General features: G+C 66.4%; 59 protein-coding genes, 1 tRNA gene and 1 pseudogene (1 of these 61 running past the window's edge). 30 read left to right on the top strand and 31 right to left on the bottom strand.

What is annotated here, in order from left to right:
- Window positions 1-171: 171 nt before the first annotated feature.
- Window positions 172-516 (top strand): hypothetical protein, encoded by a 345-nt coding sequence (locus AC0IXR_RS14525; RefSeq protein WP_056453741.1) that lies wholly within the window; start codon window positions 172-174, stop codon window positions 514-516.
- Window positions 517-650: 134 nt separating this feature from the next.
- On the opposite strand, the gene mfd is transcribed toward AC0IXR_RS14525, so the two are convergent.
- Entirely contained in the window at window positions 651-4,244 is a 3,594-nt protein-coding gene (gene mfd / locus AC0IXR_RS14520) for a transcription-repair coupling factor (protein WP_471761249.1), read from the bottom strand.
- A gap of 177 nt (window positions 4,245-4,421) precedes the next feature.
- Window positions 4,422-4,715, bottom strand: coding sequence for an FAD assembly factor SdhE (locus tag AC0IXR_RS14515; RefSeq protein ID WP_056425773.1), 294 nt, complete (start codon window positions 4,713-4,715; stop codon window positions 4,422-4,424).
- Window positions 4,716-4,878: 163 nt separating this feature from the next.
- On the opposite strand from AC0IXR_RS14515, the gene recG reads away from it, so the two are divergent.
- Together recG and AC0IXR_RS14505 are read left to right on the top strand one after the other, a co-directional pair.
- Complete coding sequence (gene recG / locus AC0IXR_RS14510) at window positions 4,879-7,020, top strand: ATP-dependent DNA helicase RecG (RefSeq protein WP_471761248.1); 2,142 nt, start codon at window positions 4,879-4,881, stop codon at window positions 7,018-7,020.
- Between the two features lie 300 nt (window positions 7,021-7,320).
- Window positions 7,321-7,653: a hypothetical protein gene (locus AC0IXR_RS14505; RefSeq protein ID WP_026175920.1), complete on the top strand. Its 333-nt coding sequence runs from the start codon at window positions 7,321-7,323 to the stop codon at window positions 7,651-7,653.
- A gap of 109 nt (window positions 7,654-7,762) precedes the next feature.
- Here AC0IXR_RS14505 and AC0IXR_RS14500 read toward each other — a convergent pair whose 3' ends face one another.
- The 11 genes from AC0IXR_RS14500 to AC0IXR_RS14450 all read right to left on the bottom strand — a co-directional run bounded on the left by AC0IXR_RS14500 (window position 7,763) and on the right by AC0IXR_RS14450 (window position 16,843).
- Window positions 7,763-8,566 carry a DUF502 domain-containing protein gene (locus AC0IXR_RS14500; RefSeq protein WP_156467721.1) on the bottom strand — a complete coding sequence of 268 codons (804 nt, stop codon included), beginning with the start codon at window positions 8,564-8,566 and terminating at the stop codon, window positions 7,763-7,765.
- Between the two features lie 118 nt (window positions 8,567-8,684).
- Window positions 8,685-8,882: a hypothetical protein gene (locus tag AC0IXR_RS14495; RefSeq protein ID WP_056425783.1), complete on the bottom strand. Its 198-nt coding sequence runs from the start codon at window positions 8,880-8,882 to the stop codon at window positions 8,685-8,687.
- 222 nt (window positions 8,883-9,104) lie between these two features.
- Window positions 9,105-9,440, bottom strand: a complete 336-nt coding sequence (locus AC0IXR_RS14490; RefSeq protein ID WP_471761246.1) for a nitrile hydratase accessory protein — start codon at window positions 9,438-9,440, stop codon at window positions 9,105-9,107.
- Window positions 9,437-10,105, bottom strand: a complete 669-nt coding sequence (gene nthB / locus AC0IXR_RS14485) for a nitrile hydratase subunit beta (RefSeq protein ID WP_471761245.1) — start codon at window positions 10,103-10,105, stop codon at window positions 9,437-9,439. Before nthB ends, AC0IXR_RS14490 begins: the two co-directional genes overlap by 4 nt.
- Window positions 10,102-10,743 (bottom strand): nitrile hydratase subunit alpha, encoded by a 642-nt coding sequence (gene nthA, locus AC0IXR_RS14480; RefSeq protein WP_420604376.1) that lies wholly within the window; start codon window positions 10,741-10,743, stop codon window positions 10,102-10,104. Before nthA ends, nthB begins: the two co-directional genes overlap by 4 nt.
- 139 nt (window positions 10,744-10,882) lie before the next feature.
- A complete protein-coding gene (locus tag AC0IXR_RS14475; protein WP_420604377.1) occupies window positions 10,883-11,929 on the bottom strand; it encodes an endonuclease/exonuclease/phosphatase family protein in 1,047 nt (348 codons plus the stop codon).
- Window positions 11,930-12,118: 189 nt separating this feature from the next.
- Window positions 12,119-13,945 (bottom strand): glutamine--fructose-6-phosphate transaminase (isomerizing), encoded by a 1,827-nt coding sequence (gene glmS / locus AC0IXR_RS14470; protein ID WP_471761244.1) that lies wholly within the window; start codon window positions 13,943-13,945, stop codon window positions 12,119-12,121.
- 325 nt (window positions 13,946-14,270) lie between these two features.
- Window positions 14,271-14,591 carry an XRE family transcriptional regulator gene (locus tag AC0IXR_RS14465; RefSeq protein WP_056425801.1) on the bottom strand — a complete coding sequence of 107 codons (321 nt, stop codon included), beginning with the start codon at window positions 14,589-14,591 and terminating at the stop codon, window positions 14,271-14,273.
- A 1-nt stretch (window position 14,592) separates the two neighbouring features.
- A complete protein-coding gene (locus AC0IXR_RS14460) occupies window positions 14,593-14,946 on the bottom strand; it encodes a type II toxin-antitoxin system RelE/ParE family toxin (RefSeq protein WP_420604378.1) in 354 nt (117 codons plus the stop codon).
- A 102-nt stretch (window positions 14,947-15,048) separates the two neighbouring features.
- The gene (gene glmU / locus AC0IXR_RS14455) at window positions 15,049-16,455 is read right to left on the bottom strand and encodes a bifunctional UDP-N-acetylglucosamine diphosphorylase/glucosamine-1-phosphate N-acetyltransferase GlmU (RefSeq protein WP_471761243.1); all 1,407 of its coding nucleotides are present in this window, start codon (window positions 16,453-16,455) and stop codon (window positions 15,049-15,051) included.
- A gap of 151 nt (window positions 16,456-16,606) precedes the next feature.
- The gene (locus AC0IXR_RS14450; RefSeq protein ID WP_207411253.1) at window positions 16,607-16,843 is read right to left on the bottom strand and encodes a hypothetical protein; all 237 of its coding nucleotides are present in this window, start codon (window positions 16,841-16,843) and stop codon (window positions 16,607-16,609) included.
- A gap of 245 nt (window positions 16,844-17,088) precedes the next feature.
- Between AC0IXR_RS14450 and AC0IXR_RS14445 the strand changes: the two genes are divergently transcribed.
- A complete protein-coding gene (locus AC0IXR_RS14445; RefSeq protein ID WP_471761242.1) occupies window positions 17,089-18,699 on the top strand; it encodes an OpgD/OpgG family glucan biosynthesis protein in 1,611 nt (536 codons plus the stop codon).
- The gene (gene mdoH / locus AC0IXR_RS14440; protein ID WP_471761241.1) at window positions 18,687-20,837 is read left to right on the top strand and encodes a glucans biosynthesis glucosyltransferase MdoH; all 2,151 of its coding nucleotides are present in this window, start codon (window positions 18,687-18,689) and stop codon (window positions 20,835-20,837) included. Before AC0IXR_RS14445 ends, mdoH begins: the two co-directional genes overlap by 13 nt.
- A gap of 340 nt (window positions 20,838-21,177) precedes the next feature.
- On the opposite strand, the gene AC0IXR_RS14435 is transcribed toward mdoH, so the two are convergent.
- Window positions 21,178-21,591, bottom strand: coding sequence for a flagellar biosynthesis repressor FlbT (locus AC0IXR_RS14435; protein ID WP_056425938.1), 414 nt, complete (start codon window positions 21,589-21,591; stop codon window positions 21,178-21,180).
- 242 nt (window positions 21,592-21,833) lie between these two features.
- On the opposite strand from AC0IXR_RS14435, the gene AC0IXR_RS14430 reads away from it, so the two are divergent.
- The gene (locus AC0IXR_RS14430; RefSeq protein WP_471761240.1) at window positions 21,834-23,996 is read left to right on the top strand and encodes a flagellin N-terminal helical domain-containing protein; all 2,163 of its coding nucleotides are present in this window, start codon (window positions 21,834-21,836) and stop codon (window positions 23,994-23,996) included.
- Window positions 23,997-24,510: 514 nt separating this feature from the next.
- On the opposite strand, the gene AC0IXR_RS14425 is transcribed toward AC0IXR_RS14430, so the two are convergent.
- Window positions 24,511-24,906 (bottom strand): MliC family protein, encoded by a 396-nt coding sequence (locus AC0IXR_RS14425; RefSeq protein ID WP_246747832.1) that lies wholly within the window; start codon window positions 24,904-24,906, stop codon window positions 24,511-24,513.
- Between the two features lie 382 nt (window positions 24,907-25,288).
- Here AC0IXR_RS14425 and AC0IXR_RS14420 point away from each other — a divergent pair, with 382 nt between their 5' ends.
- The 4 genes from AC0IXR_RS14420 (at window position 25,289) to AC0IXR_RS14405 (ending at window position 26,938) form a co-directional block, all read left to right on the top strand.
- Entirely contained in the window at window positions 25,289-25,531 is a 243-nt protein-coding gene (locus AC0IXR_RS14420) for a hypothetical protein (RefSeq protein WP_471761238.1), read from the top strand.
- 114 nt (window positions 25,532-25,645) lie between these two features.
- Complete coding sequence (locus AC0IXR_RS14415) at window positions 25,646-25,864, top strand: hypothetical protein (RefSeq protein WP_056425820.1); 219 nt, start codon at window positions 25,646-25,648, stop codon at window positions 25,862-25,864.
- The gene (locus tag AC0IXR_RS14410) at window positions 25,861-26,637 is read left to right on the top strand and encodes a hypothetical protein (protein WP_471761237.1); all 777 of its coding nucleotides are present in this window, start codon (window positions 25,861-25,863) and stop codon (window positions 26,635-26,637) included. Before AC0IXR_RS14415 ends, AC0IXR_RS14410 begins: the two co-directional genes overlap by 4 nt.
- A gap of 88 nt (window positions 26,638-26,725) precedes the next feature.
- A complete protein-coding gene (locus tag AC0IXR_RS14405; RefSeq protein ID WP_056425826.1) occupies window positions 26,726-26,938 on the top strand; it encodes a hypothetical protein in 213 nt (70 codons plus the stop codon).
- Window positions 26,939-27,093: 155 nt separating this feature from the next.
- Here AC0IXR_RS14405 and AC0IXR_RS14400 read toward each other — a convergent pair whose 3' ends face one another.
- Window positions 27,094-27,414, bottom strand: coding sequence for a DMT family transporter (locus AC0IXR_RS14400; protein WP_207411260.1), 321 nt, complete (start codon window positions 27,412-27,414; stop codon window positions 27,094-27,096).
- 321 nt (window positions 27,415-27,735) lie between these two features.
- Here AC0IXR_RS14400 and AC0IXR_RS14395 point away from each other — a divergent pair, with 321 nt between their 5' ends.
- Window positions 27,736-28,113: a DUF4440 domain-containing protein gene (locus AC0IXR_RS14395; protein ID WP_419951307.1), complete on the top strand. Its 378-nt coding sequence runs from the start codon at window positions 27,736-27,738 to the stop codon at window positions 28,111-28,113.
- Window positions 28,114-28,166: 53 nt separating this feature from the next.
- Here the strand turns inward: AC0IXR_RS14395 and AC0IXR_RS14390 are convergent, their stop codons facing one another.
- The 4 genes from AC0IXR_RS14390 to AC0IXR_RS14375 all read right to left on the bottom strand — a co-directional run bounded on the left by AC0IXR_RS14390 (window position 28,167) and on the right by AC0IXR_RS14375 (window position 31,050).
- Complete coding sequence (locus AC0IXR_RS14390; RefSeq protein WP_056452598.1) at window positions 28,167-28,562, bottom strand: limonene-1,2-epoxide hydrolase family protein; 396 nt, start codon at window positions 28,560-28,562, stop codon at window positions 28,167-28,169.
- A 149-nt stretch (window positions 28,563-28,711) separates the two neighbouring features.
- Window positions 28,712-29,548, bottom strand: a complete 837-nt coding sequence (locus AC0IXR_RS14385) for an alpha/beta fold hydrolase (protein ID WP_471761236.1) — start codon at window positions 29,546-29,548, stop codon at window positions 28,712-28,714.
- Between the two features lie 103 nt (window positions 29,549-29,651).
- The gene (locus AC0IXR_RS14380; protein ID WP_471761235.1) at window positions 29,652-30,254 is read right to left on the bottom strand and encodes an NADPH-dependent F420 reductase; all 603 of its coding nucleotides are present in this window, start codon (window positions 30,252-30,254) and stop codon (window positions 29,652-29,654) included.
- Window positions 30,255-30,291: 37 nt separating this feature from the next.
- On the bottom strand, window positions 30,292-31,050 hold the full coding sequence (locus AC0IXR_RS14375) for an SDR family oxidoreductase (RefSeq protein ID WP_471761234.1): 759 nt from the start codon (window positions 31,048-31,050) through the stop codon (window positions 30,292-30,294).
- A 106-nt stretch (window positions 31,051-31,156) separates the two neighbouring features.
- Here AC0IXR_RS14375 and AC0IXR_RS14370 point away from each other — a divergent pair, with 106 nt between their 5' ends.
- Window positions 31,157-32,086, top strand: a complete 930-nt coding sequence (locus AC0IXR_RS14370) for a LysR substrate-binding domain-containing protein (protein ID WP_471761233.1) — start codon at window positions 31,157-31,159, stop codon at window positions 32,084-32,086.
- A gap of 180 nt (window positions 32,087-32,266) precedes the next feature.
- Here the strand turns inward: AC0IXR_RS14370 and AC0IXR_RS14365 are convergent, their stop codons facing one another.
- On the bottom strand, window positions 32,267-32,536 hold the full coding sequence (locus tag AC0IXR_RS14365) for a hypothetical protein (protein WP_056452587.1): 270 nt from the start codon (window positions 32,534-32,536) through the stop codon (window positions 32,267-32,269).
- A gap of 281 nt (window positions 32,537-32,817) precedes the next feature.
- On the opposite strand from AC0IXR_RS14365, the gene AC0IXR_RS14360 reads away from it, so the two are divergent.
- From AC0IXR_RS14360 to AC0IXR_RS14295, 14 genes and pseudogenes are all read left to right on the top strand, one after another.
- Window positions 32,818-33,348, top strand: coding sequence for a sigma-70 family RNA polymerase sigma factor (locus AC0IXR_RS14360; RefSeq protein WP_471761231.1), 531 nt, complete (start codon window positions 32,818-32,820; stop codon window positions 33,346-33,348).
- Complete coding sequence (locus AC0IXR_RS14355) at window positions 33,345-34,136, top strand: anti-sigma factor family protein (RefSeq protein ID WP_471761230.1); 792 nt, start codon at window positions 33,345-33,347, stop codon at window positions 34,134-34,136. The genes AC0IXR_RS14360 and AC0IXR_RS14355 overlap by 4 nt, the downstream gene beginning before the upstream one ends.
- 9 nt (window positions 34,137-34,145) lie before the next feature.
- Window positions 34,146-35,258, top strand: coding sequence for a catalase family peroxidase (locus tag AC0IXR_RS14350; RefSeq protein WP_471761229.1), 1,113 nt, complete (start codon window positions 34,146-34,148; stop codon window positions 35,256-35,258).
- Window positions 35,255-35,803: a cytochrome b gene (locus AC0IXR_RS14345; protein WP_471761228.1), complete on the top strand. Its 549-nt coding sequence runs from the start codon at window positions 35,255-35,257 to the stop codon at window positions 35,801-35,803. Before AC0IXR_RS14350 ends, AC0IXR_RS14345 begins: the two co-directional genes overlap by 4 nt.
- Before the next feature lie 29 nt (window positions 35,804-35,832).
- Window positions 35,833-36,039, top strand: coding sequence for a hypothetical protein (locus tag AC0IXR_RS14340; protein WP_471761227.1), 207 nt, complete (start codon window positions 35,833-35,835; stop codon window positions 36,037-36,039).
- Complete coding sequence (locus AC0IXR_RS14335; protein WP_471761225.1) at window positions 36,036-36,161, top strand: hypothetical protein; 126 nt, start codon at window positions 36,036-36,038, stop codon at window positions 36,159-36,161. Before AC0IXR_RS14340 ends, AC0IXR_RS14335 begins: the two co-directional genes overlap by 4 nt.
- 189 nt (window positions 36,162-36,350) lie before the next feature.
- Window positions 36,351-36,953 (top strand): TetR/AcrR family transcriptional regulator, encoded by a 603-nt coding sequence (locus tag AC0IXR_RS14330; protein WP_471761224.1) that lies wholly within the window; start codon window positions 36,351-36,353, stop codon window positions 36,951-36,953.
- Between the two features lie 131 nt (window positions 36,954-37,084).
- Window positions 37,085-37,315 carry a hypothetical protein gene (locus AC0IXR_RS14325; RefSeq protein ID WP_471761223.1) on the top strand — a complete coding sequence of 77 codons (231 nt, stop codon included), beginning with the start codon at window positions 37,085-37,087 and terminating at the stop codon, window positions 37,313-37,315.
- Between the two features lie 102 nt (window positions 37,316-37,417).
- The gene (locus AC0IXR_RS14320; protein ID WP_471761222.1) at window positions 37,418-38,101 is read left to right on the top strand and encodes a type 1 glutamine amidotransferase domain-containing protein; all 684 of its coding nucleotides are present in this window, start codon (window positions 37,418-37,420) and stop codon (window positions 38,099-38,101) included.
- A 114-nt stretch (window positions 38,102-38,215) separates the two neighbouring features.
- Window positions 38,216-39,622, top strand: a complete 1,407-nt coding sequence (locus AC0IXR_RS14315; RefSeq protein ID WP_471761221.1) for an amidase — start codon at window positions 38,216-38,218, stop codon at window positions 39,620-39,622.
- Window positions 39,623-39,696: 74 nt separating this feature from the next.
- Window positions 39,697-39,909 (top strand): annotated as a pseudogene (locus AC0IXR_RS14310) (IS3 family transposase); the annotation flags it as partial.
- Window positions 39,830-40,111 (top strand): tyrosine-type recombinase/integrase, encoded by a 282-nt coding sequence (locus AC0IXR_RS14305; RefSeq protein WP_471761220.1) that lies wholly within the window; start codon window positions 39,830-39,832, stop codon window positions 40,109-40,111. The pseudogene AC0IXR_RS14310 and the gene AC0IXR_RS14305, both read left to right, overlap by 80 nt.
- 77 nt (window positions 40,112-40,188) lie before the next feature.
- Window positions 40,189-40,278 (top strand) — tRNA-Ser (locus tag AC0IXR_RS14300).
- 367 nt (window positions 40,279-40,645) lie between these two features.
- Window positions 40,646-41,092 (top strand): hypothetical protein, encoded by a 447-nt coding sequence (locus tag AC0IXR_RS14295; protein ID WP_471761219.1) that lies wholly within the window; start codon window positions 40,646-40,648, stop codon window positions 41,090-41,092.
- Between the two features lie 182 nt (window positions 41,093-41,274).
- Here the strand turns inward: AC0IXR_RS14295 and moaA are convergent, their stop codons facing one another.
- The 4 genes from moaA to AC0IXR_RS14275 are packed head-to-tail and all read right to left on the bottom strand — an operon-like array spanning window position 41,275 to window position 46,089.
- The gene (moaA, locus tag AC0IXR_RS14290) at window positions 41,275-42,294 is read right to left on the bottom strand and encodes a GTP 3',8-cyclase MoaA (protein ID WP_471761218.1); all 1,020 of its coding nucleotides are present in this window, start codon (window positions 42,292-42,294) and stop codon (window positions 41,275-41,277) included.
- A gap of 1 nt (window position 42,295) precedes the next feature.
- Window positions 42,296-43,615, bottom strand: coding sequence for an FAD-dependent oxidoreductase (locus AC0IXR_RS14285; RefSeq protein ID WP_471761217.1), 1,320 nt, complete (start codon window positions 43,613-43,615; stop codon window positions 42,296-42,298).
- The gene (locus tag AC0IXR_RS14280) at window positions 43,612-43,932 is read right to left on the bottom strand and encodes a 4Fe-4S binding protein (protein ID WP_471761216.1); all 321 of its coding nucleotides are present in this window, start codon (window positions 43,930-43,932) and stop codon (window positions 43,612-43,614) included. Before AC0IXR_RS14280 ends, AC0IXR_RS14285 begins: the two co-directional genes overlap by 4 nt.
- A 30-nt stretch (window positions 43,933-43,962) precedes the next feature.
- Entirely contained in the window at window positions 43,963-46,089 is a 2,127-nt protein-coding gene (locus AC0IXR_RS14275) for a molybdopterin-containing oxidoreductase family protein (protein ID WP_471761214.1), read from the bottom strand.
- A 207-nt stretch (window positions 46,090-46,296) separates the two neighbouring features.
- On the opposite strand from AC0IXR_RS14275, the gene AC0IXR_RS14270 reads away from it, so the two are divergent.
- From AC0IXR_RS14270 to AC0IXR_RS14260, 3 genes are all read left to right on the top strand, one after another.
- Entirely contained in the window at window positions 46,297-47,181 is an 885-nt protein-coding gene (locus tag AC0IXR_RS14270; protein WP_207411276.1) for a helix-turn-helix domain-containing protein, read from the top strand.
- A 447-nt stretch (window positions 47,182-47,628) separates the two neighbouring features.
- Window positions 47,629-48,516, top strand: a complete 888-nt coding sequence (locus AC0IXR_RS14265) for a transporter (protein ID WP_419951251.1) — start codon at window positions 47,629-47,631, stop codon at window positions 48,514-48,516.
- A 756-nt stretch (window positions 48,517-49,272) separates the two neighbouring features.
- Window positions 49,273-49,497: a hypothetical protein gene (locus AC0IXR_RS14260; protein ID WP_471761213.1), complete on the top strand. Its 225-nt coding sequence runs from the start codon at window positions 49,273-49,275 to the stop codon at window positions 49,495-49,497.
- Between the two features lie 469 nt (window positions 49,498-49,966).
- Here AC0IXR_RS14260 and AC0IXR_RS14255 read toward each other — a convergent pair whose 3' ends face one another.
- Window positions 49,967-50,146: a hypothetical protein gene (locus AC0IXR_RS14255; RefSeq protein ID WP_471761212.1), complete on the bottom strand. Its 180-nt coding sequence runs from the start codon at window positions 50,144-50,146 to the stop codon at window positions 49,967-49,969.
- 355 nt (window positions 50,147-50,501) lie between these two features.
- Here AC0IXR_RS14255 and AC0IXR_RS14250 point away from each other — a divergent pair, with 355 nt between their 5' ends.
- Window positions 50,502-50,990: a lysozyme inhibitor LprI family protein gene (locus tag AC0IXR_RS14250; RefSeq protein WP_471761211.1), complete on the top strand. Its 489-nt coding sequence runs from the start codon at window positions 50,502-50,504 to the stop codon at window positions 50,988-50,990.
- A 403-nt stretch (window positions 50,991-51,393) separates the two neighbouring features.
- Here the strand turns inward: AC0IXR_RS14250 and AC0IXR_RS14245 are convergent, their stop codons facing one another.
- The 5 genes from AC0IXR_RS14245 to AC0IXR_RS14225 form a co-directional block, all read right to left on the bottom strand.
- A complete protein-coding gene (locus tag AC0IXR_RS14245) occupies window positions 51,394-51,897 on the bottom strand; it encodes a hypothetical protein (protein ID WP_471761209.1) in 504 nt (167 codons plus the stop codon).
- 378 nt (window positions 51,898-52,275) lie between these two features.
- Window positions 52,276-53,157, bottom strand: coding sequence for a tetratricopeptide repeat protein (locus tag AC0IXR_RS14240; protein WP_311274517.1), 882 nt, complete (start codon window positions 53,155-53,157; stop codon window positions 52,276-52,278).
- Window positions 53,158-53,251: 94 nt separating this feature from the next.
- Entirely contained in the window at window positions 53,252-53,713 is a 462-nt protein-coding gene (locus AC0IXR_RS14235) for a beta-barrel domain-containing protein (protein ID WP_471761208.1), read from the bottom strand.
- A complete protein-coding gene (locus AC0IXR_RS14230) occupies window positions 53,707-54,615 on the bottom strand; it encodes a hypothetical protein (protein ID WP_471761206.1) in 909 nt (302 codons plus the stop codon). Before AC0IXR_RS14230 ends, AC0IXR_RS14235 begins: the two co-directional genes overlap by 7 nt.
- Before the next feature lies 1 nt (window position 54,616).
- Window positions 54,617-55,520, bottom strand: the final stretch of a protein-coding gene (locus AC0IXR_RS14225; protein WP_471761204.1) for a peptidase domain-containing ABC transporter. The gene runs 1,082 nt beyond the window's last position; 904 of the gene's 1,986 nt are visible here — the last part of the coding sequence; its start codon lies beyond the right edge, outside the window; it ends in the stop codon at window positions 54,617-54,619.

The raw sequence follows: 55,520 nt of genomic DNA, 5'->3' as shown, positions 1-55,520 counted from the left end.
CGGATGTCTTGCACGATGCAGCGTGAGGCTAGGGCGCTACGGGTCGCGAGCGGGCTCTTCGCCGGATAGCAAGAGGATTTTCACCCTGCAGCCGGCGAACCAACTGGGTTCACGTGTGTTATCGCACGGGTCCCTTCCCAAGGGGCGATGGATGAGCTAACCCTGACAGTCATGAGTGCGCTGCAACAAGTGTTGGTCGTCGATGATGGTCACCGCGCCATCGATCACTCCCTCGCCGCCGAGCTTGCCGAGCTGGGTTATGCGAGCGTTACCGCATCCCTCGAGGCCGCCGACGACGTTCTCGCCGTCATCGCCCGCCCCGCGGCCATCCTGCTTCAGACCTCGACCCGGCTCGACCCGGCCTATGCCATGCTCTCCGAGCGCCTGCGCGAGCAGATGCAGCATGCAGGCATCCCCGTCATCGTCATCGATGGCCGGACGGGACGCGGCAGCGGTGCCTCGGTCGATCTGCAAAGCCGGATCGGTCCTTACGTCCTGAACGAACCGGACCTCTAATCCTGCCTATGAGGACAGCGCCGCAGGTGCTTGTTTGAGAAAAGATTTTTCGATGGAGGCGGGCCGGTGAGCCCGCCTTTTTCATGAGCTTTTCGCCGAATGCGCCGGGGTGATCGACCCGGCGTGATTATCCCTCACGCGGCCTTCTTGACGCGGGCGATCTTGGACAATTCGCGCAGGATCGAGGTCGTGATCTTCAGGCGCTCGGGGATGGAATCGAGTTCGCGGATGAACACGATGCTCATGTCCGGACGCACCTTGGCGAAGGAGGCCTGACCGCCGACGAAGGCCACCAGCCCCTGCGGATTGGCGAAGGACTTGTCGCGGAAATGGACGACGACGCCCTTCGGCCCGGCCTCGACCTTCTCCACGTTGGTGTCGCGGCACAGGATCTTGATCGTGACGATCTTGAGGAGTTGCTCCACCTCCGGCGGCAGCGGCCCGAACCGGTCGATGAGCTCGGCGCCGAAGCTCTCCATCTCGGCGTCGTTCTCCAGGGTGGAGAGCCGGCGATAGAGGCCGAGGCGGACGGTGAGGTCCTCGACGTAATCCTCCGGGATCGTGACCGGTGCTCCCAGCGCGATGGTGGGTGACCACGCCTCCTCCACCGGCTCCTCGATGCCGGCCTTGAGGGCGGTGACGGCATCCTCCAGCATCTGCTGGTAGAGCTCGTAGCCGACCTCCTTGATATGGCCGGACTGGGCGTCGCCGAGCAGGTTGCCGGCGCCGCGGATGTCGAGATCGTGGGAGGCGAGCTGGAAGCCCGCGCCCAGGGTGTCGAGGGTCTGGAGCACTTGGAGACGCTTCTCCGCCTGCACGGTGAGCTGCTTGTTCGCCGGGGTCGTGAACAGGGCGTAGGCGCGGGCCTTGGCGCGCCCGACGCGGCCGCGCAGCTGGTAGAGCTGGGCGAGGCCGAACATGTCGGCCCGGTGCACGATGAGGGTGTTGGCGGTGGGGATGTCGAGGCCGGATTCGACGATGGTGGTGGAGAGCAGCACGTCGAACTTGCCCTCGTAGAACGCGGTCATCACGTCCTCGAGCTGGCCCGCCGCCATCTGGCCATGAGCGACCGCCACCTTGGTCTCGGGCATCTCGGTATCGAGGAAGCGCTTCACCTCCGCCAGATCCTCGATCCGCGGCACCACATAGAAGGACTGGCCGCCGCGATAGCGCTCGCGCAGCAGGGCCTCGCGGATCATCAGCGCATCGAACGGGATCACGAAGGTGCGCACCGCGAGGCGGTCCACCGGTGGCGTCGCGATGATCGAGAGTTCGCGCACCCCGGTCATGGCGAGCTGGAGCGTGCGCGGGATCGGCGTCGCCGAGAGGGTCAGCACGTGGACATCGGCCTGGAGCGCCTTGAGGCGCTCCTTGTGGGCCACGCCGAAATGCTGCTCCTCGTCGACGATGATGAGGCCGAGATCCTTGAAGGCCACGTTCTTGGCGAGCAGCGCATGGGTGCCGACCACGATGTCGACGGTCCCGGCGGCGAGGCCCGCGCGGTTCTGCTTCATCTCGGCGGCGGAGACGAAGCGCGAGAGCTGCGCCACCTGCACCGGCAGCCCTTTGAAGCGCTCGGCGAAGGTCCGGTAATGCTGGCGTGCCAGCAGGGTGGTGGGCACCACCACCGCCACCTGCTTGCCGCCCATGGCCCCCGCGAAGGCGGCGCGCAACGCCACCTCGGTCTTGCCGAAGCCGACATCGCCGCAGACGAGGCGGTCCATGGGACGACCGGCATTGAGGTCGGACAGGACGGCGTCGATGGCGGTGGCCTGGTCCTCTGTCTCCTCGAACGCGAAGCGGGCGGCGAACTCGCCGTAGAGGCCGTCCGGAGCCTGGAGGCGGGGTGCCTGGCGCACGAAGCGCTCGGCCGCGATCTTGATGAGCTGGCCGGCCATCTCCAGGATGCGCTTCTTCATCTTGGCCTTGCGGGCCTGCCAGGCACCGCCGCCGAGACGATCGAGGGCAACTTCGGCATCTTCCGAGCCGTAGCGAGTCAGAAGCTCGATATTCTCCACCGGCAGCAGCAGCAGTCCGCCGGCATACTGGATCTCCAGGCAATCGTGCGGCGCGCCCGCCGCCGTCACCGTCTTGAGGCCGACGAACCGGCCGATGCCGTGATCGGCATGGACCACGAGATCGCCGGGCTGCAGCGCCTGCACCTCCAGGATGATGTCCTGTGGCCGTTTAGACTTGCGCTTCTGGCGCACCAGCCGGTCGCCGAGGATGTCGCCTTCCGAGATGACCGCGAGCTTGTCGACGACGAAGCCGGAATCGAGCCCCCACACCGCCACCGCCATGTCGGTGCCGCGCTTCAGGGCGTTCACCGCCGTGAGGGTGTTGATGGAGACCGGCTTCTTCAGGCCGTGATCGGTGAGCACGCCACAGAGCCGGTCACGCGAGCCGTCGGACCAGGATGCGAGGATCACATGATGACCCGATCCCTGGAGTTCCTTCACATGGGCGACGGCGGCGTCGAACACGCTGGCCGTCTCGTCCGCCCGCTCGGCCGCGAAGCTGCGGCCCGCCTTGCCCTCGCAATCGATGGTGAGGCGGTCCGGGCTCTCGGGCATTGCGAAGGGCGAGAGCCGCGCGACGGAGGCGGCGGCGACCCGCTCCTTCCAGTCGTTCTGCGTCAGGTAGAGGGAGGACGGCCTGAGCGGCTTGTAGGGCGCGACGCCGGTGGACGGCGTCTTCATCGCCTCGGCGCGGGCGTCGTAATAATCGCGGATCAGGGTGAGGCGCTCGGCGACCGCCTCCTCCGCCTGTGCGTCGAAGACCAGCGGCACGCCCGGCACGTAGTCGAACAGGGTGTCGAGATGGTCGTAGAACAGCGGCATCCAGTGCTCGAGGCCGGCATAGCGCCGTCCCTCGCTGATGGTCTCGTAGAGCCGATCGTCGCGGGTCGCCGCGCCGAAGGTGGAGATATAGCCCTGGCGGAAGCGCCGGATCGTCTCCGTGGTCAATTGCACCTCGCTCATCGGAACGAGGTCGAGGGAGCGGAGCGAGCCCACCGTGCGCTGGGTCTCCGGATCGAAGGCGCGGATGGATTCCAGGGTGTCGCCGAAGAAGTCGAGGCGGATCGGGTTCGGCAGGCCCGGCGGCGACAGGTCGAGGATGCCGCCGCGCACGGCGTATTCACCCGTCTCGCGCACCGTCCCCGTGCGCAGGAAGCCGTTGGCCTCGACCCAGGCGGTGACGGTGTCCATCGGCACCACGTTGCCGATCGCCGCCGAGAAGGTCTCCACCGCGATCTTCTCTCTGGGAGGCACTCTCTGGATCAAAGCGTTGACGGTGGTGCAGAGGATGCGCGGCTGTTCCTCTGACGAACGCGAGCGCGAGAGCCGCGACAGGGCGGTCATCCGCTGGGCGGCGATGGCGGCGTTCGGAGAGACCCGGTCGTAGGGCTGGCAGTCCCAGGCCGGGATGCTCATCACCTCGATCTCGGGGGCGACGAATTTCAGTCCGGTCTGGAACGCGTTCGAGCGCCCGGAATCACGGGCCACATGCACCAGAACCGCCGGCCCCTCGAAACTCCGCGACAGGGCGCGGGCGAGATCAGCCACCACCACCGCATCGAACCCTTCGGGCACGTTGGCGAGCGTCGGGCTATCGCCGCGCTTCAGCGCCTCCAGCGCACGGGCGAGCGCACCGGATTTCGGCAGGGCGAACCGCGCCGTCTGGGGCTTCGGGGCGGGAGCGGGAGCTTTGGGCTGGGGTTTGGCCATCGGGTCGGGGTTTTCGAACTCATGGGAAAGTGAGACGCGACGCGCCTCCCTCCCCCCTGTGGGGAGGGACCGAGGGTGGGGGTGGTTGGGCGACCCTCCCACTGCGGAGGCGAGCGGCGCTACCCCACCTCCAACTCCTCCCCACAGGGGGAGGAGAGCCTCGCATCGCCTAGACCGCTAATGAATCGGCGCGTCGTGCTTATGGAACGCCTGGAGGCGGCGGTATACCGGCGTGTCGTAATTCTGCGGCGTCTCGTCCTCGCCGGTGAGCCAGCGGAACAGGTCGCGGTCGGGCAGCTCGATCAGGGCTTCGAAGGTCGTCAATTCCTCATCGCTCAGCGTACCGATCTCCGCATCGGCGAAACGGCCCATGATCAGGTCCATCTCGCGCATGCCGCGATGCCAGGCGCGGAAGAGGGTGCGGCGGCGGCGCGGATCGAGATCCGCGCTGGTGCGGGTGGTTCCGGACATGGGGTCAGCCTGTCATGCTGCGATCCTGGGATCCGGTGATCCCGGGACAGGGGAAACTGTGCGCGGCCCGGTGCCGCGTTAGCGGCGTAGGGCCCTGCTGTCGTCTATATAGACCCGCGCGGCGGCATCACCATCTCCGTTCGCGCGGCTCAACCGGCTTTGCATGACAGACGAACCCCGCCCGACGAACCTGCGCCCCAGCATCCTCGATCCGCTCTTCGCCCAGGCCCGGACCCTCCCCGGCGTCGGGCCGAAGTTGGCGCCGCTGATCGAGCGGCTCCTCGGCACGCCCGAACAGCCAGCGCGGATCGTCGATCTTCTGTTCCACCTGCCCCAGGGCGGGGTGGCGCGCACGATGATGGGCTCCATCGCCGAGGCGCCGCCGGGCGAGCCCGTGACGTTGGGTGTCACCGTGACCGGCTATCGCCCGCCGCAGCCCGGGGCGGGGCGGCGTCCCTTCCGGGTTCTGGTGGAGGACGGCACCGGCGACATCACCCTGGTGTTCTTCGGCATGCCGCAGGCCCGCGTGGAGAAGATGCTGCCGCTGGGCGCCCATCGCTACATTTCCGGCCGCATCGACCTGTGGGACGGGCACCGGCAGATGGTGCATCCGTCGCGGATCGTGGACGAGGCGGGGCTCGCTGCCCTCCCCGCCGTCGAGCTCGTCTACGGCGCGACCGAGGGGCTGACCTCGCGGGCGATCTCGAAACTGGCGCATTCCGCCCTCGACCGGCTGCCGACCCTGCCCGAATGGCAGGACCCGGCCTGGCTCGCGCGGGAAGGGCTGCCGGGTTTCGCCGATGCGCTCAGGGCCGAGCACCGGCCCGAGAACGCGCCGCCGGCACCGGCGAGCGATGGCGTCACGCCCCGCACCCCGGCGCGCCGTCGCCTCGCCTATGACGAACTCCTCGCCTCGCAGCTGGCGCTGGCCCTGATGCGGGCCCGCAACCGCAGGGCGCCCGGCCGCGCCAATGCCGGCGACGGTCATCTCAAGGACCGGATCGAGGCCGCCTTGCCCTTCGCGCTCACCGGCGCCCAGGCCCGGGCCATCGAGGAGATCCGCGCGGATCTCGCCTCCGACCGGCGCATGCTGCGCCTGCTCCAGGGCGATGTCGGCTCGGGCAAGACGGCGGTGGCGCTGCTGGCCATGGCCTCGGCGGTGGAGGTCGGCCGGCAGGCGGCTCTGATGGCGCCCACCGAGATCCTGGCGCGCCAGCATTTCGAGCGCCTGACGGAGCTCGTCGGTTCGCTGCGCCTGCGCCTCCTCACCGGGCGCGACAAGGTCTCGGAGCGCCGCGCCACCCTGGCCGACCTCGCCGACGGCCATATCGATATCGTGGTCGGCACCCACGCCCTGTTCCAGGACAGTGTGATCTTCAAGGATCTCGGCGTCGCCGTGGTGGACGAGCAGCATCGGTTCGGCGTCCATCAGCGCCTCGCGCTCGGCGCCAAGGGGGCGGCGGTGGACATCCTGGTGATGACCGCGACGCCGATCCCCCGCACCCTGGCGCTGACCTGTTTCGGCGACATGGACGTCTCGGTCCTCGACGAGAAGCCCGCCGGCCGCCAGGCCATCGCCACCCGCCTCGTCTCCATCGACCGGCTCGACGAGGTGGTGATGGGGCTCGGCCGGGCGCTTGCCGCCGGGGACAGGGTCTACTGGATCTGCCCGCTGGTGGCGGAATCCGAATATGTCGACCTCGCCGCCGCCGAGGATCGCTTCGCCGACCTGCGGCAGGAATTCGGCGACGCCGTCGGGCTGATCCACGGCAAGATGCCGGGGCCGGACAAGGATGCCGCCATGGAGCGGTTCGCCGCCGGCGAGACGAAGATCCTGGTCTCTACAACGGTGGTGGAGGTGGGCGTCGACGTGCCCGAGGCGACGATCATGGTGATCGAGCATGCCGAGCGGTTCGGCCTCGCGCAGCTGCACCAGCTGCGCGGACGGGTCGGGCGCGGGGCCAAGGCCTCCACCTGCCTGCTGCTCTATCGCGGGCCGCTGGGACAGGTCTCCCGCGCCCGCCTCGAAATGATGCGCGAGACCGAGGACGGTTTCCGCATCGCCGAGGAGGATCTGCGCCTGCGCGGCGAGGGCGAGGTGCTGGGCACGCGCCAATCGGGCGCGGCCGCCTTCCGCCTCGCGAGCCTCGAGAGCGACGCCAGCCTGCTGGAGGTCGCCCGCGATGATGCGCGGCTCATCGTCGAGCGCGATCCCGGCCTCAGATCCGAGCGTGGCAGGGCGCTCCGGGTGCTACTCTACCTGTTCGAAAGGGACGCGGCGATTCGGTTGCTCGGAGCCGGTTGAGCCGATTCGCCGGCCGTCAGGAACCCACGCCAAACCTGAACGCATCGCCACAAAAGCGACGAATCGACCACCGATGACGTCTGCGCAGTTCAGCTTCGAGAACCATGGCACCGCAGCCACATGGTGCCTGAAAAAGCTTGTTTTTCAAAGACTAAGCTGATTTCCGGATCTCGTTTCCCGAGCCGTTGTGCGGTGCCGCACGGACTTCCTGAACTTGAAATGAACGTATTCTCCTCTTAACTGAACATGAACGAACAGCCCGCCAGACTGGGCTGCCACAACGAATTCAGGAGGATGGATATGTCTGCCGGACTGTTCCAAAACCTACCGGGTGCCCACGAAATGGGGAGCGTCCACGCCCTTCCGAGCGAGCCGTGGCTGCTTCCGATCTCGGATGGCAAGGAGCCCGCGCTGAAGACAACGGACGATGTCCTCCTCGCGGTTCGTCAATCCGCCCGCCCCTTCCAGATCGCCGCGAATGCGCTGATGGTCCTGCTTTTGGTGGCCGTCACCGCCCAGATCGCCATGGGCTGGGGTGGTTCCACAATTGCCCCGCACGCCAACAGCCATGTCGCCGATGCCTCGCCGCCGACGCTGCCCATCGAGAAGGCCTCGATGACGGTTCACAACTAGGCGCGTTCCAGCGAGGCTCCCGAAAGGCGGGTTCGCTTTTCGGGAGGTGTGCGTCGGGTCATGTACCGGCCCAGAGACTTGGACCGGCAGCCCTGCGAGGGCGAGCTTTTCACTCCGTGCTGATGAGCTTCTCCTGGCGACGGGACGAGGCTTCGAGCACCGCCTCCGGCCCGGCCGCCTGCCCGTTCTGAGCCGCGCGGATCGATGCCGCCATGGCCTGCAGCCTGACCTGCGGATCTTCCGGCTGGATCACCCCCGCCGACATCACCAGCTTGGCTGCGTCGTCGATGCTCATGGGCACTTCGATGATATCGGCCCGTGGCAGGTAGAAGAAGAAGCCCGTCGTGGGGTTGGGCGCGCAGGGTAGGAACACGCCCACATGGTCGTTCTCCTCGCCGAGCGCCGTTTGCACGTCCGGTCCGGCCGGCGCCGAGACGAACACCACCGACCACGTTCCCTTCACCGGGAATTCGACCAGGCCGACGGTGCGGAACGACGTGCCGTTGGCCGAGAACAGCGTCTCGAAGATCTGCCGCAGGCCCTTGTAGAGGCCCGAGATCACCGGGGTGCGTGCGAGCAGCACCTCCCCGAACTCCACCACGCTGCGGCCGACGAGGTTGGCGGTGAGGAAGCCGAGCAGCGTCACCGCGACGAAGGCGATGACGAGGCCGATGCCCGGAAGCGAGAAGGGCAGATAATGGTCCGGCAGATAGCTCGCCGGCACCAGGGGCTTCACCCAGCCGTCGATGAGGCTGATGAACCACCACGTGATGTAGATGGTGATCGCCAACGGCCCGGCGACGATGATGCCGGTGAGGAAGTAGGTCCGCAGGCGGCTCTTCTTGCTCACCCGAGGCGGCGGCCGTGCGACGGCAGGGTCTGGTTCCGGCAACGGGGTGAGCGTTTCGCGCACGGGCGGCCTGTCTCGTGGGAGGCTGGTCTTCAGCCTGCATGACAAGGGTTAGCGGGTCGGGCGTGTCACCTCAAGCGCGAGGAAGCCACGCCCCTGGCCGGACGAGCGCAGGCGTGGATCACGGCTTGGTTTCGCCGAGCGCCGCCTCCGCCGCCAGCGCCCTCTCCTTCCAGGCATCCCGTTCCGCGAGCGCCTCCTTGAGGGCGAGTTCGGCGCGCTGTGCCCGGGTGGCGCTGGCCGAGGCCAGGGCTTGGGCCCGTTCGCGTGCGCGGGTCTCGCCGGCCATCTGGACCTTGAGGTCGCGCGGCGTTGCCATGGTCGTGTCCGTTCTCGTCGGGGAGGGAAGTGGCAGGATGCCTCGCCGGCGCCGGTTGTGCCAGATCCATGACGTGACGCGAAGGCGCGGAAATCCTGTGCCTGCACCCCGTGGCCGCGTAGCGGAGCCCGGGATCCAGAAACGCAGGAAGTTCAGAACTTTGCCCTGCCGGCGGCGGCATGTCATGGCGGTCGCCCTGCCCCGTTTGGGGGTGGGGTGTCCTCAGGGCGACGGATGCGGGTCGTTGGCCTGCCGGATCGGTTCGCCGTGCGGGGTCGCGGCGGCGGCACGCAGGAAGGCGTCGCTGCGGGCCTGGACGCTCGCGGAATCGGTGACACCGCGTTCGGCGAGCAGGGCTTCCAGAGTCGCGAGCCAGCGTCCGTAATCGGCGGCCGCCTCCGGCCCGCCTTCCGGGCGGATGCTGCGTCCGAGGGCGTGCGCCCACTCCTCCTGCGTGAACAGGCCCCGCTCCTGCAGGGCGACCACCAGGGCGAAGACCTGCGCCTCCCACGGTTCTGCGAACGGTCCCGGATCGTCGGGCCGGCAAATCGGGCTCATGACGCCGCTCCCGGCAGGAGATACCCCTCGAAGGCGGCCACGGTGACGCGCCCGCCCGGGTCGGCGCTCGCCCCCCATAGTTCGGTGGCCTCGAACCCCACCGTGTAGAGCCATTGCGGCGGGGCCTCCCGGCCCTGCGCGCTGGCATCGGGCAGGACGAAGGCGCCGTGGACCCGCTCGATGACGCCACGCCGGCCCCGGACGTAACGCGGCAGGCGGGTGTGGCCAATGGGGTGGTCGTTGCGGGTCAAGACGGGGTCGCGTACCGCATATAAGGCCGGCGCATCCGGCGGCCGGTCGCTGGGAAATCCCGCCGAAAAGCGTGGTGGGATCTCCTCGGCACGCAGCACCCGTTTCACCGGGCTCGCCGGCCCGGCGCTGGCGCCCGCGGCGATTTCTTCTTGCGTGGCAAGGCCATGGGCGACGACCTGCGCTTCGAGGGCAGCGAGCCAGATCTCGTAATAGCTCGACAACAGGTACTCCGCCGGGGGCAGCGATTCCCGCGCGGCGCGGCTGCCATCCAGGGTCCAGGTACCGGTATAGCCCACCGCCAGAGCCAGGGCGAAGACGCGCCGTTCCCATTCCGCATGAAAAACCGGCTCGTTCGCCTCCGGCATGACGGTGCCGAATCCGTGGGCCCCGCCGAGATCCTGTGCTCCGTTCATCGGCCGGCCTCCGGGGTGAGCGGCAGCCCGGTGCCGATCATGGAATCGCGCGTGACCAGGGCGGCGAGCTCGGCCTCGTTGAGGGATTCGGTGCCGGCGGGCCGCAGGGGCAGGACCATGAAACGGGTCTCGGCGGTGGAATCCCACACGGTGATGCGGGTCGCCTCGGGAAGGGTGAGGCCGAACTCGGCCAGGACGCCGCGCGGGTCGAGGACGGCGCGGGCGCGGTAGGGCGGTGCCTTGTACCAGACCGGCGGCAGCCCGAGCACCGGCCAGGGATAGCAGGAACACAGGGTGCAGACGACGAGGTTGTGGCTGTCGGCCGTGTTCTCGACCACCACCATATGCTCGCCCCCGCGCCCCCCGATGCCGAGTTCCGCGATGGCCGGGGTCCCGTCGGCGAGGAGCCGGTCGCGATAGGCCGGATCGGTCCAGGCGCGGGCGACGACGCGGGCGCCGTTATGGGGGCCGATGCGGGTCTCGTACATTTCGACGAGCGCATCGAGTGCGTCCGCCTCCACGTAGCCCTTCTCGAGAAGCAGCGATTCCAGCGCCCTCACCCGCGCCTCGATGGGGGTGAGGCTGCTGCCATGCGCGTGGTCCGGATGGTCATGGTGATGGTCGTGATCGTGCGCCATGGCGTCTCGTCCTGTGCCCGGAACGGCTTTCAAGTTGGTTGTCCGGCCCGGAGGCGGGCAAGCACGGGGCGCGCCGGGCATTGTGCGAGGCCCAGTCTGATACCGGAGAGGCACTGTGTCGACACCACTTCGCAGTTCGTCAACGCACGGCTTCGATGGCCTCCTGGGCATCGCGGTGATCCTCCGCGGTGGCCTCGGGCTTCTCCTGCCGGGCGGGGGCCTGCGGCGCGGCGCAGAGGCTGACCGTGATCGGGAAATGGTCCGAGCCGACGCCGGGCAGCCGTTCCATGTGGCCGAGCAGGAAGTGCTCGCTGAAGAAGACATGGTCGAGGGGCCAGCGCATCACAGGCCACTGCGCGTGGAAGGTCGCGAACAGGCCGCGGCCCCGGCGCGGATCGAGCAAGCCGCTGATACTCTGGAACAATTGGGTCGTGCGGGACCAGGCCACGTCGTTGAGATCGCCGGCGACGATGGTCGGACCCGGCGCTTCCGCCACTTCACGGGCGACGATCACCAGTTCGGCGTCGCGCGGCGCGCTGCTATGGCCGGGATGCGGGGGGCGCGGATGCAGGCCATAGAGCCTCACCGCCTCGCCGTCCGGCAGCACCACCTGCGTGCGCAGCGACGGCACGTCGTCCTGGAGCAGGAAGCGGATTTCGGGGCCGCGCAGGGGAAGGCGCGAATAGAACAATAGGCCGTAGGTGTTGTCCTGCGGCTGCTCGACCCGGTTCGGGTAGAGCGCGCGCAATGGGGACATGGCCTCCTGCCAGGCGGAATCGGTCTCCAGCAGCAGGACGAGATCGGGCGAGCGACGCGTGACGAGATCGAGGGCCGCGCCGTAATTCCTGTTCGTCTGCAATACGTTGAGCACCACGAGGCTGAGCCGGTCTCCCGGCTCGCAGGCCGTGGCCGCCTTCGCCTGGGTGGCGGCGAGCGGCGTGAAGGGCAGGATGTAGCGGACCTGCATGACCAAAGCCGCCGCCATGGCGATGGCGAGGATGAGGGAGGTCGTGTCCCTGGAGACCAGAAGAAGGCCGGCGAGGCAGGCCGCCAGCGCCACCGCGATCTGGAGCCGGGGGAAGTCCAGGCTGCGGACGAAGCCGAGATTGGTCTCGATCAGGGGCAGCACCGTCGCTGCCACCAGCAGACCGGCGATGCCCTGCAGGGCGAGCGTGAGATACGTCAAACCTGGTCTCCGCCGCCGTGCGCCCGTCAGGGAGCCGCCCAACCGGGCCATTCAATGGGCCATGCCGCGTCGTCTCGCGCGACCGCCATGCGACCCCGTATGACCGCCATGCGACCCCCGCTTCGACCGCCACGCGACCCGGTTTCGAGGGGCGCCTGACAATCGACGGATTCCGGTGGCGGTTCCGGCCTATTCCACCGTCACGGATTTGGCGAGGTTGCGCGGCTGGTCCACGTCTTTGCCCATGAAAACGGCCGTGTGGTAGGCGATGAGCTGGATCGGCACGGCGTAGACGATGGGAGACACGACCGGGTCGAGGTCGGGCATGGTCACCGTCGCCATGGTGTCGAGGCCGGCCGCCGCCGCGCCCTTGGCGTCGCCGATGAGGATGATGCGGCCGCCGCGCGCCGCGACCTCCTGCATGTTCGACACCGTCTTCTCGAAAATCGCGTCGTGCGGCGCGATGACGATGACCGGCACGCTCTCGTCGATGAGGGCGATGGGGCCGTGCTTGAGCTCGCCGGCGGCGTAGCCCTCGGCGTGGATGTAGCTGATCTCCTTGAGCTTCAGCGCGCCTTCCATCGCCATCGGGTAGCTCGTGCCGCGGCCGAGATAGAGCACGTCGCGGGCCTTCGAGACCTCACGGGCGAGGAGCTCGATCTCGCCTTCCAGCTTGGTCGCGTCCGCCATCAGGCCCGGCACGGTGATGAGCGCGTCGACGAGTTCGCGCTCGCGCTCGGCGCTCAGGGTGCCCCGCGCCCGGCCTGCCGCGATGGCGAGGCACAGGAGCACCGTGAGCTGGCAGGAGAAGGCCTTGGTGGAGGCCACGCCGATCTCGGGGCCGGCGAGCGTCGGCACCACGGCCGAGGCCTCGCGGGCGATGGTGGAGGTCGGCACGTTGACCACCGCCAGGGTGTGCTGCCCTTGGCTCTTGGCGTAGCGCAGGGAGGCCAGGGTGTCGGCGGTCTCGCCCGATTGCGAGATGACGAGGGTCAGGCCGGCCTTATCGAGGGGCGGCTCGCGGTAGCGCGCCTCGGAGGCGACGTCGATCTCCACGGGCAGCCGCGCCAGGGATTCGAACCAGTATTTCGCCACCAGCCCGGCATAATAGGCGGTGCCGCAGGCGGTGATCGAGAGCCGCGAGAGGTCCTTGAAATCGAACGGCAGCGCCTCGGGCAGGGCGACCCGGCCATTGGCGAGATCGACGTAATGGGCCAGCGTGCGGCCCACCACCTCGGGCTGCTCGTGGATTTCCTTGGCCATGAAGTGGCGGTGATTGCCCTTCTCGACCCGGTAGGCCTGGGCGACGATGCGCTGGCGCTGGCGCGAGACCGGGATGCCGTCAATGTCGCGGATCGCGGCGCCCTCGCGGGTCAGCACCGCCCAGTCGCCCTCCTCCAGATAGGTGATCTCCTCGGTGAAGGGGGCGAGCGCGAGGGCGTCCGAGCCCAGATAGGTCTCGCCATCGCCGAAGCCGATGGCCAGGGGCGCACCGTGGCGGGCGCCGATGAGGAGATCGTCGTAGCCGGTGAAGATGAAGCCGAGGGCGAAGGCACCGCGCAGGCGCGGCAGGGCGGCGGCCACGGCCTCCACCGGGCCCAGGCCCTTGTCCATCTCGGCGCTGACGAGCTGGGCCACGACCTCCGTGTCGGTCTCGCTCTCGAAGCGCACGCCGCTGGCCTGCAACTCGGCCTTCAGCTCGCGGAAATTCTCGATGATGCCGTTATGGACGACGGCCAGCCGCGCCGTGGCATGGGGGTGGGCATTGGTCTCGTTCGGCCGGCCATGGGTGGCCCAGCGGGTATGGCCGATGCCGATGGCGCCGGGCAGCGGCTCGTCGCGCAGCCTGAGTTCGAGGTTGGAGAGCTTGCCCTCGGCGCGGCGGCGATCCAGCCGGCCATTGGCCAGGGTGGCGACGCCGGCCGAATCGTAGCCGCGATATTCGAGGCGGCGCAGGGCTTCGACCACCTGTCCCGCCACCGCCTCATGCCCGACGATGCCAACGATTCCACACATGGTCGCTACTTCTCATACGAGTGGGCTTGGCCGGGGAGCGGAAGGCTCGTGCCTCCGGTAGTCCCGGACCGGGATCGTGGCGGCGGCCACGCAAGGCGTGGCCCACACCTTCCAGAACCGCCTTGTATCGGATCGGGACGCCTCGCCGCCAGCCATCCCGTCACTGTGCCGCTTGGGCGGCATGGCCTATCCTCATTCTCACCATCAAGAATGTAAGACAAAGTCATGATAAAAAAGAGGTTTATGATTCTGGTGAGGCGTTCTGCAGGTGCAGCATGCGCCGGATGTCTTGTTGCAAAGCGATGCCGGTCAGCGTCATGGACGGTCAGGGCGCGAGCTCGCCCATGCTCGTGAGGTGAATCACGCCTTTGCCGGGCAACTCCACACGCAGTTCCAGCTTGCCTCCCGCCGCTTCCACGAACCGACGCAGCGTCGAGAGGTAGAGGTCGGTCTGACGCTCCATCTTGAGAACGGCGGGCTGCGTGATGCCCAGCTCCCGTGCGATGTCTTCCTGACTGCGGTCAGCGAGCAGACGCAGCGCCTTGAGCCCGTCGATCTCGGCCTTCATCTCGTCGGCGCGAGCCTGAATTCGCGCATGACGGTCGGGCGGCATTGCGGCGATCACCTGTTCCATCGTCCGTGCCATTCTATCGCTCCCGCGCTGCCAGGTGGTCCTCGAACCGATCGTCCGCCCTGGCGATGAGTCCCTTATAGAAACGCTTTTGCGCCACCCCGGCCTTGTCACCCGCGATCAGGAGGATGGCTTGCCGCTCCGGATCGAAGGCGAAGGCGACCCGCCATACTCCATCCTCGGCCCGGAACCGCAATTCCTTCATATTGGCATGCCGGGACCCCGAAAGCGTGTCGACATGCGGGCGCCCGAGCGCAGGTCCGTACTCCATGAGAAGCAGCGATAAGGCTGCAATCGTGTCTTGGACCGGCCCAGGCAACGCTTCGTATTCAGGATCGAATGCATCGTGCAGCACCACGGTCCAGGACATCTGGAACTATAACCTCCAGGTTATGGAAAAGCCAGATTATGCGATGAAGCCAGCTTCAGTTCAGCGCCTCGTGCAGGCACCGGCGACGGAGCGGAGTCGTCCTCAGAGTCCCGAGGATCGCTTGGCGGCCTTCATCGCCTGCAGTGCCGCCCGCATCCCACTGGCCATACCCTCGATGATGCGTTGGCGGCTACGGGCGATGGCGAGGGCATCGGCCGGCACCGAATGCGTAATGACCGAGCCCGCGCCGACGATGGCGCCGGCCCCGACGCTCACGGGCGCCACCAGGGCGGTGTTCGAGCCGATGAAGGCCCCGGCCCCGATCTCGGTCCGGTGCTTGTTCACCCCGTCGTAATTGCAGGTGATGGTGCCGGCCCCGACATTCGCGCCCGGCCCGATCTCGGCATCGCCGAGATAGGTCAGGTGGTTGGCCTTGGCGCCCTCGCCGAGGCGGGCGTTCTTCATCTCGACGAAATTGCCGATACGCGAGCCGGTCTCCAGCACCGCGCCGGGGCGAAGCCTCGCATAGGGGCCGATGCTGACGCCCTCTGCCAGGGTCGCGCCTTCGAGATGCGAGAAGGCATGAATCACGCAACGGTCGCCGACCGTCACGTGGGGGCCGAACACCACATGAGGTTCCACGAGAACGTCCCGGCCCAACACCGTGTCCACACTCAGAAAAACCGTTTCCGGCGCCACCAGCGTGGCCCCGCCGATCTGGGCCGCGCGGCGCAGCCGCGCCTGGATCGTCGCCTCGGCGACGCTGAGCTGGACCCGGTCGTTGACGCCCTGCGCCTCGGCCTCGTCCACGGGCACCACCGCCACGGCGAGCCCGTCGTCCACGGCAAGGGCGACCGCGTCCGGCAGGTAGTACTCGCCCGCCGCGTTGGCGTTGCCGATCCGCGTGAGCAGGGCGAGGGCATGGGGGCCGGAGAGCGCCATCAGGCCGGCATTGCACAGGGTGACGGCGCGTTCCTCTGCGCTCGCATCCTTCTCCTCGCGGATGGCGAGCACCCGCCCGCCCTCCGTCAGCACCCGTCCGTAGCCGGTGGGATTCTCCGCCGTGAAAGCCAGCACCGCCACCGTCGCCCCATCGGCCAGGGGCGCGCGCAGGCGGGTGAGGGTGGCCCCCGTGACGAGGGGGGTGTCGCCGAACGCGATCACCACGTCGTCGGAGCCCGCCTCCAGGGCCTCGCGGGCGGCCAGAACCGCATGGGCGGTGCCGAGGCGCTCCACCTGCGGATGGACCGAGGCTCCGGGTGCGGCCCGCGCGATCTCGGCCGCCACCGCCTCCTGCCCCGGCTCGACCACCACGGCGATGCGGGTCGCCCCGGCCTCGCTTGCGGCGGCGAGAACATGGCCGAGCATGGTCCGCCCGGCCACCGCGTGCAGCACCTTGGGCAGGTCGGACCGCATCCGCGTGCCCTTGCCGGCGGCGAGAACGATGGCCGTGAGGCTGCGTCCGCCCGTCCTGGCGGGCTCGGTCGAATGGGGGGTCTGCGCCGTCATCGTCGCTCCGCCGCTGTCGGGCCGGGGGCCGGCTCGCGTCCTATCCGGCTGCGCTACTGCGTGGCTTGTCGGGTAGCAAGCCTGCGCGGCCGGCGAGCCGGGGGCGCGGACGCAGATCCGGTCCGAACCGTCCGAGTCATCAGCTCTTGCATCAGCTCTTGAGGATCAGGGTGATCAGCACCGCGGCCAGGCACACGAACATGACGACCCCCAGGACCAGGCTCGCCAGGGTGGTGGAGGAGATATAGGTGCCGGCGACGGTTCCCAGCATGCGCGTCACACCGCCTCCCGCCGGGGAGGCGGCGTCACCGGGGTGGCCGCATCCCGGACAGGCCACGGCTTGCGCGGAGACCTGTCGCGAGCAGGCAGGGCATGGGATGAGCGCCATGAGGTGCCTCGTAAGAGGTGAACGACCCCTGGAATCTGTCACAAGCGCGGCCATTCGGCCAGTCCGGGACCCTCTCGCCCCTCGCCGCCCGCTCCCGTCCGAACTGCTCGCCTGTCGGAAAATCCGCGTTTCCGTGAACGGTTTCGGTTCCTTCCGGCTTAAGGTTGGGTTCGGGCCGTGCCGTGGTAAAGCCGGGACATACTGCATCGCACCCCGCGCCTTCCCGCGCCGACATTACAGGTCCAATGACGCCGACGATTCCGGGACTTCGCCGCGCCGTGACAGAACCCTCCTCCGATGATCCCGTGGTGACGGGACCGCAGGACCGGAGCCGCCGGGAGCTTTTCTTGCAGGCGAGCGCCGCCGCGCTGGCTCTCTCCCTCCCCGGCACCGCCTCGACCGCCTGGGCGGACGATGCCCCCGCCCTCCCCGCCGAGGGCGCGCCGTTCCTCGGCCATACGGTGCCCGACCTCGCCCGCGAGCTTGCCAAACGCCCCTATGCCGCCCCCCGCACCGACGACCTGCCCGGCGCCCTGACCGGGCTCAACCGCGAGCAGTACAACGCCATCCGGACCGTGCCGGGCAGCGCGATCTGGGCGAACGAGGCCTTCGGCTTCACCCTCGAGCCCCTGCATCGCGGCTCGGTCTTCACCGGCCGCGTGGCCCTGGCCCTGGTGGAGGACGGCACGGTGCGGCCGCTGGCCTACGACCGCGCCCGGTTCGAGGCGGAGGGCATCGCCCTGCCTGAGTTCAAGGACGATCCCGGCTATTCGGGCCTGCGCATCCGAGCCCGGTTCGATGGCGGCGAACTCACCGATTTCGCCACCTTCCAGGGGGCGTCGTTCTTTCGCCTCGTCGCCACCGGCCAGGGGTTCGGCGTCACCGCGCGCGCCCTCACCCTGCGCCCCGCCGATTCACGCGGCGAGGAGTTCCCCGAACTCCGCGCCATCTGGGTCGAGCGGCCGGGCCCCGGCGGCCCGCTGGTGCTGCATTGCCTCGTCGATTCCCCCTCGGCCACCGCCGCCCTGAGAATGAGCCTGAGGCCCGGCGGCGATTCGCTCTGCGATGTGGAGGGTACGGTGTTCGCGCGCGCGGCCATCGACCATCTCGGTCTCGGCGGCATGACCACGAGCTACCTCTTCGGCCCCTACGACCGGCGCGGTGCCGACGATGCCCGCGCCGGCGCCTATGCCTCCACCGGCCTGCAGATCCGCACCGGTGCCAATGAGGCGATCTGGCGTCCCGCGCGCAACCCGGAGACGCTGCAGGTCTCGTCCTTCGTCGACGAGAACCCCAAAGGGTTCGGCCTGATGCAGCGGGCGCGCAGCTACGCCGATTTCGAGGACGACGTGCAGCATTGGGAGTGGCGCCCGTCGCTCTGGCTCGAACCGTTCGGCAATTGGGGGCCGGGCGCGGTGACGCTCCTCGAAATCCCGAGCGATTCCGAGTTCAACGAAAACATCCTGGCCTATTGGCGGCCGAAGGCGACGCTGGCGGCGGGCACCGAGCATGCGTTCAGCTATCGCCAGCACTGGTGCTGGCAGCCGCCGGAGGCGCCGCCCGTGGCGCTCGTCTCCGGCACCCGCAGCGGCAAGGCGCCGGGGAGCAACCGCCGCCTCTTCCTGGTGGATTTCACCGGTGACATCCTGTTCGCCGATCCCGACCTGCAGCCGACGCTCCTGACCTCGCCCGGCACGGTGGCGGCCCCGACCCTCTATCGCTATCCCGACCGTAAGACGGTGCGGGTCTCCTTCGAGCTCGACACGGGCGGCGGGAAGTCCTGCGAACTGCGCCTCGTGCTCAAGCGCGGGGAGGCCTCCGTCACCGAAACCTGGCTCTACCGGTGGACACCCTGAACACGCACGCGCTTCCCCCCACCGCCCCGGCTTCCTTCCGGCCCGCGATGCCGCCCGAAGCCCCGCTGCCCATGCCGGTGCAGGCGCTCGACCGCTGGGACCCCGCATCTGGGCACCGTCCGGCCAAGCCCGCGCGACGGCCCTGGGCCGCCCGCGCCTTCGTCTTCGGCGGGGCGGCGCTGCTCACCGCCTATGGCGCCCTGGAGATGTACGAGGTCGTGGCCGTCTCGGGCGGAACGACGGCGCTGCAATATGTGCTGCTCGTGCTCTTCACCCTGAACTTCTCCTGGATCGCCCTCTCCTTCATGAGCGCGATCCTGGGCTTCGCCACCCTCCTGCGCCGGCCGAAGGCGCCGCTTCCCCCGACCCGGCTCGCCACGAAGACCGCCATCGTCATGCCGGTCTACAACGAGGCCACCGCCCGCACCTTCGCGGCCGTGGAAGCCATGCGGGCGGAGATCGACGCCACCGGCCTCGGCGAGGCGTTCGACTATTTCGTCCTGTCGGACTCGACGGTGGGCGATGCCTGGATCGCGGAGGAGCGCGCCTTCCTCGATCTGCGCGCGCGCTGGGGCGAGGATGCGCGGCTCTATTACCGGCACCGGGCGAAGAACCATCACCGCAAGGCCGGCAATATCGGCGACTTCGTCTCGCGCTGGGGCGGGGCCTACGACCACATGCTGGTGCTCGACGCCGACAGCCTGATGACCGGACCCTGCGTGGTCCATCTCGCCGCCGCCATGGAGGCGGACCCGGATTCCGGCATCATCCAGTCGCTGCCGCTCATCATCAACCGCAACACCCTGTTCGCCCGCGTCCAGCAATTCGCCGCCCGCATCTACGGCCCGGTCATTGCCACGGGCCTGTCGGTCTGGTCGGGCCGCGACGGCAATTACTGGGGCCACAACGCCATCATCCGCACCCGCGCCTTCGCGGAGGCCTGCGGCCTGCCCGATCTCAAGGGCAAACCACCCTTCGGCGGCCACATCCTCAGCCACGATTTCGTCGAGGCGGCGCTAATCCGGCGGGCCGGCTGGAGCGTGACCATGCTGCCCGCCCTGCCCGGCTCCTACGAGGAGAGCCCGCCCTCCCTCATCGACGTCGCGGTGCGCGACCGGCGCTGGGCGCAAGGCAACCTCCAGCACAGCCGCGTCATCGGGGCGGCGGGCCTGACGCTGGCTTCGCGCCAGCATTTCGCCACCGGCATCGCCGGCTACGTCGCCTCACCGCTCTGGCTCGGCCAGCTCGTGGTCGGTATCGCCCTGGTGCTCCAGACCGCCTATGTGCGGCCGGAATACTTTACCTCCGAATTCGGGCTCTACCCGGTCTGGCCGCGCTTCGACCCCGTGCGCGCGCTCCAGCTGTTCGGGCTCACCATGGGCATCCTGCTGGCGCCGAAGCTCCTGGGGCTGATCCTCGCCCTCATCGACGGGCCGGTGCGCCGGGCCTCGGGCGGCGCCATCCGCCTCGTCCTGTCGAGCCTGATCGAGACGATCCTCTCCGCGCTCATCGCCCCCATCGCCATGCTGATCCAATCCGGCTCGGTCTTCGAGATCCTGGTCGGGCGCGATACCGGCTGGAACCCGCAGCGGCGCGACGACGGCTCGATACCCTTGCGCGACATCGTCCGCCGCCACCGCTGGCACATGGTGCTGGGGCTGGTGACCGGCATCGCCGCCTTCGCCATCGCCACCTCGCTGTTCCTCTGGATGTCGCCCACCATCCTCGGCCTTGTCCTGGCGATCCCGATCTCCTGGGCGAGCGGCCAGCTGTCCTGGGGCCTCGCCCTCAAGCGCCTCGGCCTGCTGATGACCCCGGAGGAGCGCGACCCGCCCGCCATCGCCGTTACCGCCGGCACGCTCGCCGCCCGCAATGCCGAGGTCGGCCTCGACGACTCGGATGCGATCCGCGCCCTCCACGCCGATGCGGGCTTCGCGGAGGCCCATGCCCTGATGCTGCCCGAGATGCCCAAACGCCCCCGCGGCGTGATCGACACCGACCGCGCCCTCGCCCAGGCCAAGGTGGTGGAGGCCGAGACCGTCGCCGAGGCCGCCGAGTGGCTCAGCCCCAAGGAGCGCATGGCCCTCCTCCACGACCGCGCCCTCCTCGACCGCCTCACCCGTCTCGCGCCGGCGTGAGCTACGATCGTCACGCCTGTCGCGGGATGCGCTGACGAGCCCTCCTCCCCAGCGGATCTCGGGCCTGCCCGAGATCCGTCGAGCTTGTGGGGAGGAGTTGGAGGTGGGGGTGGTTGGGCGACCCTGATCCTTCGGAGGCTGGCGGAGCCACCACCCCCACTCCTAACCTCTCCCCACAAGGGAGAGAGGGACGCGGTCTGCCAACGAGGGCAGATGTGTGAATCCGGTAGCCCGCGTGAGACGGGGGGATCGACCGTGCCCGGAGCTCGTTTCCACGAGAGCCCGCGGATCCGGGCGGCCGATGCCGGCCCCCTGCCCGCTCGGCGGCCGATCCGGAAGGTCAGTCGGCGCTTCCCGAATCGGGTGCCTTGGCGAGACGGTCCGCCAGGGAGGCCTCGTACTGGATGAGGTCCTTGCCCCGCTTCATCGCCCGGTAGAAGTCCCGCGCCGCCACGTGAGCGTTGATGTCCCGGACATAGGGAGCCGTGGTCGGTACCGCCTCGAGCAATTCGCTCGCCTGGGCCACGAACAGGTTCTCGATCTCCGACACGTCGTCGGAGAGATAGAGCACCGTGAGAGTCAGGTAGAGGCGCTTGCAGGCCGTATCGGCCTCGCTCTCCGTGATGATGTCGGATTCGCGCAGGAACTTCGTCATCGTCTCGATGACGAAACTCGACCGCCGGGACCCGTTGCGGATCGCGGCCCCGCCGATCAGCAACCGCTCGAACGGCTTGAGTTCGATCTTCAGGGGCATGACCGGTCCTTCGGGCTCGGGCGGGATCATCGGTCCGGACGGTTAACAAGACGTCACCGCATTGGCGAGGGTTGCTTCGCGGGATCCGGCATCGCTCCGGAGGCCGCGAAGATGAGGAGAATGCAGCGGATCTCCCACATGTTTCGTTGACCGTTCGCCTTAAGACCTTCGCAACGTCCTCGTGGTTTGGTGACGCTGCATCCAAAAAAGGGGTGCTTCCAGATCAGAATGGATCGGACCACATGTCTTCAGGCATCACGCTTACCGCGGCAACGCGCCAGAACCTGCTCTCGCTGCAGGGCACCGCCGACCTCCTGACCCAGACCCAGAACCGTCTGTCGACCGGCAAGAAGGTCAACTCGGCCCTCGACGATCCGACGAGCTTCTTCACCTCGCAGGCCCTGTCCGGCCGCTCGGGCGATCTCGGCTCGCTCCTCAACGGCATCTCGAACGGCGTCCAGACGATCCAGGCCGCCAACCAGGGCATCACCTCGATCCAGAAGCTGGTCGATTCCGCCAAGTCCACCGCCAACCAGGCGCTGGCCGACAAGAGCGCCGTGTCGAGCGGTACGGCCGCGGCTACGGCATCCCTGTCCGGTTCGAAGACCTTTCAGGCGCTTTCCGCTAATACGGACGGCACGCAGGATTTCTCCTCACTGGCGAAGGACGGCTCGGTCGACATCTCGCTCGATGGCGGTAAGAGCTATTCGACCATTCGCCTCGATGCCGCGACCCTGAAGGGCAGCGTCAACGACCTGACGAAGGTCAGCGCGCAGCAGGTCGTCTCGGCCATCAACAGTCAAGTCAGCGCGAACTCCTCTCTCAAAGGGAAGGTCTCGGCCTCGGTTGCTGCCGATGGCCGCATCAACTTCTCCACGGCCAGTGCTGGTGCGACGCAACAGCTGAACGTTCGCGGCTCTGCGGGTTCGTCGATCGACATCGGCTACGGCAAGGACACCACCACCGGTGGTCCGACGGCTGCGACGGTACTCGGTGGCGCTTTCACGGGCATTACGGCCGCAGGGACGGGTGCAACTCTCTCCATCGGCGACGGCTCCTCCGCCGTGGACGTCACAATTGACTCGACCAGCCTGAAGGCGGACGGAACCGCCCTCGGCACCTCTGGAGCCGTGGCCGACGTGGCGGATGCCATCAACGTCCAGCTGAAGGCTGCCGGTTCGAGCGTCACCGCCAGCGTGTCCGGCGGCGCGCTCAACTTCACGAGCCAAGACACCGGCCCGAGCGCGGCCGTCACCGTCCAGGGCAAGGAATATTCGGCGACAGGGGCGAACAATATCGACATCGGTTTCGGCGACGACACGGCCTATACCACCGGCACGTTCACTGCCGGCACGGGTACGGCGGCGACCGGCCTCTCGGCGACCGGATCGGATGCGACCGATGGGTCGGCCAAGGCCAGCATCAATGGGACCGTCGCGATCGCCGATGCGACGGGTGGACCGCCCGCGACCGCCGGCGGCCTCGATCTCTCCGGTACCAAGAACGGGTCGTTCTCGATCCAGATCGGTTCCGGCCCGGCCAAGACGATCACGCTTAATGCGAGCGCGATCACAGCTGCCGGCGGTACGGCCGCCTTTGCCAGCAGAGACAGCATCGCGGCTGCGATCAACACTCAGATCGCTGCGGATACAGGCCTGGCTGGCAACGTATCCGCGAGCTTCGATGCCAGCAACAAGCTGGTTTTGAGCTCGACCAAGGCAGGCTCAGATCAAAAGATCACCGTGACCGCCGCGCAGGGCGCGACCGTGGCGAACAACGTCAATATCGGCCTCGGAACCCAAACCTCGACGATCAACGGCACGGCCACCAACACCGCGACGGCGATCTCCGGCTTCGGCAAGGACAGCACCGGCTCCACCAACACGACCCGCCAGTCGCTGGCCAAGCAGTTCAACGAAATCCTGAACCAGATCACCCAGCAGGCCAAGGATTCGAGCTACAACGGCATCAACCTGCTCTATCGGAGCGGCGACGATACCAGCGAGAACTCCCTGAAGGTGACCTTCAACGAGACCGGCTCGTCCAGCCTGACGATCTCGGGCGCCAAGCTCGACTCGGATGGCCTCGGCCTCACCGCTTCCACCGGCGGCTTCCAGTCCGACACGGAGATCAACGAGACGCTGACGGCCATTACGGCGGCCACCAGCCAGCTTCGCGGACAGGCTTCGACCTTCGGCTCCAACCTCTCGGTGGTCCAGAACCGTCAGGACTTCTCGAAGAACCTGATCAACATCCTCGACACCGGCTCGGCCAACCTGACGAACGCGGACCTCAACGAGGAAGCCGCCAATTCCCAGGCCCTGTCGACCCGCCAGTCGATCGGCATCTCGGCCCTCTCGCTCGCCAACACGGCGCAGCAGGGCATCCTGCAGCTCCTCCGCTAAGCGGATCAGCCGTCACGACACTAAGCGGCCGGGGGAAACCCCGGCCGTTTTCGTTCGCGCCACGTCCCGGCCCCGGCCGGATGGGGATTGTCGAGGGATGACCGGGCCGACCGTCACGATCCGACAGACGAGGGCGGTTCGGTCTCGCTGCCGCACGCCGCCGCCACGGGTACGCTGCCCCGCATGCGGCCGGGGACAAGGCCGCCGGATGACGGGAGCGAGCCCGTTCAGCGACGGACGACAGCCCAGGCGTCGGCGAAGGCACGCCATCGCGCCTTCGCAACGGCTTGGAAGGATGACCGAGTAATTTGAGGAAGCGGACTTCAGATTCGCTTCCGGCCATTCCGCGCAGTCCCTCGAGATCAGCGACAGTATTGCCCGGGCTCGGTCTTTCGATCCGAAGGCGTTCGCTCGTCGTTCTCTGCCCCTGTCCGTATCGAGGCGTTGGGTGGGCCAAAGGCGGCAGCACTCGTTCGGCCTTTGGCCCGCCGCCGAACGGCCGCCGGAGCGGAGCTCAGTTCGGCTCTGTCCCACCCGCGGGTGGCTTCTGCTCCGTGCAGACGATGGGGTGCTTGGACTGGTCGGTCCACGTGACCTCCTGGCCCTTGCCGCGCAGCTCGTGCGTGTCGTCGCCGTAGCGAAACCCTGAGCCCGAAGGCTGTGCCGGCAGAGTGATCTCCGGCCCTTCGGGAGGCCGGACGATCGCAGGCTGTGCCGGGTCGGAGGTGACGAACTCGACCGTGAGCAAGACGTCCTTCGGGCACGAGAAGATCACCCGCTTCGTCGTTGCCCCCTCGCTGGCGGTCGCCCGGGACAGCGTCTTGTCGGGGGCCTCTGCGTGAGCCTGGATCGACACGCCGACCATGACGGCGGCAACGAGAAACGGCGATACGGTGTGAAGGCGCATCATCGAGAGCATCTCCAAGTTCAGCCTGATCGGCCGGAGGGTTGAGGACGCGCCCGACCGGAGGTCCCGTCAAGCATACGACCGCTCGGGATCATGATGATGGGCCGGAGCTCAGGGGCTCCTGGATATCCCGATCTCCGCTCCTCGCCCATGACGATCCGACACGGGCCGCCAGGAGGGCCTCCATCGACGTCTCTCCATCCGCGTCCGGCTCAACGTCAGTATCGGTCTCCCGATCGGCATCCACTTCGGCTGAGAGCGCTCTGGCGTGGCTGGCCCGCCCGTTCGAGGGGGACGAAACACCGGAGTTGGAACCAGCCTGCGAGCCATCACCGTTGTTCCTTCGAGGACGCCTCAGGTGAGGGCGACCGCAGGAGGCATGTCCATGCAGAGCAAGCTCACGAAGACGATCATCGGGGCTGTCATCGCCGTGGCTCTCGCGGCTGCCGTGTCCTATGGGCTCATCAACCAGCAGACGGCGGATCAGCTGCAGACCAAGGCGAACCAGACGCTGTCGGACGACCAGGCTGCCCCCGACACGGCGCCTCGGCAGCCGGCCCCCGCGCCGCAGGGCCCCAACCAGCAAGCGCCGACGCAGCCGACCCCCACGCCCGCACCTCGGCAGTGAGGCTGGCGGCACGGACATCCGCACGCCGTCTCGGTTCGCCGGCTGAAACCGCCCGGTAACCCTCCGGCTTTAGGCCTCGTTAGGCACGAAACCGCCGAACCGAGATGGATACCGATGACCAGGGACCAGCTTTCCGCCGAATTGTCGCGCATGGCGAAGATGCAGATCAGCGACATCACCCGGGCGGTGAAGAGCGGCGATAAAGCCATCGCCTTGAACGAGGTGAGCGACCTCGCGCTACGCTTGAATTTCCTCGCCGATGCCATCGCCGGCGTACCGGTCCCGGCACCGGCACCGGCGGTTTCCCCCGCTCGCGTCCTCGATCCGGCGTGACCGCTGCATCGGAGTGGCGCGCGGAGCGCAATGGACGCTCCCGCGCCCGGCTTGAACGCTCGCTTCCCGCCCTCTTCCCGGCGCCGGTCCTGCAGCATGCGCTGTCACGCCCGCTGACGCCGCCCACGCCGCGCCTCGCCGTCGAGAGCTACTGGCGCAACCACGTCCTCCGGGCCGATCGCCTGGCGCGGGCACTGGCCGCACGCTCAGGCCAGCCGGAGGGATGGACGTGGCGTCTCGGTTCGGAGAAGGGTTCGGGCCTCGCCGCGACCTTCCGGATGCCCCCTTCGCCCTATCGCGAGCCTGCGCACGCGCAAGGGCCCGGCCATTGCTGCATCTGCGGACAGCCGGTCTTCCGCTTCGGCTGGCACAAGGATCTGTGGGGCACCGGCACGCCGAACAAGAACGCCCGCTGGCATTCGGCCTGCGTCACGGCCTGGAAGTTCTGGGTGGCGCCGAGCGACCAGGTGAAGGTTTTGAAGGCGCATCAGCGCCATCGCTGCGCCGCCTCCGGGAAGCGCCTGCTGAAGACGGCCGAGGTCGACCATCGCACACCGCTCTATCGCGTCTGGCGCGAAGACCGCGACGCTGCTTGGCCGACATTGCTGGCCTATTGGGGCGCTCCGAACCTTCAGGTCGTGAACCGCGTTGTCCACGTGGAGAAATGCGGTGCGGAGGCAAGCGAGCGAGCGCTCCAGCGGCGGTCTTTCGTCTCGGACAATCCTCTCGATACGGAGGCTGACGCCATGATGCTTTTCTCGACATCGGCGTGAACCACTCGCCGTCGAAGCCTTTCCTCGGACCTGCTTCCCGCGCGCGATGGGTCATCACACTACCGCTTCCGGAATTGGAGACGATCGAATGACGGATGACAAAGTCGGCCGGCAGGACCGTAAGGACACGAGGGCTGCCAAGGCCGCCGAACGTGCCGATACGGCCGGTCAGGTCTGGGAAGAAGTCAAAGTCCGTGAGACAGCGCGGGACGACCAGATCGTTCGGCTGAAGGCCCAGCGGCTCGAGCGCGATGCCGCGGATGCCGCTGCAGAGAAGCCTCCCACGAAGCGCTCGTCGTGAGTGAACTTCGTGGCACTGACCAAAGCTGTCGGCTGCGGAATCCTCGGCCGAGCGGTGCGGGCCGATCGCAGCGCATCTGGTTTGGGACCAGGGGGGCATCGAAGCCGCCCTCCCCGGCGGCCACATGGAGCCGATGCACGGGGGACCGGGGATAGTTAGTGAGCGCTCGCGAGTTTCATGGTCACGAGTCCTGAGACGATGAGGACAGCCGCGATCATGCGGGTGAGGCTGGCTTCCTCTCCGAGGACCGTCACGCCGACCACGAAAGCGCCGATCGCGCCGATACCCGTCCAGATCGTGTAGGCAGTCCCCAGCGGCAGCGTTCGCATGGCCATGGCCAACAGCCCGAAGCTTCCGACCATCGCCACCAAGGTGATGACCGTCGGCCAGAGGCGGGTGAAGCCGTCCGATTGCTTCATCATGGATGCCCAGACGATCTCGAGGACACCGGCAATTCCGAGATAGACCCAAGCCATATCGGCCCCCTGCTTCAAGGGCCGGGCCGTCCCGGACTTCGACCCTGCAGGAGGGGGAGGACGTGGCCTCGCGAGTGCCTAATTAGCGAGCAGAATGCTTATTTTCAAGGCGGAAAAGTGCCGGTCATCCCCAAACGGGAACGGCGGCCCCTGAGATGCCGCCGCGCAGGAACACGCCTGTTCCATCCTTTCGACTGGACGATGGAGGCCCCTCGCTCGCGCATCGTCATCGGCCGGAGCGCATCTGTGTAGGCTGCCGCGCCAGGAACGAACCGCGCTCCGCGATCTTCTCTGAAAGACAGCAGCCCGTGGGAGAGCACAATGGACGACGATCGCGTCTGGTCCTTCGAGAAGAGTCTCTGGACCGGTGGGGCGGACCATTACCGTGAACTGGTCGACGACGAATGCCTGATGGTGCTGCCGCACCCCCCCTTCGTGCTGAGCGGCTCGCAGGCCATCGAGGCCGTCGCGGACACGCCCCGCTGGTCGGAGGTCGAGCTCTCCGGGGGACAGATCTCTCGTCCGCAGGAAGGGCTGATCGTCATCGCCTATCATGCGAAGGCCTCGCGGGACGGCGAGACCTATCAGGCGCATTGCACCTCGACCTATCGCCGGCTGTCACACGAGGTCTGGCGCGTGGTTCAGCACCAGCAGACGCCGCCGCTGGTCGGCTCCACGGCCGAGAAGGCCGCCGGATAGGGACGGCCATCCTCGACAGCCGAACCCTGCGCTCGACGCCCGAGAGCGGCGAGTCAGGCTTCCAGCGCAGCGGCCTGTCGCTCGAAACTGGCGAGGTCGAAATAATCCCGCCATTCCGTGATCGCGCCGTTGCCAACGCGCATGCTGCCCATGGTGGGAAGGGTGATGCGGCCGCCGTTCCGGTCGGTGAAGAGATCGAGCCTCTCGGTCAGAACCGTATCGCCATCGTTTGCGATGTGCAGGAGCTGCCAGTCGACACGAATGCGACTGCCGACCCCGAAAGCTTTATGGAAGCTTCGCGCGTTCTCCCGGCCACGGATCTCCGGCAGCGGGATGTTGTGGTAGACGACGTCCTCGGCCAGGAGATCGATCGCGTCATCGAAGCGATCTGCGTTGATGCGTTCGAAGAACAGACGCACCAGGGCGATCTCGGGGGTGTCTTCGATCATTACGTGCCTCGTTGTCCCTCAATCGGCGTCGCCGGTCGGCGACCGAACTTCGAACGAGACCGCGCAGGGTGCCGGCAGCCGATCGACGCTGCCGGACGATCCTCGCGGTCGGCGGGCCACGTCGCCGCAGCCCTCGTGCAGGGGAGAACCTAACCCCTCACGAAGGTGAGAATGTCGGCGTTGAGCGTGTCGGCATTGACGGTCAGCATGCCGTGGCTGAAGCCGGGATAGGTCTTCAGGGTCCCGTTCCGGAGGAGCTTGATCGATTCCCGCGCCGCCGCCCCGATCGGCACGATCTGGTCGTCCTCGCCGTGCAGAACGAGGGTCGGGACGGTGATCGACGTCAGGTCGTCGCGCTGGTCGGTTTCCGAGAAGGCCGCAATGCCGTCGTAATGTGCCTTGGCACTGCCCATCATGCCTTGGCGCCACCAATTCGTGATCACGCCGGGCTGCACCGTCGCGCCATCGCGGTTGAAGCCGTAGAAAGGCCCTGTCGGCACGTCGATGAAGAATTGCGCCCGGTTGGCGGCGAGCGCCTGACGGAAACCGTCGAAGACCTCGACCGGCAGGCCGCCCGGATTGCCGGCGGTCTTGAGCATGAGCGGCGTCACGGCGCTGACGAGCACGACCTTGGCGACCCGGCCGTCCGGTTGACCGTGCCGGGCGACATAGCGGGCGACCTCACCGCCCCCGGTGGAATGGCCGACATGGACGGCGTCGCGCAGGTCGAGGTGCCGGACGACGGCGGCCGCATCCGCGGCGTAAGCGTCCATCGTGTGCCCATCCGAGACCTGCGCCGAGCGACCGTGACCGCGCCTGTCATGTGCGACCACCCGGAAACCCTTCGCGAGGAAGAAGAGCATCTGCGTGTCCCAATCGTCGGAGGAGAGCGGCCAGCCATGGTGGAAGACGATGGCTGGCGCATCTCTCGGGCCCCAATCCTTGAAGAAGATGTCGACGCCGTCGGATGTAGAGACGTAGGGCATGGTCGTGTTCCTGCTGTTTGCCGAAGCAGTACGGATCGATGGAGCGTAGAGCGGGGGTCGTTTCAGGGGTGTGACAAGGCTATTGTGCTTGGCCGCATCGTCATCAAGCGAACCTGACGAGGTTGAGGGCGGGCAATGGCCCCCCTGGGAACTGTGCAAGACGGCCGCCATCCGCGAGAGAACCGAGGTCGATACCGAAGAAGCCGAGCCGGTCGATGAGCGTACGAACCGTCGCTTTCGCCTCGGCATCGTCGCCTGAATAGAAGAGGACGCGCCGACCGCCTTCGCTGGCCGGATCGCCTGCCAGGAGCGGTGGCCGGAGATGGTTGAACGCCTTCACCACCCGGGCACCGGGGACCAGGGTGGCGACGATCTCGGAGGACGAAACGCCCCCGAGATCCACCGGCTCGAACGACGGTGCCTCGATCGGATTGTTGGCGTCCACCACGATCCGGCCGCCGAAATCCGGCAGGCCGCCCAGCGCAGTCGGCAGCTTCGACCAATTGACCGCGACGATGATCATGTCCCGGGCGGCGGCGTCCTCGCGCGTGCCGGGCGTGATCGTCGGGCCTAACGAAGCAATGGCCTCGGCGAGGCTGTCTGGACCGCGACTGTTCGCGAGGATCGCCGGAATCCCCTGCCGAGCGAGGGCGCTGGCAATGGCACGGCCGATCTGGCCGGCGCCGATGATGCCGATGGAGGGCATGGAGAGGTGTCCTTGCGAGGGAGGTCGAGAGGAGGCGTCAGGCGGATTGGCCACCGTCGACATTCAGTGTGGCGCCCGTGACGTACCCGGCGTCGGGACCGACGAGGAACGCGACCGCTCCGGCGATATCCTCCGGACGGCCGTAGCGGCCGAGGGCCGCGAGGCCCTTCAGTGTCGTGGCGAAGGGGCCGTCCTCGGGGTTCATCTCGGTGTCGATCGCACCCGGCTGGACGAGGTTGACGGTGATGTCGCGGGGACCGAGATCCCGTGCCCAGCCCCGCGTGTAAGCCGCCACGGCCGCCTTCGTGGCGACGTAGTCCGCCGCACCCGCGAAGGGGACATGCACGGCCCCTGTCGTGCCGATCGAGACGATGCGTCCCCCATGCGTCATGAGCGGAACGGCAGCGCGGACCGCGGCGGCGACGCCCTTCACGTTGATATCGAGTTGCCGATCGAACGCGGCACGGTCGGCTTCCGGATCGTCCACCATGCCGGTGACGAAGACGCCGGCCGAATTGACCAGGATGTCGAGCCGACCGAACGTGGCATGCGTCTGGCGGACCAGGCCGGCGACCTCGGATGCGTCAGCCTGGTCGGCACGGATCGCGATGGCGCGGCGTCCCGATGCCGTCAATTCGGCGACGATCCGGTCGGCCCGATCCCGCGATGCGGAATAGCTGAAGGCCAGATCGGCGCCGTCTCGCGCGAGACGACGAACGATGGCGGCGCCGATGCCACGCGATCCGCCGGTGACAAGGGCCACCTTGCCGGCGAGCGGTTGCGGGTCCTGGCCCATGATGCTGCTCCTGTCCTCTTGGTGGAACGAATATGGCCGAGGTATTGCCCTTGGTTTAGCCGGGATTGGGTTGCTACACCTTCAATCATCCCTTGAAGGTGGCATCGTGGAAACCCTGGCGAACCTGGAATCCTTCATCCGCAGCGCGGAGCACGGCAGCTTCTCCGAGGCCGCCCGGCGCTTGTCGCTGACTCCGGCCGCCGTCAGCCGGAACGCCGCCGTGCTGGAGCGGAACCTCGGTGTGCGGCTGTTTCATCGTTCGACGCGGAAGCTGAGTCTGACGGAAGCGGGCGAAACCTTCCGCCTCGCGGTCGCGGACAATCTGGAAGGCATCCAGGCGGCCATCGCCGGGATCGCCACCGCTGGCGGCGAACCGGCCGGTACCCTGAAAGTCAGCATGGCCCTGACATTCGGCACGATGCACATCCTGCCGCTCTTGCCGCCGTTCCTCGAACGCTATCCTCTGATCCGCCCGGAATGGCATTTCGAGAACCGTCGGGTCGATCTCGTCACGGAGGGCTACGACGCCGCGATCGGTGCCGGGTTCGACCTGGCGCCCGGTCTCATCGCTCATGCTCTGGCCCCCGCGCACGTCATCGCGGTCGCCTCGCCGGCCTACATGGAAGGCCGCCCACGCCCCGACGATCCGACCGGGCTTCAACCGCTCCAAGGCATCGTCCAGCGTTCGCTCCGGACCGGCCGCCTCCAGCAATGGACCATGCGCAATCCCGCAGGCGAGGAGATGCCAGCGCACCTGTCTGCAACCATGGTCGTCAACGACCCGGCGGCGATGCAGGAAGCGGCTCTTCTCGGGCTGGGCGTCACCATGCTGGCGGTACCCGACGTCCTGCCGGCATTGGAGGCGGGCCGCCTGATCCAGCTGCTGCCGGGTTGGTATGCCGATGCGGGAGCGATCTCGCTCTATTACGCCAGCCGAACCCTGCTGCCTGCCAAGACTCGCGCATTCGTCGACTGGGTCACCGAGGCGTTCAGGAACCGGCGTCTCGCCGAGCGCTTCGCGGGACACCGTCTCTAGGTTCGTGTTTCGGCGCCGACGTCCGACATGGCATGGCGCCCGATCCGGTCGGATACGGACGCCATAGGCCGGCATGGCCCTAGAGCTGCGCCCGGCCACGTCGGGTCGGGTGCAGCTCTAGAGCTTTGTTTTGCCGCGCTCTTTTTCGCCGAACCGGCAGCCACTTCGGCGGTGAGCGCTCTAGTTCGGGATCAGCTCGCGGGCCGGGCCGCCCGTCTCCTGGCCACGGGCCTGGGCATAGCCCGGCAGAGCCGGGTTCTTGGCGTTTCCGCTGTCGGTGTCCGGCCCGCCGAGCCAGTACGCGGATTGCGCCGGCGCCGGGATCGAGCCGGTGATCGTCGGGCTCTCCATCCGATGCGGGCCGGGCCGGGCCTCAGAGGCCCCGGTCAGGGCGGCGAGCGTGCAGGCGGACGCGAAAACGACGGCCGAAACGGTCTTGATCATCGTCATGTCAGGTCTCCGGTAATTCCTGCTCGATCCAAGATCGTCAAGCAGTGATGCCGGACAGACGACATCTTCGGCTGCTTATTCCATGACCCTATCGAAAAATTCCAACGCCATGATCGAGACCACAATAGCGTGAACGAATACTCGGTGCCGGGTGAAAAATTTTTCGTGCAGGCGTGGAATAAACACGATTTCGCGGCGTCCATGCTCCTGTCGCCGGCCCCGAAATCCGTTCGGTCCGGCCAGCGTTCTACGGGAGCCCCGCCCATGCCAGGAGACAGGAGATGATGGACATGATGCGCCTCATCGAGCCGCTGATCCCGGCCCTGCGCCGCTACGCGCACGCCCTCCTGCGCAATCCGACCGATGCCGACGATCTGGTGCAGGATTGCCTCGAGCGGGCCGTCACCCGCTGGCACCAGCGCCAGGCCGACGGCGACGCGCGGACCTGGCTCTTCGCCATCCTCCACAATCTCGCCGTGACGCAGATGCGCCAGCGCGCTCGCCGCGGCGCCCACATGCCGATCGAGGACACGGCGGAGGCGAACCTCGCGGTGGCGCCGACACAGGAGAGCGGCCTGCGCCACCGGGACCTGATGACGGCGCTGGACGCGCTGCCGGAAGAGCAGCCCAGCGTGCTCCTGCTGGTGACGGTGGAGGGCCTATCCTACGCCGAGACCGCCGACATCCTCGCGATTCCGACCGGGACCGTGATGTCCCGCCTGTCCCGAGCCCGGGACCGGATGATCCAGTCGATGGACGGCACCGAAGCCTCCGTCCCCGCCAAGCGCCCGCTCCTGCGGAGGGTGAAATGAGCATGCGTCCGATCGGTGACGACGATCTCCAGGGCCTCGTGGACGAGCGGCTCGATACGGCGCGGAAGCGTGAGGTCGAGGCCTATCTCGACTCCCATCCCGAGGCGCGGATCCGGGTCGAGCGCATGGTCGCCCTGCGTGAGGACATGCGGGCCGCCTTCGCGCCCATCGCCGCCGAGCCGGTGCCGGCCCGGCTGAACCTAGCGCGGATCGTCGAGGCGCGCCGCCGGCCGGCACATCCGATCTGGCAGGCTTCTCCGATCTGGCAGGCGATGGCGGCGGGGCTGCTGCTCCTCGTCGGAGGCGCCGGTGGCTGGGGCCTGCGCGAGCTGGTCTCGCCCGTGCCCACCGGCATCGAGGCGCTGGCCCAGTCCGCGAGCATGAACTACGCGGTCTATGCGCCCGACCACACCCGCCCCGTCGAGCTCGCCGCCGCGAACCGGGACGAACTCGCCGGCTGGTTTTCCGCCCGGATGAAGCGGCCGGTCGCCGTGCCGGACCTGAGCGGCTCCGGCTACCGCCTCATGGGCGGGCGTCTCGTCGCCACGCAGCAGGGGCCCGCCGGGCTGCTGATGTACGACGATGGGCACGGCGCGCGCTTCGTCATGTTGATGCGGCCCATGAGCGTACCCGGCGACGCGCCGATGCGCGCCCACACGACGGAGACGTCGAACGGCTACGCCTGGGCCCAGGACGGGCTCGGCTACAGCCTCGTGGGTGCGGCCGACCCCACGATCCTGCACCCGCTCGCCAACGAGATCCGCCGCGCCACCGCGAAAGCCATCTGAAGGCCCGATATGTCCCTCCTGAACGACCTCACCGGGGCCGATCCGGCCTTGAGCCCGCGTGCCGCTTGTCTCCGCCTCGCCGCCATCGGGGCGCTCGTCGCCGGCACGACGGGGGCCTTCGCCTATGCGGGCGGCTGGCTCTCTCCGGGGGACCTGACCCAGGCGCGGATCGTCGACCGCTTCGAGCAGGTGAATGGCCCCCATCCGGGCTTTCGGCGCAACCACGCCAAAGGGCTCTGCCTCGCCGGCAGTTTCGAGAGCAGCGGCCGGGGGGCACGCCTGTCGACGGCGTCGCTCTTCGCCGCGGGACAGGTCACGCCCGTCACCGGCCGCATCGCGCTGGCGGGCGGCCAGCCCTACGCGGCGGACGCGGCCACGACGGTGCGCAGCCTCGCGCTGCGTTTCCACCTTCCCGACGGCGAGGAATGGCGCACAGGCAACAACGACATTCCGGTTTTCCCGGTCCGCAGCCCGGAGGGGTTCTATGCGCAGCTTCTCGCCGCCAAGCCCGATCCGGCCACGGGCAAGCCCGATCCCGAGGCGCTCAAGGCGTTCTTCGCCGCGCATCCCGAGAGCGCGAAAGCGGCTTCCCTGATCAAGGCGCGGACGATCACCTCAGGCTTTGCCGACGACACGTTCCGGAGCCTGAACGCCTTCCGGTTCATCGCCGCAGACGGGACCCGGACGCCGGTGCGCTGGGCGTTCGTGCCGGAACAGGCCGCGACGGCGGAGAGCCCGGCCCAGAGGGCTCGCGCGGACAAGAACGTTCTGTTCGACGACTTCGACTCTGCCGTCCGCCGGGCGCCCGTGCGGTGGCATCTCGTCGTCACCCTGGGGCAGCCCGGCGACCCCACGGCGGATGCGACGCTTCCCTGGCCGGTCGAGCGGCAGAGCCTGGACGTCGGGACCGTGATCGTCGCGGACACGCAGCCGGAAGCGGACGGCAATTGCCGCGACGTCAATTTCGATCCTCTCGTCCTGCCCGGCGGCATCCTGGGATCGGACGATCCGCTGCTCAGCGCCCGTTCGGCTGCCTATTCGCAATCCTTCACGCGCCGCGCCGGCGAACCGAAAACGCCGAGCGCCGTCCAGAACACGCCTGCATCGGGAGCCGGATTGTGAACCACACCGCGCGCTTCAACCTGCCGGCCCGGCTGCTGCACTGGACCATGGCGGCCATGATCCTCGCCATGCTGTTCATCGGCGTGGCGATGGTGACCTCGCTGGCGCATTACCACACCCTGGTCGCGCTGCACCGCCCACTCGGGATCGGCATCCTGGTCCTCGCGCTGCTACGCCTGCTCAACCGCTGGCGCCATCCCCCGCCCGGCCTGCCGTCGGACCTTCCGGGCTGGCAGCGGCGGGCGGCTCATGTCTCGCACGTCTTGCTCTATGGATTGATGCTCGCTCTGCCGCTGGTCGGCTGGGCGATGCTGTCGGCGGCCGGCTATCCGATCGGGCTCGTTGGCTCCCTCGTCCTGCCGCCGATCCTGCCGCGCGATCCAAGCCTCTATGCGTGGCTCCGTCCGCTTCACACACTCCTCGCCTACACCCTGTTCGGTCTCGTCCTCGCCCATCTCGGCGCGGCCCTGATGCATGGGCTGATCCGCCGGGATGGCGTCTTATCCAGCATGATCGCGCGCCCGACGGCGTCCCGGTCCCAGTAACGTCGTGGCAGGCTGCAAGGCGAAACACAGTGAACGATCGCGCAATAGGCAGGGTGCTCATCGCCGGCGGCGGCATCGCGGGCCTGGCCATCAGCCTGCCGGGCAACGCGGTCCAGGCTCTCGGCCAACTCGGCCTGGAAGACGCGCTCCGCTCGCGCAGCGGGCGGAGTGGGGCACAGTCGATCCGCGCTACGAAGCGCTGCGCCGGCCCCGCGTGGCCCATGTCCAGGCCATGACCGAACGCCTGTCCCGCACCGCGCGGAGGCCGGGCTGGGCCGGAAACCTCCTGCTTCCCGTGATCGGCCCGCGCAGCTACCGCGCGGCTTACTCGCCGCTCCGCACGCCGGTCTCGGCCTGAGCCTGGCTGCGGCGATTGCCCGGCCTCCTCCCGGTCGAGGCTCTCGGACTTGGTGCGGCGCAGGCCGGTCCGGCCCATGAGAACCGCGGCAGGATCGGTTCGTTGGCCCGGCAGCACATAAAAGCGCTTCCAGCAAAAAATGGAGCGCGCCCTCTAGACGACCGGTCTAATTCGTACTAGCTAAGGGTCATGGCACGCGTCACCCCACATACCGACACACGACAGGGCATCCTCGATACCGCCTACGGCCTCGTGGGCGCGAAGGGTTTCTCAGGGGTCGGTCTCAATGAGATCCTGGCCACGGCCGGCGTGCCCAAGGGGTCGTTCTACCACTATTTCGGCTCGAAGGAGGCCTTCGGCGAGGCTCTTCTGGCGGATTACTTCGAAAGCTACCTTGCCGATCTCGACACAACCCTCGCTGAGCCCGGCTTGAGCCATGCCGAGCGACTGATGAACTACTGGCGGAAATGGCAGGCAACGCAGGGAAGCATCGACGACCAGCGCAAGTGCCTCGCGGTGAAGCTCGCAGCAGAGGTCTCGGACCTGTCCGAGGCCATGCGCCTTGCCCTCAAGAGCGGGACCGCCGGGATCATCGAACGCCTGTCGGGAGCGATCGCGGCGGGCGTGGCGGAGGGCTCGCTCACAGTCGAGGGCGAGCCGCGGACGATCGCCGAGATGCTCTACCACGTCTGGCTGGGTGCGAGCCTGATGGCCAAGATCGTCCGGACCGACGCACCGTTCGAGGCTGCCCTGGGGACGACCCGGCGCATCCTCGGCCTCCGCTCGCATTGACCCCCCTCATTCCGACGTTGCCGAGAACCACCTTCTACCAAGCCCAAAAACGAGACGACCGGTCTACTTATCTGGGAGTCGATCACCTTCCTCGGGCCGGCCGGCGAACAGAACCCAGACGGAGAAAACCCATGCCCCACCACACGAAGACATCTGTCGCCGCGACCCTCCCCTTCGCCGGGCTGATGGCGTTCCTGACCATGCCGGAAGCAACTGCGCAGGAACGGATCACCCTGGAGACGATCGGCGCCGTCCGCATGGCCCGGTTCGAGGAGGTCCGTGGCGCGAACCCGGAACTCCGCCCCTTGCAGGCGGCGCCGGTGCGAGATCCGGCCACGGGACGCACCGCAAAGGCGCGATAGCGCCGGTCCACCTTCCCCGAGCCGCCACCGTGCGGACCCGGCGAAAGTCCCGATAACCCAAGACGTCCTGCTCACCCCAAGCGAAAGATCCGGAGAACAACGATGAAGATCCTCATGGTGCTGACCTCGCACGACCGCCTCGGCGATACCGGCCGGAAGACCGGCTTCTGGCTGGAGGAACTCGCGGCCCCCTACTACGTGTTCAAGGATGCGGGCGCGGTGGTGGTCCTGGTGTCGCCCGAGGGCGGCCGCCCACCGCTCGATCCGAAGAGCGCCGAGCCGAGCTTCCAGACCGACACGACGCGCCGCTTCGAAGCCGACGCGGCGGCCATGGCGGTGCTCGCCGAGACGGGCAGGCTCGACGCCGTCGGCCACGAGGGTTTCGACGCCGTCTTCTATCCCGGCGGTCACGGGCCCCTCTGGGACCTCGCAGAGGACCCGGCCTCGATCAGGCTGATTGAGACGACGCTCGGCGCGGGCAAGCCCGTAGCCCTGGTCTGTCACGCCCCCGGCGTCCTGCGCCATGCCAAGGCGGAAGGCGGGAAGCCCCTCGTCGAAGGCCGGAACGTCACCGGCTTCACGAACACCGAGGAGGAGGCCGTCGGTCTCACCCAGGTGGTTCCATTCCTGGTCGAGGACGAGCTCAAGCGGAACGGAGGTCTCTACGCCAAGGGAGCCGATTGGGGACCCTTCGTCGTCACGGACGGCCTGCTCGTCACCGGCCAGAACCCGGCCTCCTCCGGCCCCGCCGCCGAGCGCCTCGTCGCCCACCTCGCGAACCGCTGAGGATGCGGGCGCCCGAGGTGGCGCCCGCACCCGACCACCCGCTCGAACCATGATCGTCGCTTGGCCGAGCCAGCGCGATCCGGCCGCACCGGCGGTCTCGAAGGATCTCATCCCATGGCCACCGACATCCTCTTCTCGGACGCGACCCGTCTCGCAGAGCTGATCCGCACCCGGCAGGTCTCGCCTGTCGAGGTGGTGCAGGCCCATCTCGACCGCATCGCGGCGGTCGATTCCAAGGTCAACGCGATCGTCACCGTCGCGGAGAATGCACTTTCCGTCGCGAAGGAGGCCGAGGCAGCGGTCATGGCGGGCAGGGAACTCGGTCCCCTGCACGGCGTGCCGTTCACCGTCAAGGATTCCATCGACACCGCCGGCGTGATGACCCAGCGCGGCTCACCCATCTTCAAGGGCCGCACCCCCGATACCGACGCGACCAGCGTCGCCCGCATGAAGAAGGCCGGCGGCATCCTGCTCGCCAAGACCAACCTTCCCGAGTTCTCCTACTGGATCGAGAGCGACAACCTGCTCTCCGGCCGCTCGAACAATCCTTGGGATCTCACCCGTACACCGGGCGGATCGAGCGGCGGCGAGTCGGCGGCCATCGCGGCGGGCATGTCGCCGCTGGGCCTCGGCACCGACCTCGCCATCTCGGTACGCGGACCGGCGGCGCAGACCGGCATCGTCTCGCTGAAGGGGACCCATGGGCGCGTGCCGATGACCGGCATCTGGCCACGGGCGCCCCGCCGCTTCTGGCATGTCGGCCCGATGGCGCGCAGCATCCGCGACCTCGCGCTCGCCTTCTCGCAACTGGCCGGCCCCGATGGACTGGACGCCTTCGCGACCGGCGCCGTCCCGTTCGACGCCGGTATCGGCGCCGCGCCGGACCGCAAGCTTCGCGTCGGCTGGATGGTCGGGCCGGGCTTCGGTCCCATCGACACGGAGGTGGTGGCGACCGTCAAGGCGGCGGCCGAGGCGCTCAAGGGCGAGGGGCACCCCGTCGAGGAGGTCCACATCCCGGCACTGGAGCGCGACTTCGCCCTCGACGTGTTCAACAAGCTCCACGTCATGGAGATGAAGCCGGCCTTCCGGGAGGCGACCGCCGGACACGAGGACCAGATGTACACGATGGCCAAGACCATGCTGTCGCTGCCCGACACCTCGATGGAGGACTACATCGCGGCCGAGCAGGCGGCGGAGCGTCTCCGGGACGGCTATGCGACCTACTTCCGAGATTACGACGTCCTTCTCACCCCGGTGCTGCCGGTGCCGGCGCACGAACACGGCATCACCGAACTCGTCGTGAACGGCGAGACGGTCGACCTGACCTACCTGCAGGGCGCGACGGTGCCCCTGAACGTGACGGGCTTGCCTGGGCTGTCGATGCGCTTCGGGACCAGCCGGGAGGGTCTGCCCATCAACGTGCAGTTGGTGGGGCGCTGGCAGGCAGAGACCACGATCCTGCACGCCGCCGCGGTACTGGAGAGCGTCAGCACAGTCCGCGGCCTGCACCCAAGTATCTGAGGGGCGGGAACCTGCCGGAGAGCGCTTCGGGGTCCCCGGCCATGACCGGAGGTCGAACGGCGGAAATGCCTGCTCGAAAAGGGCATGGGCGGGGCTGGGGGCGACGGGGCACGAGGTATCCGGTCCCCGGGAAGCTGGCGATCATCCGGCTGGTCGAGCCGTCTCACCTGCCGGTACGGGCCACCCTGGAGAAACCCGGTATCTCGCGTGCCACCTTCTACCGCCGGTACGCGGCCCAACGGAGCGGCGGCCCCGAAGCCCTGCCGACAGCCCTGCCCTCGCATCCGCTTCCACGACCTGCAGCACAGCCACGCGACGCAGATGTCGACGAGTGGCATCCACCCCAAGATCGCGCAGGAGCGCCTCGGCCATTCCAGCATCGGCATTGCCCTCGATCTGTACTCCCGCGTGATGCCGGGAATGCAGGAGGATGCCGCCGCGAAGGTTGACGCTGCCATGCGCGCCGCCATAGACAAGGCAGCCGGATGATTGGGTATAAATCCGGCAGCGACGGACGTAGAATCAAGCGTCGGCGAAGGCAAATGATCTAGCCTGCGCAACGGCTTGGAAGGGTGGCCGAGTGGTTTAAGGCAGCGGTCTTGAAAACCGCCGTGGGGGCAACTCCACCGTGGGTTCGAATCCCACCCCTTCCGCCATGTTGCCAAGCCAAATCATTGCGAACGTTATAGAATTTTGCTAGACGGCCTGCTTCAGCCGCCAATTTACCCAACATTTCGTATGGTTTGTGTTGGCGAAAGCTAGATCTCGGTGGACTTCGCCTCGCGCGCGCGGGGCCAAGCCCCGGGGGTGCATTGCAGCGTTTTAATTAGCGCTGCTTTTTGCCCAGAGGTGCTGATATCCGGCCGGGCGGATGCGTTTGAATAACGGGCGACTGCTCAGGGCATGTGTCACCGATGGATTCGCAGGGCCGCCTTTTTCACTGCCGACACGCATTTCAGAGACACGGCCGCGCGAGTACGACGGATCGACTGGAAGTTCATTCTCTGAAGGGTGTGGCGACGCATGACGAACACCCTCGACCAGTCGACAGATGGGCCGACACCGTTGGCTACGACTTCCCCGCCACCGAGCGTCGGCATCTTCTGGGGCCTACGTGAGCGCGATGGCCCTTGGGAACTGGTTTATGCCGCGCTCCCGCTGTCGGAGGCGGAGCCCTATGGCGACTGCTTGACCTATCCCGGCGCGCACTACGATGTTTGGGAAGGCTGGCGCCGCCTGCGTCCAGCCGGTCTCCGCAAACGGGGCCTGCCGACGTTGATCGCATCCTACGAGTACGAACATTTCCCCCGTGGCCGCATCGTCTACGAGACGATGCCGCACCGCTTCGTTCTATATGCAGACCGTCGTCTGCAGCGGCCCATGATCATCCACCAATTGCGGCGGGCGTTCGGTCTCGTCGATGCCAATGTGATCGTACGCAGCGACTCACATGACCGAACAACACCGTAGCCGTTGACCATGGCCGTATGCCTGGTTCACCGCACGTCCGCCGAGGGTGGTTTTCCACCGACTTGCTTCGATCTTTCTCAAGATTAATCTTCCGTAAAATCCGCAGATCCTGAATTGGCGAGGTAGAGTTCAAAGCTAAAATCTTCACAATTTGCTCATCAACGACATGGCCACGATTAGGTTCATCCCCCGGTTTCGGACATCTTTCTCGCAAGCTGGGTGGCTGCGCCACCGCTCAAAACGAAATCGTGGCCTTTGGGCTTCCGGCCGAGGGCCACGTCGATGATTCTCACGAGATCGTCGTCCGTCCCGCCGGTTCGCAGGAGTGTCCGCAGGTCCGTCGCGTCGTCCTGGCCCAGGCATGTATGCAACGTGCCCGACGCCGTGATCCGCACCCTGTTGCAATCCGCGCAGAAGTTGTGCGTGTGCGGGGTGATGAACCCGATCAGGCCACCCGTCTCCGCGACACGCGCATACCGGGCCGGGCCGCCGCTTCGCATCGGGACGTCGATGAGCGACCAACGCTCCTCGATCCGCCGGCGCAAGGCGTCTAGGGGTAGGTACTGATCGAGGCGATCGACACCGACATCGCCGAGCGGCATGGTCTCGATGAGGCTCAGCGTCATGTTCCGATCGTGGGCAAAGGCGATGAGATCGTGGATCTCGCCCTCCGTCCCGTCCTTCAATGCGACCGCGTTGAGCTTGACCGCGAGCCCCGCCGCGCGGGCCGCGGCGATCCCCTCCAGCACCTTGGCGAGGGAACCGCCACGGGTCAGCATCCGGAAGCGCTCCGGGTCGAGGGTGTCGAGCGAGACGTTGATCCGGCGCACCCCCGTCCGGGCGAGATCCTCGGCGAAACGGGCGAGCTGCGTTCCGTTCGTCGTAAGGGTCAGTTCGCGCAACGAGCCGTCTCGGAGCGGCTGGGAGAGTTGCTCGAACAGGCCGAGGATGCCGGGCCGCACCAGCGGCTCCCCCCCGGTGATGCGCAGCTTGTCGATGCCGCGGGCGATGAACAGACGCGCCAGCCGAGCCAATTCGTCCAGGCTGAGGATGTCCCGTCGAGAGCGAAAGGTCATGTCTTCCGACATGCAGTAGACGCAGCGCAGGTCGCACCGGTCGGTGACCGAGAGACGCAGATAGGTCACGCGTCGTCCGAAGCGGTCGATGAGCCCGCAGGTGGAGGCCGCATTCTGTGCTGCCATCTCAAGCCGCCACGCCCGCGACCGCGAGCATCTCTGCGCGCGTCACGAACTTCTCGCGGGGTTTTCCGACCGCTCGACCACGGGCGGCTTCGGCGGCTTCGATCCGGCGCCAGGCGGCATAATCGAGGATGTGCCCGGTCCGCTTTGCGAGGCTGGCGAACAGCGCGTCGGCGTTCCCGATCGGAGCCGGGAGAGACGCCAGGTCGGCGAGCAAGGCCGTGGCCGTCTCCACGCCACAGGCGCGATTCGTCCCGATCGTGCCGTGGGGGCCGCGCTTGCTCCAGCCGCAGGTATAGAGGCCGGGCACCGGTACGCCCTCCGCCTGAATCCGCCCGCCGAGATTGACGTGAATGCCCGCCCGCGCATCGTAGGGGACGCCCTGCACCGGCGCGGTCCGGCGACCGATGCTGGAGATGACGAGGCCGCAATCGAGGTCGATCGTCCTGTCCGAGCCGGTTCGGCGCAGATGCAGGCTTTGCACGTGGCCCTCGCCTGACAGGCGGACGGGCTCCAGCCCGAAGCGGATCATACAACGCCGCCGCTTGCCCGTACCGCCCCGTGCGTCGGCGAAACCGCGCAGGATCGGAGCGATGGCGCGTGCCTCCATGCCGGCGTTGATCGACGGCTCCGGAATGCCCTCGGGCAGGTCATCGGGGTCGAGCCCCGTTTCGCAATCGCGCAGATCGCCGAACTCACCAAGTTCCTTGGGGGAAAAACGCGCGCGCTCGACTCCGCCGCGCCCAACGATCTGAACCTCCCGGATCCGGCTCTCCGCCAAGGCGTCCAGCGCATGGGCCGCGATATCGGTATGGCGCAACTCGTCGGTGGTCTTGAGGAGGATGCGGGCCACGTCGAGCGCCACGTTGCCGTGTCCGACCACCACCGCCCGCTCCGCCGAGAGGTCGAAGCTCAAGTGGGCCGCGTCGGGATGACCGTTGTACCAGCCGATGAAAGCGCCCGCCTGATGGCTGCCGGCCAGATCTTCGCCGGGAATATCCATCTGCCGGTCCAGGGAGGCGCCGTTCGCCAGAATGACGGCATGATAGCAGGCACTCAGTTCGGCCACGCCGACATCGGCCCCAACCTCGACCCCGCCGATGAAGCGGAAGCCGGAGAGACCGGCGATCCGGTCGAACACCGTGGTCACCTGCTTCAACTTCGGGTGGTCCGGCGCGACGCCGAACCTGACCAGCCCGAACGGAGCGGGCAGGCGCTCGAACATGTCCACTGCCACCGGCACGCCGGAGCGCAGGAGCGCCTCGGTCGCGTAGAAGCCGGCAGGACCGCTCCCGACCACTGCGATGCGAGCGAGCGCACTCATGAGGCCAGCCGCCTTGCCTGCTCGTCGGCGCCGGGCAACGGCGGAATCTTGGCGGCGATCACCGGGGTCTCGGCTGCCCGCAGGCGATTGATCTCGACCCATTCGGACTTGCCCGCCGGCATCTGCCAGGACGGGTGGATCGCGCCGACCGGGCAGATCGGCGCGCAACCGCCGCAATCGATGCAGTTCTCAGGGTCGATGTGGGTCATCTGCTCGTCGAGATGGAAGCATTCGACGGGGCAGACGGTGACGCATTCGGTGTAACGACACCCTCGACACGCATCGGTGACGACATAAGCCATGGACGTCTTACTCACTCTGGCATTGACGGGAGGCTGAGAGGGCCGTCAGGCGGCGGCCACGTCCACGAGCATGTCCGAGAAGGTCGGGGCACGGCCGAGATCGGCGAAGGCCGGGGGCGTCAGGGCGTGGACGGTCGGCCCGCGCTGGTTGGAGCGCTGCCAGAAGCCCGCCGGGGCAACGACCACCCCGCGCATCACATCGGCCGACAGGGTGGCGAAGGCCTCGAAGGCGCCCCGTTCGTTGAACACGCGGATCGGCGTTCCTGCGCCGATGCCACGGGGCGCGGCATCCTCCGGGTGCAGGAGCACCGCCTGCTGCTCGCCCGCCTGCGCCACCTGAGCCGGAAGGTTGCCGTAGTTCGAATTCATGAACGCGTGGCTTTTCGGCGAGATCAGGCTGAGGGGGAAGCGCTCGGCCAGCGCCGGCGCGGTGCGCGGGTTCTCGTTCGGGGGCACATAGTGCGGCAGCGGATCGACCGGCTCACCCGCCTGATCGCCGCCATAGCCCTGGCGGAACAAGGGCACTACGAAGTTTCCGCCTTCGGCCAGGCTCGACTTGAACTCGCACTTGCCGGAGGCCGTCGGAAAATTGCCGTCCCGGTGTGGGGCCCAGGAATCGGCCGCGTCCATCGTCAGACGCATGTAGCCCTTCTGTTTCAACTCATCGAGAGTGATCCCGGCGAGGACCGGGCTCGACCAATCCATCGAGGCTTCGATCATCTCCTCGTCCGACCGGAAGAAGAACGGATCGTCGATCCCGAGCGCCTTGGCGAGTCGACGGAACAGTTCGGTATTCGAGACGGCCTCCCCGAGGGGGGCGATGGCCTGGTTGTTGTAGGACAGATACAGGTGCCCCCAGGAGAACATGATGTCCTCCTGCTCGAGCTGGGTCGTCGCCGGCAGCACGATATCGGCGTAGCGCGCGGTGTCGGTGAAGAAATGCTCGCTCACGACCGTGAACAGGTCCTCGCGCGCAAGGCCCTGCTCGATCACCTGCTGCTGCGAGACCATCGCCATGGGATTGGCGTTGTAGACCATTAAGGACCGGATTGGCGGGTCGAGGGACATCTCGCCGGTAAGAGCCGGGCCGAGGCGCCAGGAATTGATGACCCGCATCGATTCCGGCTGGAGATCCGGTCGCATCAAGCCCGCCCAATTCACGGGGAAGGCCCAGATCGGCAATTGGAGCAGGCCACCGCCGACATGCTTCCAGGCGCCGATCAGCGCCGGAAGGCAGGCGATCGCCCGGACGGTCTGGCCGCCGCCCGCATGGCGCTCGACCGCCACGCCGATCCGCACCACCGCTGCCGGTGTCGTGGCGTATTCACGGGTGAGCTTCAGGATGTCCTCGACCGGGATACCGGTCTCGGCCGAGGCGAATTCCGGCGTGTAGGCCTCGCACCGCACGGCGAGTTCGTCGAACCCGAGAGTGTGTTTGTCGATGTAGTCGCGGTCCGTGAGCCCTTCCTTGATGATGATGTGCATCATCGCCATCGCCAGGGCGCCGTCGGTGCCGGGCTGGATCGGGATGTGCCAGTCGGCCAGCCGCGCCGTGCGGGTGCGGACGGGATCGATGACGACGAGCTTGGCACCGTTCCGCTTGGCCTGCTCGATGAACGGCCAATGGTGCGAGTTGGTGCTGAGCGTATTGCAGGCCCACAGGATGATGTATTTGGAATGGACGAAACTCTCGGGGTCCACGCCCGGCGTATGCCCGATCGTCATCATGTAGGCGGTACAGGCACCGGAATCGCAGAAGGTGCGCTCACAGACGCTGGCGCCGAGCTTGTTGAAGAGGGGATCGCCGACGTTGAGGCCGTTGATGATGCCCTGGGTGCCCAGATAGCTGTAGGGAAGGATCGCCTTGGCTCCGCTCTCGGCGATGATGGCCTTCCAACGGCCCGCGATCTCGTCCAGAGCCTCGTCCCAAGTGATGCGCGCGAACTGGCCGCTTCCCTTCGGACCGACGCGCTTCATCGGGTAGAGCACGCGCTGGTCGCTATAAACCCGGTTCTGGTAATCGTTGACCTTCACGCAGAGGCGCCCTTTGGTGAAGGGATGATCCGGGTTGCCCCGGACAGCGATCGCCTTGCCGTCCTCCACCGTCGTGAGGATCGAGCAGGTATCGGGGCAATCGTGCGGGCATGCGCCGATGACGACTTCGCGAGCCATATCCACTCTCCGGTTGAGTAATTCTCGAACAGGAGGAGAGCGTGCCAATAATCGAGGCCGTGGGCATTATCGGGACCTGCGCCTTCGTATTCCTCGACTGCGGTCCTCAGCCCGGCGGAACGGACGGTCTTTCTAAACCTCAGGCTCAATGGCGCGGTTTGTGCACCGGTTGGAGCGATTCCAAGTGCTGACGCGAAAGAGGGAGCCATGCTGGGCCATTCGGTCGACAAGTACGTGACAGGCCGGTTGCTCGACACCTCCAACGATTTGCGCTGGTCGACTCTGCACGCAGAACGCTGGAGCCATATGCCCGGCGAGCTCCCGTCCCTCACCCCACGCGATACCGAAATTGCCGTCCAGTTGGGCGGTCGCACCTTCGTCGAACGCGTCGGGGACGGACGGCGTCAAAAGACTCATGGCCATCGGGGCACGATTTGGCTCTGCCCAGCCGGAATCGAAGAAAACTATATCAATATCGCCGATCCGATGGTCGATTGCCTGCATATGTTCATGCCGGCTCACCCATTCGAGCAGACGATGCTGCGGGATCTCGACATAGACCCCGCCCGGTGTGAATTGCGCTACGATGTGATCCAGCAGGATCCTTTCATTGAATATGTTGCCTGTCGCGTCATCGATGAAATGGAGCACGAGACCGCAGCCGGACGTCTTCTTATCGAAACACTGGGAGTCGCGTTGGCGGCCCATCTGGTCCATCGCTATTCGGCCGCGACCATCCGCATCCCGGAGAGCGGCGACAAGCCCCTTGATCGACGACGCCTGGAACGGGTTGAGAATTACATCACGGCGCACCTCTTCGAGGATTTCGCGGTCGCCGATCTGGCGTCGGCCGCCTGCATGAGCGTGGCTCATTTCACCCGCAGTTTCCGTGCGGCGACGGGGCGTACGCCCTACGAGTATGTGAGTGGGCGCAGGCTCGAACGCGCCAAGCATCGGCTCGTGACCGAGGAGACTCCGATCTCCGAGATCGCAGCGGCGATCGGCTTCTCGTCGCAGGCGAATTTCACGCGCGCCTTTCGTAAGGCGATGGGCGTGACCCCGGCCCAGATGCGTTCCTCCGCTCAGAAATAGACGCTGCGGTTTGCTCCGAAGAGACGTCTCCAACCTCCGGACATGGATGGGGTCCGCAAGAAGACCGCAGATCGGAGGATCGATTGAGCGCGCTCTTCTCCATGACACGATGCAAAGGTCGAGAGCGCTGGTTCGGGAGCGGTATCGGTCTCATTCGGCGCTCGACGCCTGCTGTTCCGCAGGCGCAACCCGGCGGCGTGCAGAGCCGGGCCGAGTCGCGTCCATGGCCATGACCACGGAGCCCGGACGAGTTCCCGTCGGCCGGCCATTCCTTCGGATGGATCGAGACGATCAAATCGTTGCGAACGCCCGTTCGCGCTCGCGCTGCCGGCTTCAGCAGGAATCGAACAACGAAAGATGGTTGCGGATAAAGACCGCAGGCGGAAAATCCGGATGCTGACCCTGAAGAAAAACCCCGACATTTGATCTGGGGTCGAGGGGTCTCTCATGAAATCAAGATTTGGTCTGAGCCTGATTTCGGCTGCCCTATCCACATGCATGAGCTTTAGTGCCGAGGCGCTTGAAGTGAATCCCGGCGATTACGAACAGTTCCCCTCCGGGGCGACAATCGGATTGCTGTATTATCAGCATGGCCGTGGAGACGAAGCCTACGCGCGGGGTGCCAAAACGACATCGGATGCGAAGCTCGAGACGAATGTTGGCATCATCCGCCTGCTGCATGTTTATGAGATCGCCCCGGGCGTGACGGTCGACCCGCAATTTCTCCTCCCGGTTGGGGCGATCTCGACCGGCGGTGTCCTGTCACCCCTTGGATCGCCGGGCGGCGTGGGCGACATCATCATGGCCACCGCCTTCAAGTTCAAACTCAATACCGAATTCAACGATGTCTTCGCCATCACACCTTATCTCATCGCCCCGACGGGGACGTATGACGAGAACAAGGCGCTGAATTTTGGAACCAATCGCTGGCAGGGCGTCATTCAGGCGGCCTACGTCAAGCACTTCAATCCGGTTTGGTCGCTCGATCTGATCGGCGATGTCGCCTTTTACTCGGACAACACACGCTATAACCTCGGTGGCATCGGTCGGCTCTCACAGGATCCTCAATTCGAGCTGCAGGCCTATCTGCGGTACAAGATCAATCCTGCTTTGGAAGTAGGCGGTGGCCTCGGCGGCAAGATCGGTGGCAACCAATCCTTCGAGCAGACGTCGCTGCGAAATTCGCAGGCCACCCAATATGGCCGTCTCGCGGTCGCCTATTTTCCCGAGCCGACCCTTCAAATCCAAGCGATGATTGGCCAGGACTTCATTGTCGAGAACGGAACGAAACAGTCGACATTCCTCCAGCTGCGGATTGCAAAGATTTTTCCGTAGAAATCAGCTGTAATAGGGCTGCAGATATCTAACTTAGCTATAAATAAATCGCCGCTTCGGCACGTCGATTTGGCGAAAAAGATTGCTCATGCCGTAGCATCCCTCGGCGCCAAGACGGACACAATATCGACTACGTTACCGATATTGTCTTTCTTGGCGTTGGACTTTGGCAAATCCCTCAACCGCATATACTGGCAGGCAGCGTTGCCCTGGCGGCAAAAAATTTGAAAGAGGTAAGTGCGTTCCCTGCAGAGCATAGTACTATCTACTAAGCAGCTTCAGAATTATACAAACGTTGCCGAGCACGTTCGGCAACGCCTCGCTGCAGCCTTACTACATACGCCGACGCATCGACTTACCCCTTACAATGAAAGTTTTGAGTCAGATCCTCTGCCTCGCCCAACTATTTGCTCTTTCGTTGTGCGTCGAAACAAGCTGCGGTGAGGCGTCCTTTTGACAGGATGTCTCACGATGGCTCGACGCCGTATTGCCCCCGCCGACATCGGAGGCACGATCGAGACCGTTCGCATAATTTGCGTCGCAAACGATGCGATCCTACCGATTCTACAGCGATCGAATCTCTTTGCAGTACGCCCGGATTCTTTCCGGCTCCCCCTCGTCGGTATCGACTTCGCTCTCGTACGGGGTGAACGAGGAGCCCTCACGCTTCGCCGCGACGACGGTGCAATCGAGGAGCGATGCCCCCTCTGGACGACGAGCATATCGCAGCAACGATTCACGGCCGTCACAGATGGAATGACCGGCGTCGATCAGGGTAAGGATGGGACCGGATTGGCTCTCTCGTTCGACTGGACCCCGATCCGCTCAAGATCAGGGCAGAACCAGACCGAACTGGTCTTACGCATCCGGTATCGCCTGGAGCCGTTCTGGCTCGACGAGATGGCTTATGCACTGCGTGATCTCGCGGAACACACGATGAACCGTTTCGTCACCCGCACAAGGCTGAAGCAGGACGACTAACCGGCGTCGTAGCACTCGTGGCACCATCGAGACGGACGACACACCGGCGCAACGCTGCAGAGGGACCGGGCACACCCGTGTGTTTTCGGATACTTGAACGCGCTATAAAAGTATAAGGGCATTGGAGTACCGGATGGGATAGCGAGTACGGCATGTAGCCGCCCGGTATGCGCCGGCATGCACCCAACCACCTACGGCACTACGTACGGCCGCAGGCACTCCTGTACGGCCAGCTCCTACGCCACATACGACCTACGCGCTGCCCACGCAGCCACCACGTCGGCACGTCCCCCTGCCCACTCCGCCGACACCGATCCGGCATCCCGCTACTACCGAGCCTTTGTCCGGCACGCCGCCACCGCCACTGCCGCTACCCATTCTCGTTCATGATCCGACGGGCAACGGGAATCCTGACCTGACCGCACCAGCGCGGCCGCATGGCAGGATTTTATCATGGCCGACAACGCCCTCATCCCGCTGCCCCGCCAGCGACCACACCCCTTCGTCCACCCATCTCGACGCTTTCGACCCCACCGGGCTCGGACCGCTGACCATCCTGCCGATCAACTCCGATGCCCAACGTCGAAGCCACCACGTCTTCATCCCCGCCGACCACCGCTTCAAGGCCGCCGCCGATGGCGTTCACCACCGTCCTTCTCCCGATTTTCCTTGCTGTGGAGGAGATACCTTTCGTACAGGGCCGAACCCCGACGGTCACCGCATCGTAGTGCAGGCGTGACGCTGGCCTGACCAATAGATCTGCTTTGGCGGCCTCCGCCCGGAGGCAGACCTGAAGAAAGCCACCCATCTCGGACGCTTCGGGAGGGCGACATCTGTCAGATTTTCACCACCAGTTCGCGCTTGGAAACGGCAGGACCACGAATTGGCAATAGCTATACCCCCGATATACCATAACGGGAGATACGCCTGCGCGGACAGATGCACGCTCGTAAAGATGATTGTATAAGGCGCATCTACGACATGGTTGGCGCGGAACAATCAAAGTGAACAATCGCCCTGAAATCATCATTGATGCGGCAAGCCATGTATATCGCTTTCGCTTAGTCGCGGTTATAGGCGGAATTTTAGGTATAATTACATGCTCTGCGGGCTTGGCGCTGGCAGATCAGCCTTCGGCCAAATTATGTACGAGCGAGCCCACCACTACCGCGACAGGGGTTTGCATAATGAACGCCCTCAACGAAGCGGATAAAAAACTGAACGTCGCGTACAAGAAGGCTCAATCGGTGATCGAGCAGGATGACCGCGGTCAAGATGACCCCGGGGAGGTTGCCAAGGCAAAGACTGCATGGACAGCACAACTCGCGGCAGCTCAACGAGCTTGGATGGCGTTCCGGGATGCGGATTGCGGCGACCTTATCTTCAGCGAGTGGAACAACGGCCACGGAGTTCTTCCAGCGGTCTATGCTTGTCGATATGACAAGACAGTTCAGCGCACTAACGAGATTTTAAGCCGTTACCCTCTCCACTAGAGATCGCTTAGCACACTTTTGGACCATACCATGCCTAAAAATGGAACCAGTCCCGCAAACAGAAAGTGGTTTATCGGGTTATTTATGGGATTTTCCAATCTACTGGCATATCTCGCCATGATTCTGCTGAATATTCCGCATAGTTTCTATGCCAGTGCTGTGGCGGGTCTTATATGTGCTGTGCTTGCGTTGAGTGCTTATAGTTTTGTCCAGAGGGAAAATTAGAAGGTTTTTCTCGGCGACAGGAAATTCCCTTCTAATATTTTTCCATCCTTGGATGGATCCAATGAGCCAATCTTGTGAACGACGCAGCCAAAATCGAAACAGGTTCGGTAGAATGCTGTGCCGAAGCATCGGGCTACTCGCCTTGTTGCCCGTGGCCTCCATCGCACAGGAAAGCTCTCTAGTTGCCTCGTCTCCATGTGGCGATAGATCTGCCATTCCGGATCCGGCAGTTTGCAAAGATCCCATCATAAAGCGCCTCAATTCCGCGGTTACAGCCGCCTACGAACAGGCTAAAGGGCGACTTCAGGGTGACCAAGCCCTGACAAGTGATCTTCAAGACAAACAAAGGTTCTTTGTCGAGGATAGCGACAATGCCCATGCGACAGGGGCCGGCCGTCTGCAACGCTACCTCGAGACGTGGCAGCACTGGCTCGACGCAATCGGCCCTCCGCGAGAGGGATTTGCGGGTGCGTGGATCAGCGGGACCGGCAGTCTTCAAATCATACCACGGGATAAAACGACTTTTACAGTCCTGGTGCGTGCAGACGAGCCAATACAGGGTATCTACACATGCGAATTCATCGGCGTTGGACGGATGGACGGTGAAGTCCTTGATGTAGCGTGGGACAAGGCCGAGACAGGCGATGACGATGATGCTGAAGGGTGGACGCTTCGGATTCACCGATCCGGACATCTCCTCAGGCTCGACGAGCGTCGTAACGGTAGCGTGGCATCCTCGCCTCCGTTCTGCGGCGTTCAGGGAAGCCTAGCGGACAGCTACCTGCCTGCGCAGTATAAGCCTGAACCAGTCCTTACCTGGAGCACAACCATTACGAAAGATCGGAGCCGATAGGAATGTTATAGCGAAAAATCGGCTTTTCTCCTGCAACGTCATGACCAAGGTCGACTGCCTGTGTCAGTACCAGCGGAGGAAACGGCTGTTTTCGACCGATGGACGCCCATCACCTCTACAAATAATCATCGCGCAATCTTGGCTCGTGCCGCAGTTTCTTGCTTCCGGCACGAACGGATCGATGACATTTCAAGCGATCTGATGACCTTAAGGAGAGGCGTTATCTGGCATTTCATGCAAGATCCGCCGAGCAGCTTCGTGCCCGAGTGCCGCAGCCCGACGATACCAAGCTTTGGCTGCGACTACATCAACCGGAACAGCCTCGCCACGGAAGCATAAGTCGCCCAGTAAGGCCGCGGCCTCCGCATCTCCCGAATGGGCAGCACGGCGCAACCAGCGCAGCCCCTCTCCGACGTTTCGCCGGCCTCCATCACGGCCATGCAACAGGATATCTCCCCACTTGGCTTGGGCCGCTGGCGAGCCGCCTGCAGCGGCGGCCTGGAACAGGCGATGAGCCGCCGATTTGTCTACGGGCACACCGATCCCCGCCTCCGTCAGCATGCCCAGGAGATGCAACGCGGCCGGCAAACGAGCATCCGCTGCTCGAGTCACCGCTGCGGCGCCGGTCGCCTCATCCGCGGGACCAGGGGCTGCCCGCAGTAGCGCAATCCCGGTGCCGAGCCACCCCTCCGGGGATCCGCTCTCGGCCGCGCGGCGATACCAGACAGCCGAAGCTTCCGGGTCACGCAATTCCGCCGGGCCATCCCGAAGAATCCAGGCGTACAGGACCTGCGCATCCGCTATGCCACCTTCGGCGGCGCGCTGTGCCCATGAGGCGGCTTCCACGATGTCTCGGGCGCAGCCGCTGTCGAACGGACCTTGCGAGCGCGGACTGGCGCGATTGCCTTGTGCCAGCAAGGCAGCGAGGTGGAATTGCGCACCCGAATGTCCCGCACTCGCAGCAAGGCGCAGCCATCGGATAGCTTCCGTTGCACATTGGGGAACCGTCTTGCCGGTGGAATAGCTTTGCCCGAGGTGGAAACACGCCTCGACATCGCCAGCTCGTGCCGCGCGTGCAAGGCTGCGCAACCCGCGTACATCCTGTCGAGCGAGCCGTGAGAGGCCATGCCGCCGCAAGGTCGCGCATGGCCACGTCATCATCCACCTGAAGGGGCCATCTGGGTCACGGTTCACGCATGCCATCCTGAAGCGGAGTGAGCACACGCATCAGCAGATAGTCCAGCACCGTGCGTCGGCCCACAGAGACATCCGCTGCCACCGGCATGCCCGATACCACCCGAAACCCCTCCGGCACGTCGTGCAGGGCTGTCCGGTCGAGGGACACCCTGACCCGGTAGTATGGCTCGGTGCTATCCTGCCGCGGCAGGGATGCCGCGGCCGGGTCCGAGCGCTCGGTGAAGCTTGCAGGGCTGATCGCCTGGACGGTTCCCTGCGCCGTTCCGTAGCGCGAGAACGGCAAAGTATCGAACTTCACCGTCACGGCCTGGCCGGGCCGAACCCAGCCGACATCACGACCCGACACCGCCGCTTCCACCTCGAGATGAGCATCGTTCGGCACGAGGGTGATCAGTTCCGCGCCGGATTGCAGCACCGACCCGACGGAAACACGGGCGACACTCAGCACGATCGCATCGGCCTGTGCCTCAAGGAGACCAGTCCTTGGCGCAGGTTCGCCTTGGCCAGAGCCGCTTGGGCGCCTGAGAGCCGGCTTTGTAGCAACGTCAGGTCCGCCTCGTTGTGGGCGATCCGGCCGCGGGCATAAGCCTCGCGTTCGCTGGCTTTGGCTTCCAGGGCGCTCAGTCCCGCCGTGACGGCACTCTGTGCCTCCTCGAGGGATTGCTGCATCTGCGCCTGCGTGTCGTTGGCCGCCAGCGTGTTCATCAGGCTGCCGACCTGCAGCCGCTGCAACTCGGCCCGGCGGCTCGCCAGATCGGTGGCGATGCCGAGACGCTTGGTGCCGATCGCGACGTCGGTTTGCGCCCGCTGCAATTGCGCCTGAAGCGCGCCGGTCTCGGCGTCGAAGCGCGCGAGGGTCGCGCGGTGTTCGGCCATCCGCTCCTCGAAGAGGGCGGCCTGCTGCACGTGCACGGGATCCTGCGTCGAAGGGGCGTAGGGCCGACCGGCGATCTCCGCCTGGAGTCGCTCGATCTGGGCCGTCAGGCTCGCGACCTGCTCCTGCCGGCTCGACTGGTCCGAGCCGGTGAAGGTGGGATCGAGTTGAGCGAGCATGTCGCCCTTGCGAACCAGTTGCCCGGGTTCGACGTGGATGGCGCGCACGATACTGGTATCCAGCGGCTGGACCACGAGCGTCCCGTTAGGGGCCGCCACGATGCCGCGTCCGGTGACCACCTTGTCGATCGGGATGAACGCGAGCGCCGCGAGACTGCTCAGCATCAGCGTACTGATCACTAGGGTAGTGCTGCGCGCCAGCGGCTGCATTGGCAGCGTGACCAGGGCGCGGCTGGGGCCGGCGAAGTCGAGGAGAGCGGCAGCGCCGTCGTCCGGCTGACGATGGAACCCGTACATCTCAGATCTCCGCCGCGACAAGTTCGTGGGCATCGGCCGGCGCCTGGACCGGCCGCCCCTTGGGTTCACGGTCGAGGTAACGGTTTTGCTGACGCCAGAGCTGCTGGTAGATCGCGCATCGCTCGACCAGCGCGTCGTGCGGCGCGATATCGACGAGGCGTCCTTGGTCGAGAACCGCGATGAGGTCGCAATCCAGGAGCGAGGACAGGCGGTGCGACACGATCACCATCGTGCGACCGCGGGCGATCCGCTGCAGGTTGGCATTCACCACTGCCTCGCTCTCGGGATCGAGGGCACTCGTGGCTTCGTCGAGGATCAGCACCGGCGGGTCGGCGACCAAGGCTCGCGCGATGGCGAGACGCTGACGCTGGCCCCCGGACAGATTGGACGAGCCCTCCTCGATCCACGTGCCGTAGCCCTGCGGCAGGCGCTCGATGAACTCGTCCGCTCCCGCGAGACGGGCCGCCTCCATGGCGTCTTCAAGGGTGAGATTGGGACGTCCGGCCAGGATATTGTCGGCGACCGTCCCGCGGAACAGTACGTTGTCCTGCAGCACGATGCCGAACGAACGGCGCAGATGCGCCAAGTTGATCTCACGCAGGTCGGTCCCATCGACCCGCACCGTTCCGGAATAGTCTCGGCTGATCCCCTGGAGAAGCCGCGTAATGGTACTCTTGCCTGAGCCGGAGCGGCCGACGATACCGAGCATCGTTCCGGCCGGGATTCCGAATGAAACGCCGTCGAGGGCCGGTCCACGGGCTCCGGGATAGGTGAAGCTTACGCCTCCGAGGCGCAGGGCGCCGGCGATCCGCGGTGAGATGCCGCCTTGCATCGCCGCGGTCTCGGTCGGGTTGTTCAGCACCAGCGCGACCTGCTGCACGGATGTGCGAACCTCCTCCACGTCT

It is taken from the genome of Methylobacterium sp. AC832 (genome assembly GCF_979256025.1).
The sequence above is the reverse complement of the archived record's forward strand: the minus strand, read 5'-3'. Positions and strand labels throughout refer to the sequence as shown.

Coding starts and splice junctions, on each gene's coding strand:
- nthA (WP_420604376.1), bottom strand. CDS start 10,743: ATGGCGCACGATCACGACCATCACCATGACCATCCGGACCACGCGCAT.
- AC0IXR_RS14390 (WP_056452598.1), bottom strand. CDS start 28,562: ATGATCGAAGACACCCCCGAGATCGCCCTGGTGCGTCTGTTCTTCGAA.
- AC0IXR_RS14355 (WP_471761230.1), top strand. CDS start 33,345: ATGAGCATGCGTCCGATCGGTGACGACGATCTCCAGGGCCTCGTGGAC.
- nthB (WP_471761245.1), bottom strand. CDS start 10,105: ATGAACGGAGCACAGGATCTCGGCGGGGCCCACGGATTCGGCACCGTC.
- AC0IXR_RS14415 (WP_056425820.1), top strand. CDS start 25,646: ATGACCAGGGACCAGCTTTCCGCCGAATTGTCGCGCATGGCGAAGATG.
- AC0IXR_RS14525 (WP_056453741.1), top strand. CDS start 172: ATGAGTGCGCTGCAACAAGTGTTGGTCGTCGATGATGGTCACCGCGCC.
- AC0IXR_RS14505 (WP_026175920.1), top strand. CDS start 7,321: ATGTCTGCCGGACTGTTCCAAAACCTACCGGGTGCCCACGAAATGGGG.
- AC0IXR_RS14495 (WP_056425783.1), bottom strand. CDS start 8,882: ATGGCAACGCCGCGCGACCTCAAGGTCCAGATGGCCGGCGAGACCCGC.
- AC0IXR_RS14330 (WP_471761224.1), top strand. CDS start 36,351: ATGGCACGCGTCACCCCACATACCGACACACGACAGGGCATCCTCGAT.
- AC0IXR_RS14365 (WP_056452587.1), bottom strand. CDS start 32,536: ATGACGATGATCAAGACCGTTTCGGCCGTCGTTTTCGCGTCCGCCTGC.
- AC0IXR_RS14350 (WP_471761229.1), top strand. CDS start 34,146: ATGTCCCTCCTGAACGACCTCACCGGGGCCGATCCGGCCTTGAGCCCG.
- AC0IXR_RS14315 (WP_471761221.1), top strand. CDS start 38,216: ATGGCCACCGACATCCTCTTCTCGGACGCGACCCGTCTCGCAGAGCTG.
- AC0IXR_RS14270 (WP_207411276.1), top strand. CDS start 46,297: ATGCTGGGCCATTCGGTCGACAAGTACGTGACAGGCCGGTTGCTCGAC.
- AC0IXR_RS14405 (WP_056425826.1), top strand. CDS start 26,726: ATGACGGATGACAAAGTCGGCCGGCAGGACCGTAAGGACACGAGGGCT.
- recG (WP_471761248.1), top strand. CDS start 4,879: ATGACAGACGAACCCCGCCCGACGAACCTGCGCCCCAGCATCCTCGAT.
- AC0IXR_RS14425 (WP_246747832.1), bottom strand. CDS start 24,906: ATGATGCGCCTTCACACCGTATCGCCGTTTCTCGTTGCCGCCGTCATG.
- AC0IXR_RS14260 (WP_471761213.1), top strand. CDS start 49,273: ATGACCGGCGTCGATCAGGGTAAGGATGGGACCGGATTGGCTCTCTCG.
- AC0IXR_RS14230 (WP_471761206.1), bottom strand. CDS start 54,615: ATGTACGGGTTCCATCGTCAGCCGGACGACGGCGCTGCCGCTCTCCTC.
- AC0IXR_RS14490 (WP_471761246.1), bottom strand. CDS start 9,440: ATGAGCCCGATTTGCCGGCCCGACGATCCGGGACCGTTCGCAGAACCG.
- AC0IXR_RS14460 (WP_420604378.1), bottom strand. CDS start 14,946: ATGTCCTGGACCGTGGTGCTGCACGATGCATTCGATCCTGAATACGAA.
- AC0IXR_RS14335 (WP_471761225.1), top strand. CDS start 36,036: ATGACCGAACGCCTGTCCCGCACCGCGCGGAGGCCGGGCTGGGCCGGA.
- AC0IXR_RS14395 (WP_419951307.1), top strand. CDS start 27,736: ATGGACGACGATCGCGTCTGGTCCTTCGAGAAGAGTCTCTGGACCGGT.
- AC0IXR_RS14325 (WP_471761223.1), top strand. CDS start 37,085: ATGCCCCACCACACGAAGACATCTGTCGCCGCGACCCTCCCCTTCGCC.
- AC0IXR_RS14385 (WP_471761236.1), bottom strand. CDS start 29,548: ATGCCCTACGTCTCTACATCCGACGGCGTCGACATCTTCTTCAAGGAT.
- AC0IXR_RS14295 (WP_471761219.1), top strand. CDS start 40,646: ATGACGAACACCCTCGACCAGTCGACAGATGGGCCGACACCGTTGGCT.
- AC0IXR_RS14375 (WP_471761234.1), bottom strand. CDS start 31,050: ATGGGCCAGGACCCGCAACCGCTCGCCGGCAAGGTGGCCCTTGTCACC.
- AC0IXR_RS14465 (WP_056425801.1), bottom strand. CDS start 14,591: ATGGCACGGACGATGGAACAGGTGATCGCCGCAATGCCGCCCGACCGT.
- AC0IXR_RS14285 (WP_471761217.1), bottom strand. CDS start 43,615: ATGAGTGCGCTCGCTCGCATCGCAGTGGTCGGGAGCGGTCCTGCCGGC.
- AC0IXR_RS14380 (WP_471761235.1), bottom strand. CDS start 30,254: ATGCCCTCCATCGGCATCATCGGCGCCGGCCAGATCGGCCGTGCCATT.
- AC0IXR_RS14430 (WP_471761240.1), top strand. CDS start 21,834: ATGTCTTCAGGCATCACGCTTACCGCGGCAACGCGCCAGAACCTGCTC.
- moaA (WP_471761218.1), bottom strand. CDS start 42,294: ATGGCAGCACAGAATGCGGCCTCCACCTGCGGGCTCATCGACCGCTTC.
- AC0IXR_RS14420 (WP_471761238.1), top strand. CDS start 25,289: ATGCAGAGCAAGCTCACGAAGACGATCATCGGGGCTGTCATCGCCGTG.
- AC0IXR_RS14400 (WP_207411260.1), bottom strand. CDS start 27,414: ATGGCTTGGGTCTATCTCGGAATTGCCGGTGTCCTCGAGATCGTCTGG.
- AC0IXR_RS14275 (WP_471761214.1), bottom strand. CDS start 46,089: ATGGCTCGCGAAGTCGTCATCGGCGCATGCCCGCACGATTGCCCCGAT.
- AC0IXR_RS14435 (WP_056425938.1), bottom strand. CDS start 21,591: ATGCCCCTGAAGATCGAACTCAAGCCGTTCGAGCGGTTGCTGATCGGC.
- AC0IXR_RS14445 (WP_471761242.1), top strand. CDS start 17,089: ATGACGCCGACGATTCCGGGACTTCGCCGCGCCGTGACAGAACCCTCC.
- glmS (WP_471761244.1), bottom strand. CDS start 13,945: ATGTGTGGAATCGTTGGCATCGTCGGGCATGAGGCGGTGGCGGGACAG.
- AC0IXR_RS14320 (WP_471761222.1), top strand. CDS start 37,418: ATGAAGATCCTCATGGTGCTGACCTCGCACGACCGCCTCGGCGATACC.
- AC0IXR_RS14360 (WP_471761231.1), top strand. CDS start 32,818: ATGATGGACATGATGCGCCTCATCGAGCCGCTGATCCCGGCCCTGCGC.
- glmU (WP_471761243.1), bottom strand. CDS start 16,455: ATGACGGCGCAGACCCCCCATTCGACCGAGCCCGCCAGGACGGGCGGA.
- mfd (WP_471761249.1), bottom strand. CDS start 4,244: ATGGCCAAACCCCAGCCCAAAGCTCCCGCTCCCGCCCCGAAGCCCCAG.
- AC0IXR_RS14515 (WP_056425773.1), bottom strand. CDS start 4,715: ATGTCCGGAACCACCCGCACCAGCGCGGATCTCGATCCGCGCCGCCGC.
- AC0IXR_RS14265 (WP_419951251.1), top strand. CDS start 47,629: ATGAAATCAAGATTTGGTCTGAGCCTGATTTCGGCTGCCCTATCCACA.
- AC0IXR_RS14450 (WP_207411253.1), bottom strand. CDS start 16,843: ATGGCGCTCATCCCATGCCCTGCCTGCTCGCGACAGGTCTCCGCGCAA.